The 57671-nt window shown below is 56.2% G+C and carries 57 protein-coding genes and 1 tRNA gene (2 of these 58 cut by a window edge); 29 read left to right on the forward strand and 29 right to left on the reverse strand.

All coding sequences use genetic code 11. The features are described 5' to 3' along the window. Positions 1-975, reverse strand: the 5' portion of a protein-coding gene (locus CSC3H3_RS16320; protein ID WP_101285523.1) for a sodium-dependent transporter. The gene continues 360 nt to the left of window position 1, outside the view; 975 of the gene's 1335 nt are visible here — the first part of the coding sequence; it begins with the start codon at positions 973-975; its stop codon lies off the left edge, out of view. Positions 976-1244: 269 nt separating this feature from the next. Between CSC3H3_RS16320 and CSC3H3_RS16325 the strand changes: the two genes are divergently transcribed. The 10 genes from CSC3H3_RS16325 to CSC3H3_RS16370 all read left to right on the forward strand — a co-directional run bounded on the left by CSC3H3_RS16325 (position 1245) and on the right by CSC3H3_RS16370 (position 9791). After that, the gene (locus tag CSC3H3_RS16325) at positions 1245-2012 is read left to right on the forward strand and encodes a DUF1223 domain-containing protein (RefSeq protein WP_101266351.1); all 768 of its coding nucleotides are present in this window, start codon (positions 1245-1247) and stop codon (positions 2010-2012) included. A 312-nt stretch (positions 2013-2324) separates the two neighbouring features. After that, a complete protein-coding gene (gene ccmA / locus CSC3H3_RS16330) occupies positions 2325-3125 on the forward strand; it encodes a heme ABC exporter ATP-binding protein CcmA (RefSeq protein ID WP_101286276.1) in 801 nt (266 codons plus the stop codon). Further along, on the forward strand, positions 3122-3787 hold the full coding sequence (gene ccmB, locus CSC3H3_RS16335) for a heme exporter protein CcmB (protein WP_101266353.1): 666 nt from the start codon (positions 3122-3124) through the stop codon (positions 3785-3787). The genes ccmA and ccmB overlap by 4 nt, the downstream gene beginning before the upstream one ends. Positions 3788-3901: 114 nt before the next feature. Then, a complete protein-coding gene (locus CSC3H3_RS16340) occupies positions 3902-4678 on the forward strand; it encodes a heme ABC transporter permease (protein ID WP_101285524.1) in 777 nt (258 codons plus the stop codon). Next, complete coding sequence (gene ccmD, locus CSC3H3_RS16345) at positions 4675-4875, forward strand: heme exporter protein CcmD (protein ID WP_101266357.1); 201 nt, start codon at positions 4675-4677, stop codon at positions 4873-4875. The genes CSC3H3_RS16340 and ccmD overlap by 4 nt, the downstream gene beginning before the upstream one ends. Before the next feature lie 15 nt (positions 4876-4890). Continuing rightward, entirely contained in the window at positions 4891-5379 is a 489-nt protein-coding gene (gene ccmE / locus CSC3H3_RS16350) for a cytochrome c maturation protein CcmE (protein ID WP_101285525.1), read from the forward strand. A 148-nt stretch (positions 5380-5527) separates the two neighbouring features. Continuing rightward, entirely contained in the window at positions 5528-7663 is a 2136-nt protein-coding gene (locus CSC3H3_RS16355) for a heme lyase CcmF/NrfE family subunit (protein ID WP_101285526.1), read from the forward strand. Continuing rightward, positions 7660-8199 (forward strand): DsbE family thiol:disulfide interchange protein, encoded by a 540-nt coding sequence (locus CSC3H3_RS16360; protein ID WP_101266363.1) that lies wholly within the window; start codon positions 7660-7662, stop codon positions 8197-8199. Before CSC3H3_RS16355 ends, CSC3H3_RS16360 begins: the two co-directional genes overlap by 4 nt. Then, entirely contained in the window at positions 8196-8699 is a 504-nt protein-coding gene (locus CSC3H3_RS16365) for a cytochrome c-type biogenesis protein (protein ID WP_425444965.1), read from the forward strand. Before CSC3H3_RS16360 ends, CSC3H3_RS16365 begins: the two co-directional genes overlap by 4 nt. 60 nt (positions 8700-8759) lie before the next feature. Next, on the forward strand, positions 8760-9791 hold the full coding sequence (locus tag CSC3H3_RS16370; protein ID WP_101285528.1) for a tetratricopeptide repeat protein: 1032 nt from the start codon (positions 8760-8762) through the stop codon (positions 9789-9791). A gap of 54 nt (positions 9792-9845) precedes the next feature. On the opposite strand, the gene CSC3H3_RS16375 is transcribed toward CSC3H3_RS16370, so the two are convergent. The 3 genes from CSC3H3_RS16375 to CSC3H3_RS16385 form a co-directional block, all read right to left on the reverse strand. Next, the gene (locus CSC3H3_RS16375; protein ID WP_157831933.1) at positions 9846-10310 is read right to left on the reverse strand and encodes a hypothetical protein; all 465 of its coding nucleotides are present in this window, start codon (positions 10308-10310) and stop codon (positions 9846-9848) included. 149 nt (positions 10311-10459) lie between these two features. Continuing rightward, a complete protein-coding gene (locus CSC3H3_RS16380; RefSeq protein ID WP_101286277.1) occupies positions 10460-12307 on the reverse strand; it encodes a lytic transglycosylase domain-containing protein in 1848 nt (615 codons plus the stop codon). Between the two features lie 360 nt (positions 12308-12667). After that, the gene (locus tag CSC3H3_RS16385; protein WP_101285530.1) at positions 12668-13570 is read right to left on the reverse strand and encodes a uracil-DNA glycosylase; all 903 of its coding nucleotides are present in this window, start codon (positions 13568-13570) and stop codon (positions 12668-12670) included. A 236-nt stretch (positions 13571-13806) separates the two neighbouring features. Between CSC3H3_RS16385 and CSC3H3_RS16390 the strand changes: the two genes are divergently transcribed. Further along, positions 13807-15444, forward strand: a complete 1638-nt coding sequence (locus CSC3H3_RS16390; protein ID WP_101285531.1) for an electron transfer flavoprotein-ubiquinone oxidoreductase — start codon at positions 13807-13809, stop codon at positions 15442-15444. A gap of 86 nt (positions 15445-15530) precedes the next feature. Here the strand turns inward: CSC3H3_RS16390 and CSC3H3_RS16395 are convergent, their stop codons facing one another. Further along, positions 15531-17066: an aldehyde dehydrogenase family protein gene (locus CSC3H3_RS16395; RefSeq protein WP_101285532.1), complete on the reverse strand. Its 1536-nt coding sequence runs from the start codon at positions 17064-17066 to the stop codon at positions 15531-15533. Further along, complete coding sequence (locus CSC3H3_RS16400) at positions 17063-17962, reverse strand: NAD(P)-dependent oxidoreductase (protein ID WP_245881150.1); 900 nt, start codon at positions 17960-17962, stop codon at positions 17063-17065. The genes CSC3H3_RS16395 and CSC3H3_RS16400 overlap by 4 nt, the downstream gene beginning before the upstream one ends. 163 nt (positions 17963-18125) lie before the next feature. Here CSC3H3_RS16400 and CSC3H3_RS16405 point away from each other — a divergent pair, with 163 nt between their 5' ends. The 9 genes from CSC3H3_RS16405 (at position 18126) to CSC3H3_RS16440 (ending at position 26047) form a co-directional block, all read left to right on the forward strand. Next, complete coding sequence (locus tag CSC3H3_RS16405; RefSeq protein WP_281262533.1) at positions 18126-18938, forward strand: LysR family transcriptional regulator; 813 nt, start codon at positions 18126-18128, stop codon at positions 18936-18938. 50 nt (positions 18939-18988) lie between these two features. After that, positions 18989-19156 (forward strand): hypothetical protein, encoded by a 168-nt coding sequence (locus CSC3H3_RS25115; protein ID WP_281262534.1) that lies wholly within the window; start codon positions 18989-18991, stop codon positions 19154-19156. A gap of 229 nt (positions 19157-19385) precedes the next feature. Further along, on the forward strand, positions 19386-20216 hold the full coding sequence (locus tag CSC3H3_RS16410; RefSeq protein WP_101285533.1) for a DUF3100 domain-containing protein: 831 nt from the start codon (positions 19386-19388) through the stop codon (positions 20214-20216). A 2-nt stretch (positions 20217-20218) separates the two neighbouring features. Beyond that, entirely contained in the window at positions 20219-20707 is a 489-nt protein-coding gene (locus tag CSC3H3_RS16415; protein ID WP_101266375.1) for a hypothetical protein, read from the forward strand. Positions 20708-20794: 87 nt separating this feature from the next. After that, the gene (locus CSC3H3_RS16420) at positions 20795-21985 is read left to right on the forward strand and encodes a M20 aminoacylase family protein (protein ID WP_425444966.1); all 1191 of its coding nucleotides are present in this window, start codon (positions 20795-20797) and stop codon (positions 21983-21985) included. Positions 21986-22063: 78 nt separating this feature from the next. Continuing rightward, entirely contained in the window at positions 22064-22687 is a 624-nt protein-coding gene (locus CSC3H3_RS16425; RefSeq protein ID WP_101285534.1) for a DJ-1/PfpI family protein, read from the forward strand. 209 nt (positions 22688-22896) lie between these two features. Continuing rightward, positions 22897-24612: a tetratricopeptide repeat protein gene (locus tag CSC3H3_RS16430; RefSeq protein ID WP_101285535.1), complete on the forward strand. Its 1716-nt coding sequence runs from the start codon at positions 22897-22899 to the stop codon at positions 24610-24612. 21 nt (positions 24613-24633) lie between these two features. After that, positions 24634-25524 carry a 4-(cytidine 5'-diphospho)-2-C-methyl-D-erythritol kinase gene (locus CSC3H3_RS16435; RefSeq protein ID WP_101285536.1) on the forward strand — a complete coding sequence of 297 codons (891 nt, stop codon included), beginning with the start codon at positions 24634-24636 and terminating at the stop codon, positions 25522-25524. A 448-nt stretch (positions 25525-25972) separates the two neighbouring features. After that, positions 25973-26047, forward strand: a tRNA-Gln gene (locus CSC3H3_RS16440). Between the two features lie 64 nt (positions 26048-26111). On the opposite strand, the gene CSC3H3_RS16445 is transcribed toward CSC3H3_RS16440, so the two are convergent. The 3 genes from CSC3H3_RS16445 to CSC3H3_RS16455 form a co-directional block, all read right to left on the reverse strand. Continuing rightward, positions 26112-27551: a bifunctional diguanylate cyclase/phosphodiesterase gene (locus CSC3H3_RS16445; RefSeq protein ID WP_101285537.1), complete on the reverse strand. Its 1440-nt coding sequence runs from the start codon at positions 27549-27551 to the stop codon at positions 26112-26114. A 346-nt stretch (positions 27552-27897) separates the two neighbouring features. After that, entirely contained in the window at positions 27898-28599 is a 702-nt protein-coding gene (locus CSC3H3_RS16450) for a copper homeostasis protein CutC (RefSeq protein WP_245881151.1), read from the reverse strand. Between the two features lie 119 nt (positions 28600-28718). After that, complete coding sequence (locus CSC3H3_RS16455; RefSeq protein WP_101286280.1) at positions 28719-29645, reverse strand: ROK family protein; 927 nt, start codon at positions 29643-29645, stop codon at positions 28719-28721. Between CSC3H3_RS16455 and CSC3H3_RS16460 the strand changes: the two genes are divergently transcribed. Further along, on the forward strand, positions 29633-30724 hold the full coding sequence (locus tag CSC3H3_RS16460; protein ID WP_101285539.1) for a LacI family DNA-binding transcriptional regulator: 1092 nt from the start codon (positions 29633-29635) through the stop codon (positions 30722-30724). The two genes, CSC3H3_RS16455 and CSC3H3_RS16460, sit on opposite strands and share 13 nt — an antisense overlap. 64 nt (positions 30725-30788) lie before the next feature. Here the strand turns inward: CSC3H3_RS16460 and CSC3H3_RS16465 are convergent, their stop codons facing one another. From CSC3H3_RS16465 to CSC3H3_RS16485, 5 genes are read right to left on the reverse strand one after another with little or no spacing between them, the layout of a single operon-like run. Beyond that, a complete protein-coding gene (locus CSC3H3_RS16465; protein ID WP_101285540.1) occupies positions 30789-31589 on the reverse strand; it encodes a transporter substrate-binding domain-containing protein in 801 nt (266 codons plus the stop codon). 37 nt (positions 31590-31626) lie between these two features. Continuing rightward, entirely contained in the window at positions 31627-32550 is a 924-nt protein-coding gene (locus tag CSC3H3_RS16470) for a glycosylasparaginase (RefSeq protein ID WP_101285541.1), read from the reverse strand. A gap of 26 nt (positions 32551-32576) precedes the next feature. After that, the gene (locus tag CSC3H3_RS16475) at positions 32577-33311 is read right to left on the reverse strand and encodes an amino acid ABC transporter ATP-binding protein (RefSeq protein ID WP_101285542.1); all 735 of its coding nucleotides are present in this window, start codon (positions 33309-33311) and stop codon (positions 32577-32579) included. A 14-nt stretch (positions 33312-33325) separates the two neighbouring features. Continuing rightward, entirely contained in the window at positions 33326-33997 is a 672-nt protein-coding gene (locus CSC3H3_RS16480; protein WP_101285543.1) for an amino acid ABC transporter permease, read from the reverse strand. Beyond that, entirely contained in the window at positions 33997-34626 is a 630-nt protein-coding gene (locus CSC3H3_RS16485; protein WP_215907517.1) for an amino acid ABC transporter permease, read from the reverse strand. The genes CSC3H3_RS16480 and CSC3H3_RS16485 overlap by 1 nt, the downstream gene beginning before the upstream one ends. Positions 34627-34899: 273 nt before the next feature. Between CSC3H3_RS16485 and CSC3H3_RS16490 the strand changes: the two genes are divergently transcribed. Together CSC3H3_RS16490 and CSC3H3_RS16495 are read left to right on the forward strand one after the other, a co-directional pair. Further along, positions 34900-36525: a P-loop NTPase family protein gene (locus CSC3H3_RS16490; protein ID WP_101285544.1), complete on the forward strand. Its 1626-nt coding sequence runs from the start codon at positions 34900-34902 to the stop codon at positions 36523-36525. Next, entirely contained in the window at positions 36494-37156 is a 663-nt protein-coding gene (locus CSC3H3_RS16495; RefSeq protein ID WP_157831934.1) for a hypothetical protein, read from the forward strand. Before CSC3H3_RS16490 ends, CSC3H3_RS16495 begins: the two co-directional genes overlap by 32 nt. A gap of 101 nt (positions 37157-37257) precedes the next feature. Here CSC3H3_RS16495 and CSC3H3_RS16500 read toward each other — a convergent pair whose 3' ends face one another. The 12 genes from CSC3H3_RS16500 to coxB all read right to left on the reverse strand — a co-directional run bounded on the left by CSC3H3_RS16500 (position 37258) and on the right by coxB (position 48817). Next, a complete protein-coding gene (locus CSC3H3_RS16500; protein WP_101266420.1) occupies positions 37258-38517 on the reverse strand; it encodes a M16 family metallopeptidase in 1260 nt (419 codons plus the stop codon). Positions 38518-38569: 52 nt separating this feature from the next. After that, positions 38570-39967 (reverse strand): threonine synthase, encoded by a 1398-nt coding sequence (gene thrC, locus CSC3H3_RS16505; RefSeq protein ID WP_101285546.1) that lies wholly within the window; start codon positions 39965-39967, stop codon positions 38570-38572. Positions 39968-40273: 306 nt separating this feature from the next. Further along, complete coding sequence (locus CSC3H3_RS16510) at positions 40274-40687, reverse strand: Crp/Fnr family transcriptional regulator (protein WP_101266425.1); 414 nt, start codon at positions 40685-40687, stop codon at positions 40274-40276. Between the two features lie 126 nt (positions 40688-40813). Further along, positions 40814-42301, reverse strand: coding sequence for a carboxypeptidase M32 (locus tag CSC3H3_RS16515; protein WP_101285547.1), 1488 nt, complete (start codon positions 42299-42301; stop codon positions 40814-40816). A gap of 152 nt (positions 42302-42453) precedes the next feature. Beyond that, entirely contained in the window at positions 42454-43167 is a 714-nt protein-coding gene (locus tag CSC3H3_RS16520) for an SURF1 family protein (RefSeq protein WP_101285548.1), read from the reverse strand. A gap of 7 nt (positions 43168-43174) precedes the next feature. Next, positions 43175-43543 (reverse strand): DUF983 domain-containing protein, encoded by a 369-nt coding sequence (locus tag CSC3H3_RS16525; RefSeq protein ID WP_101266431.1) that lies wholly within the window; start codon positions 43541-43543, stop codon positions 43175-43177. Between the two features lie 60 nt (positions 43544-43603). Continuing rightward, a complete protein-coding gene (locus CSC3H3_RS16530) occupies positions 43604-44401 on the reverse strand; it encodes a cytochrome c oxidase subunit 3 (RefSeq protein ID WP_101266433.1) in 798 nt (265 codons plus the stop codon). Between the two features lie 70 nt (positions 44402-44471). Beyond that, positions 44472-45164 carry a cytochrome c oxidase assembly protein gene (locus tag CSC3H3_RS16535; protein WP_245881152.1) on the reverse strand — a complete coding sequence of 231 codons (693 nt, stop codon included), beginning with the start codon at positions 45162-45164 and terminating at the stop codon, positions 44472-44474. A 55-nt stretch (positions 45165-45219) separates the two neighbouring features. Continuing rightward, positions 45220-45363, reverse strand: a complete 144-nt coding sequence (locus CSC3H3_RS24470; RefSeq protein ID WP_157831935.1) for a hypothetical protein — start codon at positions 45361-45363, stop codon at positions 45220-45222. Beyond that, positions 45360-46286: a heme o synthase gene (locus tag CSC3H3_RS16540; RefSeq protein WP_101266435.1), complete on the reverse strand. Its 927-nt coding sequence runs from the start codon at positions 46284-46286 to the stop codon at positions 45360-45362. Before CSC3H3_RS16540 ends, CSC3H3_RS24470 begins: the two co-directional genes overlap by 4 nt. Before the next feature lie 78 nt (positions 46287-46364). Next, positions 46365-47954, reverse strand: coding sequence for a cytochrome c oxidase subunit I (ctaD, locus tag CSC3H3_RS16545; protein ID WP_101266437.1), 1590 nt, complete (start codon positions 47952-47954; stop codon positions 46365-46367). 11 nt (positions 47955-47965) lie between these two features. Further along, positions 47966-48817 (reverse strand): cytochrome c oxidase subunit II, encoded by an 852-nt coding sequence (gene coxB, locus CSC3H3_RS16550; protein WP_101266438.1) that lies wholly within the window; start codon positions 48815-48817, stop codon positions 47966-47968. Positions 48818-49970: 1153 nt separating this feature from the next. Between coxB and CSC3H3_RS16560 the strand changes: the two genes are divergently transcribed. Beyond that, positions 49971-50786: a hypothetical protein gene (locus CSC3H3_RS16560; protein WP_101266441.1), complete on the forward strand. Its 816-nt coding sequence runs from the start codon at positions 49971-49973 to the stop codon at positions 50784-50786. A 360-nt stretch (positions 50787-51146) separates the two neighbouring features. Beyond that, positions 51147-51581, forward strand: a complete 435-nt coding sequence (locus tag CSC3H3_RS16565) for a DUF1801 domain-containing protein (protein ID WP_101285550.1) — start codon at positions 51147-51149, stop codon at positions 51579-51581. A 167-nt stretch (positions 51582-51748) separates the two neighbouring features. On the opposite strand, the gene CSC3H3_RS16570 is transcribed toward CSC3H3_RS16565, so the two are convergent. After that, positions 51749-52378: a TetR/AcrR family transcriptional regulator gene (locus CSC3H3_RS16570; protein WP_101285551.1), complete on the reverse strand. Its 630-nt coding sequence runs from the start codon at positions 52376-52378 to the stop codon at positions 51749-51751. Positions 52379-52742: 364 nt separating this feature from the next. On the opposite strand from CSC3H3_RS16570, the gene CSC3H3_RS16575 reads away from it, so the two are divergent. Both CSC3H3_RS16575 and CSC3H3_RS16580 read left to right on the forward strand, forming a co-directional pair. Continuing rightward, complete coding sequence (locus CSC3H3_RS16575; protein ID WP_101285552.1) at positions 52743-53759, forward strand: NADP-dependent oxidoreductase; 1017 nt, start codon at positions 52743-52745, stop codon at positions 53757-53759. 216 nt (positions 53760-53975) lie between these two features. After that, positions 53976-54284, forward strand: a complete 309-nt coding sequence (locus CSC3H3_RS16580) for a putative quinol monooxygenase (protein WP_157831936.1) — start codon at positions 53976-53978, stop codon at positions 54282-54284. A gap of 100 nt (positions 54285-54384) precedes the next feature. On the opposite strand, the gene CSC3H3_RS16585 is transcribed toward CSC3H3_RS16580, so the two are convergent. Continuing rightward, on the reverse strand, positions 54385-55563 hold the full coding sequence (locus CSC3H3_RS16585) for an MFS transporter (protein ID WP_101285554.1): 1179 nt from the start codon (positions 55561-55563) through the stop codon (positions 54385-54387). 105 nt (positions 55564-55668) lie between these two features. On the opposite strand from CSC3H3_RS16585, the gene CSC3H3_RS16590 reads away from it, so the two are divergent. Continuing rightward, positions 55669-56565, forward strand: a complete 897-nt coding sequence (locus CSC3H3_RS16590; protein ID WP_172963440.1) for a LysR family transcriptional regulator — start codon at positions 55669-55671, stop codon at positions 56563-56565. 48 nt (positions 56566-56613) lie between these two features. Here CSC3H3_RS16590 and CSC3H3_RS16595 read toward each other — a convergent pair whose 3' ends face one another. Next, complete coding sequence (locus tag CSC3H3_RS16595) at positions 56614-57231, reverse strand: TetR/AcrR family transcriptional regulator (RefSeq protein ID WP_101285556.1); 618 nt, start codon at positions 57229-57231, stop codon at positions 56614-56616. Between the two features lie 76 nt (positions 57232-57307). Here CSC3H3_RS16595 and CSC3H3_RS16600 point away from each other — a divergent pair, with 76 nt between their 5' ends. Continuing rightward, on the forward strand, positions 57308-57671 hold the 5' portion of the coding sequence (locus tag CSC3H3_RS16600) for an alpha/beta fold hydrolase (RefSeq protein WP_215907518.1). It continues 611 nt past the right edge of the window; 364 of the gene's 975 nt are visible here — the first part of the coding sequence; the start codon lies at positions 57308-57310; the stop codon falls past the right edge of the window.

Genomic DNA, 57671 nt, shown 5'->3' on the forward strand with positions numbered 1-57671 from the left:
CACAACTTCAAGGATCGACACCGACGAGGTCAGTGCGGCAATCGCCAGCAGCAGGAAGAACAGGAAGGCGAAAAATTCGCCAAACGGCATCTGCGCAAAAACGGCCGGCAGGGTGATAAAGGTGAGGCCAGGGCCAGCTGCCGGGTCAAAACCAAAGGCAAACACAGCAGGCAGAACCAGAAGACCGGCCAGAACCGCAACAGCGGTATCAAGCAGCGTCACCCAGCCAGCAGCACCGGCGATATTTTCTTTTTTCGACAGGTACGAACCATAGGTGATCATGGCCCCCATACCCAGCGAGAGCGAGAAAAACGCCTGCGACAGGGCATCGGAAACCGTGCTCCAGCTTACTTTCGAGAAATCCGGCTGCAGCAGGAAGGCAAGGCCTTCGCCCGCACCCGGCAACGTGACTGCGCGAATGATCAAAATCAGCAGCAGCACAAACAGGGCCGGCATCAGAATTTTCGATGCGCGTTCAATGCCACTGCCAATGCCCGAAAGCACAACAAACACCGTCAGCGCCATGAAAATGGCATGATAAACCAGCGGCGAAACATTGCCCGAAATGAAACCGCCAAATGCGGCACCCAGAACAGCAGGATCGCTGCTGGAAATGTCGCCGGTTACGGCCTTGACCATATAGGCAATGGTCCAGCCAGCAACGACACTGTAAAATGACAGGATCATAAAGGCCGCGGCAACGCCGCACAGGCCCACAAGCGGCCATGCACCGCCCTTAAGTTTTTTGAATGCGCCAATGGCATTTTTTTCGGCCATGCGACCAATAACCATTTCTGCCAGCATCACCGACAGACCAATGGTAAAGACCAGTGCCAGATAAATCAGCAGGAACGCGCCGCCCCCGTTGACCCCTGCCATATAGGGGAATTTCCAGATATTACCCAAACCGACAGCCGACCCCGCAGCCGCCAGAATAAAGCCGAGGCGTGACCCCCAATGCTCACGTTTCATCATTTCCTGCAAACCCTCTTGTCTCGCCGGTCTCTTTTTGTGTGCCATATGCAGGCCGATGGACCGGCTTTCTTTTGCGTTATCATAAAAACAGGGGCACCCGGGCCCCCGCCATTTGCCCCGCGGATAAAGCGGAGTTAATATCACCCTTTCGCAGAAATTTCCTCGGAATATTGCATCCATTTACGCAAGAAATGTGCGTTTTCATGACCTGTGGTTGCTTCAACCGCTTGTGATTGGCAGGTGAAGGGGCAATAGGCAATGATAGGGACATGAAAATAGAAAAATTCAAATCTCTGTGGGGTTCCGCACTGGCAGCATTGCTCGCGCTTGCTGTTCCCGGCCCGGCCCACGCTGCCGCAGGGCAAAATGCCAGCATCACCCCGCAGGCGGTTGTTGAACTGTTCACATCCGAAGGATGCAGTTCCTGCCCGCCCGCCGATGCGGTGCTGCGCGATATTTCCGATGAAACCGACAACCTGCTTTTGCTGTCCTTCCATGTCGATTACTGGAACTATCTGGGCTGGAAAGACCGCTTTTCAGAACCGGCCTATACCGACCGCCAGCGCAAATATGCAACCTTTCAGCATGAAAGCTATGTCTATACCCCGCAGATCATGATCAACGGGGCAGGATCGGTGCGCGCCACCCACAAGGACGCGATACTTGAAGCGGCCCTTAAAAAGCCGTCGCCGCTGGCATCGTGGGTAACAATCAAAACCGACAGCACGGCAGGGCAAAAACCCGGTGGCATCATCAAGCTCGAAGCTGCCAAGGGCGATATCCCGCAAAAGCCGCTTAAAATCTGGCTGGTCGGGTTTGACCGCAAGGCCAGCACCGATGTTGAAGCAGGCGAAAATGCCGGGCGTAACCTCAAGCATGTCAATATCGTGCGCGAGCTGGACGACCTTGGCACCTGGGATGGCAAAGCCCGCGAAATTCCCGTACGCCTGGAATATGAATGCAATGGCGGCATTGCCGTTTTGTTGCAGGAAGAAAATGGCGGACCGATCCGCAGTGCCAGCATGGCACGCTTCTAATACAGCCAGCATGGCCCGGTTGTAACCCAGCCTGCACGCTACCCTGGCCCAACGCCCCATTTTGCCGGGTCCGGTCAAGCCATATTCAGCACATTTCAAACGGGATGCGCGGTAAATCCAACAACCGCGCATCCCGGTTTTGCAAGCACCGCTGCGACACGTTTTTATTAAAATAATGTGCAAAAACGCGCCTGCTTCACCATGAGATTGACCTGAAACAAAGTCACCCGGTCAAATGTCGGATAAAGCATGATTCCAATGACACTTCACGTTATAGAAGTGCATGACATGTGAATGGTTTGTGTGGCCTGGATGATTGTTTTTACCGGTTCTGATCTGACCTGCCGCCGTGGTGAAAGGCTTGTTTTCGCCGATCTGGCGTTCGACGCATCCCGGGGCGATGCCCTGATGCTGCGCGGGCGTAACGGTGCGGGAAAGTCCAGCCTGTTGCGCCTGATGGCCGGGCTGTCCGAACCGCTGGCTGGCACCATTTGCTGGGAAAATGACAATATCCGCCAGGACATGCCCGCCCACCGCGCCCGGATGCAGTATCTGGGCCATCAGGATGCGGTTAAACCTGTTCTCACGGTGCGCGATAATCTCCGTCTATGGGCCAGCCTGCGCGAAGTGGACAATATCGACGCTGTCATTGATCAGGCCCTTGATGCATTGGGAATCCTGCACCTTGCCAATAGCAGCGGCCGGTTTCTTTCAAGCGGGCAAAAACGCCGCACCGCCCTTGCCCGTATCCTGATTGGCGAAAGCGATTTATGGCTGCTTGATGAACCGACCGTCGGGCTGGATCGCGAATCCTGCGCTGATCTTGCCCGTCTGATTGACGATTTCCGCGCGAATGGCGGCATTGTGGTTTATTCCACCCATGTCGATCTTGATATCGCATCGCCGCGCATCCTCAATCTCGATGAATTTGCCATTCCGATGTTTGACTGGCTGGCGAGCGATTCTGATGAAAATGACGAATTTGCCGAAAATGACCCTGACCAGGCGCACGATAACGGTGCAAAGGACGGCACACACGAAAATGTGAAGCCGGGACCAGCACGCAGCGCAAAGGCACACAGCCCCTCCACCGATTTCGAGGGGATCGCATGAAAATACTGCTCGCCATCCTTACGCGTGATCTTCGCCTTGCGCTTCGTCAAGGCGCTGATTCAATCATGGTGGTAGCGTTCTTCATCGTTACGACCACACTGTTTCCCTTTGGTGTCGGGCCGGAAGCCAATATTCTGGCGCGCATCGCATCGGGGGTGATCTGGGTTTCGGCCCTGCTGGCTGCCATGTTGTCGCTGGAACGCGTTTTCCAGACCGATTTTGAAGACGGCACGCTTGAACTGCTGGCCCTGTCGCCCGTTCCGCTGGAACTGGTGGTGCTGGGCAAGGTTCTGGCGCACTGGCTGACAACGGGCCTGCCGTTAATTATTGCCGCCCCCCTGATGGCGGTGATGCTGAATATGAACAGTGCCGGTTTTGGCACATTGATGCTGGCAATGCTGGTGGGCACCCCTGCCCTTAGCCTGATTGGCGCAATTGGCGCGGCCCTTATTCTGGGTGCGCGCCGGGGTGGGGTTCTGGTTTCGCTGCTGGTCTTGCCGCTTTACATTCCGGTTCTTATTTTTGGCGCCGGGGCGGTTGAGGCTGCACTTCTGGGGCTGCCCGCCGGGGAACATTTGCAAATTATGGGGGCCATCCTGCTGCTGACATTGGCACTGGCCCCACTGGCCGCGGCAAAGGCGCTGCGGCTGGCTGTTGAATAAAAAGAATGCCGCCTGCGGGGCTATTGCCCGTGTGGCATAACACAGACCGAGAGAAAGACCGTCAAACCGGCATGAAAACCGTTTTCACGCCGTGATGCGAATGGACAAGGAAAAATGCATCGTTTCGCCAAACCAAGTGTATTCCTGAAACTGGCCAGTGCCATCATGCCCTGGGCCATCGGCATCACGGTGTTGACGCTTGCTGTCGGGCTGTATCTGGCGCTGGTGGTATCCCCGGCTGATTACCAGCAGGGTGATACGGTGCGCATCATGTATATTCATGTGCCATCTGCCTGGATGGGGCTGTTCTGCTATGTCGGCATGGCGGTTTGTGGCGCCATGAGCCTGATCTGGAAACACCCGCTGGCTGATATTGCTGCCCGTGCCACCGCCCCGGTTGGCGCAACCTTTACCGCCCTTTGCCTGATTACCGGCTCGCTTTGGGGCGAACCGATGTGGGGCACATGGTGGGTATGGGATGCCCGCCTGACATCCATGCTGATCCTGCTGTTTCTGTATCTGGGCTATATGGCGCTGGTAAATGCCTTTGATGATCCCGAACGCGGCTCAAAGGCGGGTTCGGCCCTGGCGCTGGTCGGTGTAATCAATGTCCCGATCGTCAAGTTTTCCGTTGATTGGTGGAACACCCTGCACCAGCCGGCATCGGTTGCGCGCATGGGCGGACCCAGCATTGACCCCAGCATGCTCTGGCCGCTGTTTTTGATCGCGGTCGGGTTTACCGGCTATTACGTCGTTGTGCTGATCCTGCGTGTCCGCCTGGAACTGAACGAACGCCGCATTCGCGCGCTGCAGCTTGGCGGTATTGGCAATGAAAGTGCCGATACCCTGCACCCCGCCTATAACGCCGAACAGGTCGGAGCCGGAAAATGAGCAGTTTTTTCGAAATGGGAGGTTATGCCGGTTATGTCTGGTCAAGCTATGGCCTTACCACCATCGCCCTGATTGTTCTTCTGATGGTCAGCATGCGCGGGTTGAAAAAAAGTCGCCGCGACCTTGCCCATCTTGAAGCCCTGTTAAAATCACGCAGACCCCGGCGCAAAAAAGCGCAGCCGGGCGCGAAATCCTGATCGGAGGGTACACGCTTGTCCCTGTCACGTGCAAAATCACGCAAACGCCAGCGCATGTATCTGGCCGGTCTGGCCCTGCTGGCTGCCGCCGGTGCTGCGGCCCTGGGCCTGACGGCCTTTCGTGATTCGGTTGTTTTCTTTTTCAGCCCCACCGAACTGGCCGAACAATCCCCCATGGACCCGGATCGCCGCCTGCGTATTGGTGGCCTGGTCGAGGAAGGATCGCTGCAAAAACTTGAAGACGGCAAAACCGTTACCTTTACCGTCACCGACATGCAGCATGATGTGCAGGTCGCCTATACCGGCATCCTGCCCGACCTGTTTCGCGAAGGCCAGGGTGTCGTCGCCGAAGGCCACATGAACCCGCAAGGCCAGTTTGTTGCCCAGGAAGTTCTCGCCAAGCATGACGAAAATTACATGCCCCGCGAAGTGGCCGATGCCCTGAAAAAAAGTGGCCACTGGGAAGAGATCGAAGAGCAAAATGCCAAAAATATGCGTAATTAAGCCATATTTTTGAACCATCAGAAATATCGGGGATGTTTCTTGTTGGGGCGGTTTCATTTTTGACGCGTTTTCAGATAGCATCACCGACCATCGCCAGATGGCAGGGGGAACCCTGTTTTTCTTATGACAGGATGAAGCAACAGACGGCATGATCGCAGAAACCGGACATTTCGCGCTTATTCTTCTTATGATGCTGGGCTGTTGCCAGGCTATCCTGTTTTCCCCGCTTGGCGTGCTGTTTCGTCGTGGTTCGGTTCAACTTGGCACCACATCTCGCCTTCAAACCGCCGGTGGCCCTGCGCTGGGGCATGGTAATGGCGAAAAACCCGGCTTGTGGCGGGCCTTCACCCAGTCGCTGATCGATCCGGCATCTTTGCGCCTGTCGCGTTCGGCAACGGCAACAGCGAGCTATCCTGCCCTCAATACCGCACCGGTCTGGCCGCTGCCGCTTCTGATCTGCCTTCTCGCAATCGGGGCACAGGGCAGCCTGATTTACAGCTTTATTGTCAGCGATTTCACCCTGCCGCTGGTTGCGCATTACAGCCATTCATCCACACCGGTTCTTTATCGTATTGCCGCTGCCATCAGCCCGGATCGCGGCGCAACCCTGCTTTGGATCACGCTAACATCAATCGCCACCATCCTGTTTCTGGTGCAGAACGCGATTTTCAAAAAGGCCGAAAATCCGCAAACCGTGATTTCGATGATGGGGCTGATCATTGCCCTGCTGGCAGCCAGCGTCCTGATTGATGGCGACCCGTTTGCGCGCATCATTGACCCACCACTGGATGGCCAGGGCTTTGACCCGCAATCCCAGGATATCCTTGATATTTTCTATTCGCCGGTCCTGCATGCCGGGTTGGCGGGGCTGTCGGTTATTTTTGCCGCCACCATCGCCGCCCTGCCGCGTGCGGCCCTGCACCGGTCCTGGGCGGAAATGCTGCGCCCCTGGGCGATCCTGTCCTGGACGCTGCTGGGTGCCGCAATGATGATCAGCGCCTATCGCGCCTATGCCGAACAAAGCTGGGGCAACTGGTGGTACTGGGATGCATCGGAAAATGCCGTGCTGCTGCCCTGGCTTCTGGCAACCGCCTTTTTGCACTGCCTTGCCGTTCTGGAAAAAACCGAAGCCCTGAAACCCTGGACCGCCCTTTTGGCTCTTTCGGCTTTTGGCGCTGGCTGGTTTGGCACCTTCCTTGCCCGGTCCGACCTGTTGGGTCCGCTGCCCGCTGCCCTGCGTGCCAGTGGCGATAATGCGGTTCTTCTAATCGGGTTCTGCGTGCTGTTTGCCGGGGCCTATTACCTGTTTTCGCGGGTTGCGGGGCATTTGCGCGAAAATGCCGATTTCACACTGGTTTCGCGCGAAAGTGCGATGTTCATCAACAGCGTGCTGCTTGCCGTTGCCGCTGCCATTGTTATGGTGGGCACGGTTTACCCGCTGTTTTTGCGCTGGCTGGGCGGCACCATCATCACCGTTGGCCCACCGTTTTTCGTTCAGGCGCTGATGCCTGTTACCCTTGCCATGCTGCTATTGATGGGGCTATCACCCACACTGCGCTGGCGGGTGGATGGCGCGGCATCGGTTGGCCGACGCATGAAACTGGCGCTGATCCTGTCTATCATCGTCACCCTGTTTGTCTGGATGCGCCATATCGATGCACCACCCCTGCCGCTTCTCGGTATCGGGCTGGCCGCCTGGGTGGTGACCGCAGCCCTTGGCGATTTGTGGGAAAAATTGTGGCGCCACCGCGATCACGGCGAAAGCAAATATCGCAATATCCAGTTGCTGGGTCCGCGTTATCTGGGCATGTCGCTGGCCCATATCGGCATGGCATTGCTCATTGCCGGGGGGGCGGCCAGCAGCCTGTGGGAAGAACAATCCGTGCTGTCGGCCCGCACAGGGCAAAGCATCGAAATTGGCCCGTATAATTTGCAATATGAAGGCGTATCCCTGCTGCCGGGCGAAAATTTTGCCACCCGCAAAGCCAAATTCATTGTTTACCGCAATGCGCAGCCGGTGACCGAACTTTATCCTGAAGTCCGCTACTATCCGATCCGCGGCGTTGAAACCAAGGAATCCGCCATCTGGCATGGCCGTGATGGCGACCTGCATGTTTCAATCGGCGACCGTGCGGAAGATAGTGGCCGTATTGTTGATGTCCGTTTTCTGCCCATGATGCCGTGGGTCTGGGCGGGCATGCTGCTTATCCTGCTTGGCGGGGTTATCAATGTGCTGACGCGCATGATCCTGCTTTTCAAGAAGAACGGAGTTTCCGCCCCATGAGGTTCTGGATCGCTGTGATACCGCTGGTGCTGTTTGCTGCACTGGCTGGCATCTTTCTGACCAATATCGGCAAGGACCAGTCCGTCATCCCCTCGGCCCTGATCGGCAAGCCTGCCCCCGAATTTTCGCTGCCGCCCCTTCCCGGACGCGACCGGGGCATTTCGCGCGCCGATCTGACCCAGGGTCATGTTTCTGTCGTTAATGTGTTTGCTTCCTGGTGCGTGCCCTGCCGCGCTGAACATCCGCTGATCAAACGCCTTGCCGCCGAAGCCGGTGTTCCGGTTTATGGCCTGAACTACAAGGAAAAAGACCCGCAGGATGGCGTGAACTGGCTTGATGAACTGGGCGATCCCTATACCGCTGTCGGCATGGATATTTCCGGTCGCACCGCAATTGATTTCGGGGTTTACGGCGTTCCAGAAACCTTCATCATCGATGGCGAAGGCAAAATTGCCTACAAACAGGTCGGCCCCATCGATGCAGAAACACTTGAAAATGTCCTGCTGCCGAAAATCAGGGAGTTGAAAAAAGGATGATGCGCCACCTTCGCATAAACGGGCCACTTCTGCTGGCGATGCTGGTCCTGGTCATGACCCTGTCCTTTTATGCCCGCCCAGCATTTGCCGTGAACCCGGATGAAATGCTGTCTGATCCGGTGCTTGAATCGCGCGCCCGCGTCATCAGCGAGGAATTGCGCTGCCTGGTTTGTCAAAACCAGTCGATTGATGATTCCGATGCCGACCTTGCCCATGATCTGCGCGTTCTGGTGCGTGAACGCCTGCTGGCAGGTGACACCAACGATCAGGTGATTGATTATATTGTCGCGCGCTATGGCGATTATGTTCTGCTGAACCCGCCGTTTAAGCCCGACACCTATATTCTGTGGGCCAGCCCGTTTATCCTGCTTATTCTTGCGACGCTGGCTGTCATCGGGTTTTATCGTCGCAAAAAGCGCGACGGTCGCAATACACCGGCCAACCTGACCGATCAGGAACGCAAACGCCTTGATGAAATTCTAAGTCCTTCGGGGGATTAAGCCACCAATGACCGGCATGAAAGACAGCATCGCTAGCACCCTTTCTTCCACGGGCAGATCATGATCTGGCTGGGAATTGCGGGACTTTCCGTACTGTCATTCGTTACCGTGTTTTTCACGGCCTTTTGGCGTGGCAAAAATGCTGCCGCGCCAAATGCCGCATCCCCGACTGTTTCTGGTACATCCTTGCCAGCAACGGCAGGGGATACGCCTGCCAAACCCAAATATCAGATCGGCGATGTCGTTGATGATGACGATGACGACGATGATGATTTTGACGACGACCTTGATTACATCGCCTACCGTCCGGCACCGCAAACTGCTGGCACCGCTGCCGTCCCGGTTGCAAATCCGTCTGCCAGTCTGACGGTTCCTGCGGAAAACACCGCTGCAGCTGACAACAGCGCAGCCCTGAACGCCAATACAGGCCCTAAGCCCGCCATTTGGGCAGCCCTTCTGGCGATTGTTCCGGTCATTGCCGCCTTTGGCATTTATATGTGGCAGGGCCACCCGGACATGCCCGCCCGCCCCTATGCCGACCGGGCCAGCGAACGCAACATTGCCGCCGCCGCAGCCGCCGCCGTTGATTCCGACGACCCCGATGCCCAAACCGACAAACAGATCCGCCGTTTGCTGGGCCAGATTGTGATTTCGCTGGAATCCAACCCGCGCAACCTGCAGGGCTGGCTGGTACTGGCGCGCGGGTCCTTGCGCCTTGGTGATATTGACCGCGCTGTTGCCGCCTATCGCCGGGCCTATGCCCTTTCGGGGCAAAACCCGCTTCTGGCCATTGAATATGCCGATACCCGCATCACCGCCCAGGGCGGCCAGATTGACGAGGTTTCACGCAACCTGGTCCTGCATGCTTTGGGACAAATGCCCAACCATCGCCTTAGCCGTTATTATTACGGCGTAATGCTGGAACAGCAGGGGCATTTGATGCAATCGCTGCATGTCCTGCGTGATCTGGTGCGCGACCTGCCATCGGACGCCCCGCTGCATGCGTCAACCGCGGCTGAAATCGCATCGCTGGAAGCGCAAATAGAAGCCAGCGAAAACAGCAAAAACAGTACTTCTAACCGCGATAACTAATCGCGCGTAAACCTGATGGCGCTGCCCGGTCGCATTCGCGAGCAGCAAAGGGCTTTAAAGGCCGTTCACCCAGCTTGCGATAAACAGCACCAGCACAATTAGCGCCACCAGCATGCCCAGCGTGCCCCCAATGGCGATGACCCGCATCATCAGGGGCAGTTCCGCCAGGGCCGCCAGATCCGCGCGTGATGCCGCCTCCTGCCCGTGTCGACTATTGTTATGGCTATCGGGCACCGGCTGATCAGCATGAATGTCCGCAGCATGTTCCGCATTGCGGTCACCCTGCCCGTAATCACCCGAAACAGGCCGATCTGCGGCCATATCCTTGCCCGCATGGCCCGCCGCCGTGCTCCTGTGATGATCGCGCAAATGTCCGTCATAACGGCGCAATGCTTCCTCGCCGCTCATGGCAGGCAAGTTGATACGATCCAGAAAAGTCCCCTCGGGCTGGGTGTTTTGGGGGGCTGGTCCCTGCCCGCGCGGTTTTCCCGGCGTGGCTGGCGAATGCGGTTCTTTCACGTTACGGGCTCTGGTTAACGGGGTAATAAAACGGGCCAAAACCCGGGCGGATAAACAAAACCGCCACTGGCAGGTTTATCGCCAATGACGGTTTTTAAAAATAGTTGTTTTGCCGCCCCGCCTGTTACGGCGAAAACCGACAAGCGTGCTTACTGGACAGATGCCAGCCCATCGGCATCCTGGGACTGGTAAACCGGCCATTTACCTGCCGCCAAACGGTCAAGCGACGGGCGGTCCTGCCCAAGGCGGGAACGGTACATCCACAGATTTGCCATCACCCGTTCAATAAACAGGCGGGTTTCACGCGACGGAATACTTTCGATGAAATAAAGCGGGTCTTCGTTATCTTTCAACGCCTTCTGCCAGCGCCCAAGGTTACCGATACCGCCATTATAAGCCGCCATCAATTGCAGGAAGCCGTTATCAACCCCGTCCTGATCCAGAAGATGGCCGACATATTTTTGCCCCAGGCCAATATTGACTTCCGGTTCATAAAGTTCGGCCCGCTTGGCACCGCGATAGCGGGTATTGCCAATATAGCTGGCCGTTGCCGGCATCAACTGCATCAGGCCGCGTGCGCCCACATGGCTGCGTGCCTCGGCGTTAAAGCCCGATTCCTGACGCATCAGCGCATAAATCAGGGCGCGGTCCACGTTATAGCCGCCTTCCGGCACCCATGACGGCACCGGGTACAAGGCATTCACAATCACCTCGCCCGATTTCTGGGCAATGTAATTGCCAAGGCGCATGGTCAGCGCGGCAAAGCTTTCGGTATCGGCCAGCGACAAAATGGCACGGCGCAGACTGGGATCATTGGAAATGGCCGCCTTGCGCATTTCCTGTTCGGCTTCGTGACGGTTGCCAATTTGCAGCAAAGCCAGCGCCCGCCGCCCGATCGGATCAAGGCGCAGCTTGTTGGCGCGATCCTGTGTCAGGCTCAGGCTGTCCCAGTCGAAAACATCATCACGGCCAAGGGCGCGCAATGCCAGCAAACCATAAAACGAACGCGGATATTTCGCCGCACGGTTCAACAGCTTGTCAGCACGGTCAAACTTGCCCTGGGCCAGGTCAATACGTGCCGCCCAGAAGGCACCGGCAGACCGTGTCCAGCTTGATGCATACTGGTTGGTTGAAACATCGTCGAACTGCTGGTGGGCTTCGTCAAACTTGTTCAGTCGCCATGCCGTCAGGCCCGCAACCCACAATGCTTCGGGCAGATATTTGCCCGACCGTTTGGCAGCCTTGGCGGCATGTTTCAGCGCCAGGTCCGGCTTGCCAAAATAATAATAGCCCGATGCAATGGCCGCGCGCGCCTGATCCTGCTCATAGGCATCAAACAGGTGCTGTGCTTCGCCGCTATCAAGCACGTCCAGCGCACCAGAGGGCCAGCCCGAACGGATACGTGAATGAATACGACGCTTTAAAACCGAAACCCGGCTGCGCTGTGCGGAAGACAGGCCCTTGTTCGATTTATGGTAATAGGGACGGATATCTTCGTAATCATATCCCGCCCCTTTAAGGAACGAACCCACCGGGCTTTTCGGCTTTGCCGCCGAACCACGGCGCGTCATCGCCAGTTTGTAAATACGCGGGGCTTCGGGCAGGTCGGCATATTTCGCCAGCCAGTCGCGCAATTCGGCAAAGCGCGAACGATAGGCCGTGGGGTGCAGATAACGCTGTGCCAGAACATGGCCCATCAACACATCATCAGCCAGGCGCGAAATCAGGTTGTCCGCATCTTTCCAACGGCCACTTTCCTGCACCTTGAAAATCTGGCGGTAAAGTTCGGCGTCACGACTGGACAGAACAAACGGGATATTCACCGCATCGCTATCTGTCGATTCGTCAAGGCCGGGGCTGCTCAGCGCGGCCTGTTCCTGTGCAGCATGCACCACTTTGGGACCAGTCACACATAATGTGGCCAGTGCAAAAACGGTAAAGCTACGCTTGATCCGCGTTGAAATACGCGAAGTGAACAATGTGCTTGCTTCGATCAAAACCTGTCTTTCCCCAAACGGACCCCGGTGTAAACGCGGTTTTTCTAACCCGAAGCAGTTTGTCGTCGCAACCTGTGTAAGCGGTTTTTTCCGCTTTTCTGGCCGCATATATACCAGCAATTCCAGCCCGGACGAAGCATTTTTATCCTATAATCAGGAAGTTGCCCGACCCAGGGTTGCGTTTGCATAGCAGCCCTGTTCGCCCTGCGAACATCGCCGTTTCTGGCAATTTTCCAAAAACAGTTATCAAATCATCGCCATGTTAAAGGCCCCGGCAGCTTTTTTACCCGGCGCATTTCGGCCTGAAATAGAAAACGGGGATCACAGGCAGGCATCTTTGCCCGCCTGCCAAGGGCGCATTTAATTTGCCGGGCCGCGCCATTTTTTGACAATGGCGCGCAAATCCTGCCAGGCGACACGTTTTTGTTCGGGCGTTTTTAACAAATAGGCCGGGTGATACATCGCTGTAACATCCACCTGCAGCGAATCGGAAAACGCCAGTTCATGCCAGCTACCACGCAGGCGGGTAATGCCCTTGTTTTCTTCCAGCAGCACCTTGGCCGCATTGCCCCCCATGCACACCACAATGCGCGGTGCAACCAGCGCGATATGCCGGCGCACAAAGGGTTCACACACCATCAGTTCATCGGGGGTGGGCTGGCGGTTTCCCGGCGGGCGCCAGGGTAAAATATTGGTCAGATAAACCGTCTCGCGTGAAAGCCCGATGGATCGCAACATGGCATCAAGCAAATGCCCCGGTGCCCCGGCAAAGGGCATCCCCTGCCGGTCTTCGTCGGCATCGGGCATTTCCCCAACCAGCATGATTTCCGCTGCCGGGTCCCCCGATCCAAACACCGTATTACTGGCCGACTTTTTAAGCGCGCAACCATCAAAGGCATTCACCGCTTCGCGCAATTCATCAATGGTGGTGGCGTCGGATGCAGCCTTTTGCGCCGATTGGCGTGCTTCCTGCGGCGCATCGGATAGAACAAACCCGCCCAGGGCTGCTGGCGGCATCATGGTGCCAGCTCCGGCCCCGGCGGCCCCCGCACGTGCGGCGGCCCCGCCCTTCAGACCAAAGGTGCCCCGTCCGCCCGGTGCCGTAGGCACAGCATTATTCTGGCGCGACAAACTTTCGGACGCGCGAAAGCGGTCCAGCGGCTCATCGGCAATCGCTTCGTCAGCGCCCATTTCATATTGCCAGATCAGGGCTTGCAGCGCGTCCAGGCTATTTACATCAAAATTTGATATTGGTTTGCTCATCTACACAATTAAGGCGTATGTTGCAGTGCGCCTGCAAGAACGGGCGACACATTCTGGCATGACTTTAACGATTTTGAACGCGTTGTGCCATATACAAACAGGCACTTAATCGGTATAGCTTTACCGATTAAGGACGAAGTGCAACACGGGGCCTGGGCGAGACCCCGATCATGACGATACCGCCGCAGCATATAAGGGGCAACAAAGCCACCGCTGCGACAAAGGAGAGAGACGAGATGGAACGGGAATCCATGGAATTTGACGTGGTGGTCGTTGGCGCAGGCGTTTCGGGCCTCGCTGCTGCCATCCGCCTGATGCAACTCGCCCAGGAACAGGAAAAAGAAATCACCGTCTGTGTGGTTGAAAAGGGGTCCGAAGTCGGTGCCCATACCCTGTCTGGCGCGGTTGTCGAACCACGCGCCTTGAACGAACTTTTCCCCGACTGGAAGGAACGCGGCGCACCGCTGAATGTTCCCGCAACCGAAGACCAGTTTATCATGCTCAGCGAAACGGGCGCACGCAAACTGCCAACCCCGCCGCAAATGCACAACCAGGGCAATTACATTGTCAGCCTTGGCAATGTGTGTCGCTGGCTGGGTGAACAGGCCGAGGCGCTCGGGATCGAAGTTTACCCCGGCTTTGCTGCCGCCGAAGTGCTGTTTCACGAAGATGGGGCGGTCAAGGGCATTGCGACGGGCGATATGGGCCTGATGCGCGATGGAACACCCGGCCCCAACCACGAACCGGGCATGGAACTGCATGCCAAATACACCTTCTTTGCCGAAGGGTGCCGTGGTTCGCTGTCCGAACAGCTGATCAAAAAGTTCGATCTGCGCCAAAATTCCGATCCGCAAACCTACGGCATCGGCATCAAGGAATTGTGGGAAGTTGACCCTGCCGTTCATAAGGAAGGCACCATCCAGCATACGGTTGGCTGGCCGCTGGATACCAAAACCTATGGCGGATCGTTCCTCTATCATCTGGATAACAACCAGGTCGCCGTCGGTTTTGTGATTGGTCTGGATTACGAAAACCCGCATCTCAGCCCGTTTGACGAATTCCAGCGTTTCAAAACGCACCCGGCCATCCGCAAGATTTTTGAAAATGGCCGTCGCATTTCCTATGGCGCACGCGCCCTTAACGAAGGCGGTTTTCAGTCCCTGCCCGATCTGGTTTTCCCCGGTGGCTGCATCATCGGCTGTTCGGCCGGCTTTATGAATGTGCCGAAAATCAAGGGTTCGCACACCGCGATGAAAACCGGCATGCTTGCCGCCGAAGCCGCCTTTGAACAATTGACCAGCGAAAACCCGGCACCGGTGCTTGATGCCTATCCCAAGGGTGTTGAAAACAGCTGGATTTATCCGGAACTGCACAAAGTGCGTAATATCCGCCCAAGCTTTGCCAAATGGGGCTTCTGGGGTGGCATGGCCTATAGCGCGATTGACACCTATGTTTTCGGTGGCAAGGCCCCCTGGACCTTTAAAAACCACGCGGACCATTCCTGCCTGAAACCGGCGGCGGATATGCCGAAAATCGACTATCCCAAGCCCGATGGCAAAGTCAGCTTTGACAAGCTGTCGTCCGTCTTTCTATCCAGCACCAATCACCGCGAAGACGAACCGATCCACCTGACATTGAAAGATGCCACGGTGCCGGTCGAAGTGAACCTGGCGAAATATGCCGGGCCGGAAGCCCGCTATTGCCCGGCAGGTGTTTACGAATTTATTGCTGACGAAGAAAAAGGCGGCCAGCGCCTGCAAATCAATGCCCAGAACTGCGTGCATTGCAAAACCTGCGACATCAAGGACCCGACCCAGAATATCGTCTGGGTGGTCCCCGAAGGCGGCGAAGGCCCAAGTTACCCGAATATGTAAGCTGGCTTAAGCATAGAACGACCAAAGGGCCGCATCGCCAGATGCGGCCCTTTGACGTCATGGATAGTGTTAAAGCATTCGCCCGGTTATTCAGGAGCATATCCAAATGCCGCAGGCGGGTTTGCCGCCGTTTCCGTCCAGATACTTTTGGGCTGCATATATTCCATCAAGCCTTCCTTGCCGCTGGACCGGCCATAGCCGCTGGCGCCAAAACCACCAAAAGGCGACATGACATTGATGGTCTTATAGCTGTTGATCCAGAAGGTGCCTGCCCGCACATGCGCTGCCACCCGGTGCGCACGATCAACCGATTGTGTCCACACAGCCCCGGCCAGGCCAAATTTGCTGTCATTGGCAATTTGCACGGCCTCGTCCTCGTCCTCAAACGGGATGACGGATACGACCGGGCCAAAAATTTCCTCGCGCGCGATTGCCATATCATTGCTGACATTGCCCAAAACCGTCGGGCGCAGGAAATACCCATCCTGATAGGCCGCCCCTTCCGGGCGCCCCCCACCAGCCAGCAGGCTTGCCCCGTCATCCTGCCCGCGTGCGACCAGGCCACATACGGTCTGATATTGGGCGTTATTGTTGATCGGGCCAATCTGGGTGGCGCAATCCATCGGGTCACCAACCGGAATACGGTTTGCCCCATCCACCAGCATATCGAGGAACCGGTCCATCACATTTCGCTGCACCAACAGGCGCGATCCCGCAACGCAGCTTTGCCCCGCCCCGCTAAAAATGGCGGCCTGCGCCCCCAAAACCGCACGTTTGATATCGGCATCGCCAAACACGATATTGGCCGACTTCCCGCCCAGCTCCAGCACGCAGGGCACAATGTTTTGTGCCGCCTGTCCGGCAATAATCGCCCCGGTACGCGGGGAACCAACAAACACCACCTTGCGGGTTGCCTCATGCGTGGTGGCGGCAACACCCGTTGTGGTGCCAAGACCTGCCAAAACCGTAATCACCCCATCGGGCAGCCCGGCCTTTTTCGATAATACCCCCAGGGCCAGTGACGATAGTGGCGTCATTTCCGATGGTTTCAACACGGCCGCATTCCCCGTGCACAGGGCCGGGGCCAATTGCCAGCCTGCGGTAAAAATCGGCGCGTTCCACGGGGTAATCTGTGTCACCACGCCATAGGGTTCATGGCGGGTATAATTCAAATGGCTGGTGGGAACCGGAATCACATCACCATGCAGCTTGTCCGTCCAGCCCGCGTAATATTCAAACATCTCGGCAACTTTAAGCACCTCGACCTTTGTATCGCGGATCGGCTTGCCCGCCGTCATGGTTTCCAGCAATGCCAGATCATCCAAATGGTCACGCACCTGCTGGCCAATCCGCCACAGGATGCGCCCGCGTTCAGCAGCACTTAGCGCCCACCAGGTTTTCTGCCCGGCAATCGCGGCCTTCATTGCCATGTCCACCACCTCGGCCCCAGCATCCCGGATGTCCAAAAACGCCTTGCCAGTGGCAGGGTCAATCAGTGCAAACGCATCGCCATGTCCGGGCATCATCGCGCCGTTTACCCAGCTTCCAATTTCATCTGCGCCAAAAAACGGGGCCATTGCCTTGCGATAATCACGGGCCATCAGGCTGGTTTTGCTGCTCATGCTTTTTCTCCTGCCCGGTCTGGGGCGCATTCGGTTATCCGGTTAAAATCGGCGTCATCGCCCAGAACTTCGTCGCTGGCCGCCCATATGTGCCCGGCCAATGCGCAAACCGGCAGGGAAACATCCTTTTCCCGGGCCAGGCTCATGGCCAGGCGCACATCCTTGCGCATCAGGCCCATGGTAAAGCCGCTGTCAAACGCGCCATTCATCACCCATTTCGGGTAATTCACCTCGCTGATCGCGCTGCGCCCGGACCCGGCATTTAAGGCCGCAATCAGGTTATCGGTTGTGACACCGGCGGCATTACCCAGGCGGATGGCCTCGCTCATGGTCAGAAGGTGGCTTGCCACCAGCATGTTATTCACAATTTTCACCGCATGGCCCGCACCCACCGGCCCGACATGGGTAATTTTACCCCCCAGCGATGCCAAAATGGGCTTCGCACGGGCGACATCGGCCTCGGCCCCGCCGACCATCATGGTCAGATTACCGCTATTGGCCCCTGCCGGGCCACCACTGACCGGCGCATCGATCAGGATATGTCCCTGCAATCGCAGGGTGGCATCAATTTCGCGGGTGACATCGGGTTCGGATGTGGTGGTATCAATCACCAGTCGCGGGTCGATATCGCGCGTGGCCAGCCCGCCTTCACCGATCAATACGCCGCGCACATGTTTTGCCGTGGGCAGCGACAGGATAATCGTCTGGCAGGCTTCAAACAGTTCGGCCTGGCTTGCAACAATGGTGACGCCCGATGCCGCCGCGCGGGCCTGGCTTTCCGCCGTTACATCAAACCCGATCACGGAAAATCCATCACGCAGCAGGGTGCGCGCCATGCCCAGCCCCATATTGCCAAGCCCGACAACGCCAATGGCGCCTGTAACAGGATTGCTCACAATTATTGCCTCCTTGATATCAGACAGCAGGGCTCAGGCGGTAAAGGCACCTGCCTTCCCGTTCTGGTTTCGGCCCTGTCCGGTCCGATGTGGTTTTTGATTTTGCCTGCAAACTTTCCGGTGGATGGCAAACGAACTCAAGATCAATTGCCGGAACATGTTGTTGCCGAAACAGCAACAGATATGGTCTGATTACGTGATCAGCCTCACACCCGATCCCCGATCAGGGCATGTCACCCTTTCCAGTCAGGCCACCGCCATGAAGATCGACGATAAACCGCTACGCTATTTTCTGGCCGTGTTCGAGGCCGGGTCCATCCGCACGGCTGCCGAAAACCTGCGCATTGCGCCATCCGCCATCAGCCGCCAGATCGCGGCCCTTGAAGACCGCCTTGAAACCCTTTTGATGGAACGCACCAAACGCGGCATCATTTTTACGGAATCGGGCCATATGGTTGCCGCCCACGCCCGCCGCCGTTTTGAAATGGACGAAGCCTTTGCCGTTGACCTGGCCGCTGCCCGCGGGGCCATTGCCGGGACGGTGCGCATTGCCAGCGGCGAAGGATTTGTTGTTGATCTGGTCAACCATGTTGTGCGCCCGTTGCGCGATGAATTCCCCGATATCCGCCTTGAAATCGACGTGGCAGGCACCGAAAAAATGACCCACGGCATCCTGCGCGATGATTATGATATGGGGCTTGTGTTCAACCCGCCGCGCAACCCGGATCTGGAACTTCTGGCCGAGGACCACGCCCCCCTTTGCGCCCTTGTCCCGCCGGATTTTGACCTGGCAAAAAAACAAAGCTGCGTGCTGGCCGATACTGTGAATTATCCGCTTGCCCTGTTAAACCCGCATTTCGGCGTTGCCAAACTTCTTGCCAATGTCGACCAGGGCAACCGGCTGACGCGCGATGCCTTTCTGACAGCCGATTCGATCAATGTCGCCATTCATTTTGTCCTGTCCGGGGGGGCATAACCTTTTTGCCGGCCTTTGCCGTATCGCGACAATTACGCAGGGGCGAGGTCGTGGCCGTGCCCCTGACCAATCCCTATCTGGCGCGTGTGCCATCACACCTTCTGGTACGCAAAGGCAGGCCCAAAACCGCAGCGGTCCGCGCAGTTGCCAATATGATCTGCCAGCGGATGGAGGCATTCGGCGCGGCAAGCTACCCGAACGAACATTCCCGAACCTGACAGGCTGTTGCCGTTTTGGCAACAAAGCCATCCCAAAATGGCACTTGCTCCACCCCGGTCGAGTTTTCATTCTCGGTCAAAATCTCCGGTGCGAAAAATGGCAAAAATGTGAAATCTGCCAATGCCGGGGATATTGGGATCAGGGCCCTTCACAGGGATGATGCAAAAGATCCGGCCCGTTGAACGCCGTTTGTTTGCATCGCACCGACCACGTCAAGGAGACTGGGAAATGAACGCGTTTCGGGGACAGTTGGAGCTTTGGCGGCTTCATCTTGCCGTCATCGTTATCGGCGCCATCGCCGAATTGATCGGCATTCAGAAAATTCCGTTGGGGGCCGGGGCTATTTTGCTTCTGCCGCTGCTTTATGCCTTCATCATGGCTGCCGTGATGAACCCCAACCTTGTGCCGAAATTCGGCAAAATCATCCGTCAAAAAGAAGTCCAGGCGGCATCACCGTTAATCGTGATTGCGATCATGCCGTTTATTGCCAAATTCGGCACCACCATCGGCCCGGCAATCAACACGATTATCGAGGCAGGCCCCGCCCTTCTGCTTCAGGAACTGGGCAATCTGGGCACCATCGTTCTGGCGTTTCCGCTTGCTGTCTGGGGCCTTAAAATGGGCCGCGAGGCGATTGGCGCAACCTTTTCCATTGCGCGCGAACCCAACCTTGCCATCATCGCCGACCGCTACACCCTTAAAAGTGCCGAGGGCACCGGGGTCATGGGCGTTTACGTGATCGGCACCCTGTTCGGCACCTTTATTTTCGCCATCCTTGCCTCGCTGTTTGCCAGTGCCAACCTGTTTGATCCCCGCGCCCTTGCCATGGCATGCGGCATTGGCAGTGGCTCGATGATGGCGGCCTGCACCGGTGCCCTGACCGAGGTTATCCCCTCGATGAAGGAAGAAATCCTCGCACTTGCCGGGGCCAGCAACCTTCTGACCTATGCGACCGGGCTTTATGCCGGGCTGTTCCTGGCCCTGCCGATTGTGGAAAAACTTTATAACGCGACTGCGGGCAAAAAAGACCTCGCCACCGCACAGAAGAAGGAGGCCTGATCATGTCTGAAAGTGCAGTAGCAACACAATCAAGCCGCCCGAAAATCGATCTGGTCGATCATGCGCTAACCCTGATCATTGTCTGCCTTGTCGGGCTGGTGATGAATACGGTGGGTCCGAAAATTCCGCTCGCCGATGGTTTCATGGGCATGGTGGTGATTTATTTCATCACGCTGGTTGGCCTCGCGCTCACACGGTTTGCGCCTTTCTATCTGCCCAGCGTCGCCTGGATTTCACTTGTCGGCATTGTTGCGACCCTGCCCTGGACCCCGGGTTCGGAATGGATCGTCGCACAGGCAAAATCGGTCAACTTCCTGGCGCTTGCCACCCCGGCCCTGGCCTATGCGGGCTTTGCGATTGCCAAAAAGGAAATCGAAGTCGCCAAACATTCGGGCTGGAAACTGGCTCTGGTTGCCTGCTTTGTTTTTCTCGGCACCTATGCCGGTTCGGTTCTGGTGGCTGAACTGATCCTGCGCCTGCAGGGCGTCTGATCGGCACCAGCATTGTAAAATCTTGCAGGGCGGGGGCATCATGTTCCCCGTTTTGCCCCCATTCGCCCCTTCTACCGCGCAAAGAGTATGCAGATGACAGCCTCCTCCCCCGCCCTTCATCCTCGTGCCACCGAACTCGTTGATGAATTTACTGCCTGGCGACATCATCTGCATGCTCACCCCGAAACCGCCTTTGAAGAAAAGCTGACCAGCGCCTTTGTCGCGGAAAAGCTGCAATCTTTCGGACTGGAAGTTAAAACCGGCATCGCCAAAACCGGCATTGTCGCCACCCTTCACGGTAAGGGCGGGGCAGGCAAACGCATTGGTCTTCGCGCCGATATGGATGCGCTGGACATCCATGAAACCACCAATTTGCCCTATGCCTCCAAACATCCGGGTAAAATGCATGCCTGTGGCCATGACGGGCATATGACGATGCTGCTGGGTGCGGCCAAAATCCTGGCTGAAAACCCCGATTTCACCGGCACGGTCGATTTCATTTTTCAGCCCGCCGAAGAAAACGAAGGTGGCGGCCGTGAAATGGTCGAAGAAGGCCTGTTTGACAGCCACCCTGTTGATGCGGTTTACGGCATGCATAACTGGCCGGGCCGCGATGTCGGCACCATGGCCATGCAGGCCGGGCCAATGATGGCCAGCTATGATGTTTTTGAAATCAATATTGATGGCCGTGGCTGCCATGCCGCCATGCCGCATCTGGGCCGCGACCCGATAACGGCAGCAGGCCAGGTTTTACTGGCATTGCAAACCATTACCGCGCGCAATGTTAACCCGCTGCAAAGTGCGGTTATTTCCCCGACCCAGATGTTTGCCGGCGACACCTGGAATGTCATTCCCGATACCGCCACCCTGCGCGGCACGGTGCGCACCTTTGCCCCTGCGGTTCAGGACCTGGTTGAAGAACGGCTTAAAACCGTGGCCGATGCCACCGCGCGCGCCTTTGATTGCACCGCGCGCGTGATGTATCAGCGCCGCTATCCCGCCACCATCAATAGCGAGGCCGAAACCGCCATCGCCTTTGATGCCGCATCGCGTGTGGTGGGCGCCAATCAGATCGACACCAGCCCCGAACCCTCGATGGCAAGCGAGGATTTCGCTTTCATGCTTAATGCCAAGCCCGGCAGTTATGTCTGGCTCGGCAACGGGCCGACCGATGGCAACTGCCTGCTGCATAATGCGGCCTATGATTTCAACGATGCCGCCATCCCCTATGGCGTCAGTTACTGGATATCGCTGGTCAAACAGTCGCTTGCGGGCTGATTTTGCGTATTTTCCTTGTCTCGGTCGCAAACTGCGCGTTCAATAGCTGCCCTTTTTAATTGCCGGGCGGACTATCTGATGAAAATTGCGATCGTGACACTGGATGGCTTTAACGAAATCGACAGCTTTGTCGCCCTGTCCATATTGGGGCGGGTCAAGGCCGATGGCTGGTCCGTGCAGCTCGCATCGCCGCAAAAAACTGTTACCTCGATGAACGGGGTGGAAGTTACCGCCCAGCAACCGCTTTCCTATGCCAATGATGCCGATGTGGTTTTGTTTGGCAGCGGCACCCGCACCCGCGAGCATATTGATAACCCCGCCCTGATCGATGAATTATCGCTCGACCCTGCCCGCCAGTTGATCGGCGCGCAATGTTCGGGCGTGCTATTTTTGCACCGTTTGGGCATTTTGCCCGCCACTGCCACAACCGATGCCAAAACCCGCCCGCTTCTGGCCGCCACCGGTTGCCTGGTCGAGGATAAACCCCTTGTCGCCCAGGGCAATATCATCACCAGTGGCGGTTGCCTGTCCTCGCAATATCTGGCGGGCTGGGTGATTGCGCGCGCGCTTGGGCTGGATCATGCCCTTGGCATTCTTGAATATGTTGCACCCAGCGGGCAGAAGTCATCCTTTGCCAAAACCGCGGCTGAAATTATCCGCCCGCAATTGAATGTTCCCGCCCAGCCCGCCCTTTATTGCTGATATCCCGCACCCTGCCTTGCGCCAGCGTACGTTTCCCCCACATCATGATCGCGGTGATGTGATGAAATGGCACCGTTCAACCGGGCAAATGCTTTGCCTTATATTGGCCGAATAGGTAGGGTATCGAAACAGCATCAGGCGGATGACACATGCCGGTTGATCACCATGGTTTCAAACCGTGACCAAAAAACGAAACGCAGGAAAAATTCTTGAAGCGCAATCTGTTACATCTTCTGGTCCCGGTAACTGCCCTTGCCCTTTCTGCCTGTGGCACACTCGGTCAGAATGCCCAGAACCAGCCCTTTGACTATCCGCAAAGCGACGGTTTCGCGGGTAACTTCCTGGCTGGCAAGGTTGCGCAAAGCAACAATGCCAGTGCCGAAGCCGCACAATACCTGCTGCGCGCCCAGGAACTGGAACCCCAAAACGATGATTTGCGCCGCCGCGCCTTTCTGGCGCTGATTTCCGATGGCCGCATTTCCGATACCGAAACCATCGCCAGCCAGCTGATCAAGGAACAGCCACAGGACCTTTTTGCCGTGCTGGCCGTGGCCGATGCCGATATTCGCCATGAAAAATACCAGGCTGCCCTTGATACCATCAATACCCTGCCCGACCGTGGCCTGAATTCCATTATCCGCCCCATCGCGCAGGCCTGGCTTTATACCGCCATGGACCGCCGCAGCGATGCGCTGGCCGCCCTTGATAAATTGCAGGCCAACAGCAGCCTTGCCCCGCTGTCGGAATATCATCGCGGGCTGATCCTGGATTATTTCGGTGATCTCAACGGGGCCGAACGCGCCCTTGCCAGCGCCTATGGCGACCCGGCCGATGCGCCCCTGCGCGCCGCCGAGGCCCTGGGTGCCATTTACGAACGCAAAGGCCAGATCCAGAAAGCCGAACTGCTCTATCAAAGCTACATGGACCGTCACCCGCAATCGCTGGCGATGCCCTATCATCTTGAACGTCTGAAAAAGGGTGAACCGCCGATCAGCACGGCGCTGACCCCGGCCTCCGGTCTGGCCGAAGGCTACCTTGATATTGCAACCCTGCTCAGCCAGGAAAACGCGGTAGACCCGGCATTGCTGATGGCGCGCTTCTCGCTTTCGCTGCGCCCCGGCGATGCGGTGACCAAACTTCTGGTCGGCGAGGTTATGGAAATCCAGAAACGCTGGCCCGAAGCAATCGCGATTTACAAATCCATCCCCAAGGATTCCCCGCATAGCTGGAACGCCCGCCTGCGCGAAGCCTCCAGCCTGACGGAAATTGACAAAAACCAGGAAGCCATTGCCATCCTGCGCAAAATGGTCAGCGAACGCCGCGAACGTGCCGACGCCCTGATCCAGCTTGGCGATGTTCTGCGTGCCACCAAACAGTTTAGCAGCTCTGCCGATGCCTATAGCGAAGCAATTGATCGCCTCGGCGGTGCGGAAACGGTTGGCTGGCGTTTGCTCTATCGTCGTGGCATTGCCTATGAACAGGCCGGTCAGTGGCCCAAGGCCGAACAGGACTTCCTGCTTGCGCTGGAAATGGAGCCCGATCAGCCCTATGTCCTCAATTATCTCGGCTATAGCTGGGTTGATATGGGCATGAATTTCGACAAGGCGCAGGAAATGCTGCAACGCGCGGTCGAACTGAAACCCGATGATGGCTTCATCGTCGACAGTCTGGGCTGGGTCTATTACAAACTTGGCCATTACGAACAGGCGGTCGAGGAACTGGAACATGCGGTATCGCTGATTCCCGATGACCCCACGGTCAATGACCATCTTGGCGATGCCTATTATCAGGTGGGTCGCCACCACGAAGCCGAATTTCAATGGCGCCGGTCGCTGTCATTTGATCCATCTCCAGAACTTCGCAAAGATGTTCTGGCAAAACTGAATGGCAAAAAACCCGCAACCGGTATGGCTGCGACCAATTAACCCGGAAAAATGGGCAGGGCCATGGAAACCCAGTTGATCGAACCGGCACAGGCCAAGATTAACCTTTTCCTGCATGTCACTGGCAAACGCGATGACGGCTATCATACCCTTGATAGCCTCGTCTGCTTTGCCACTTGCGGCGATGTCATTCGTGCCCGTCCGGCCGATGATGGCACGCTGACCCTTGCCGTTACCGGCCCGATGGCCGCCCACCTGGAAGATGCCAGCGCCAAGGATAACCTTGTGATGCGCGCCGCCACCCTTCTGCGTGAACGCTTTGGCATTGCCCAGGGTGCCGAACTTATTTTGGAAAAAAACCTGCCCGTGGCATCCGGCATCGGTGGTGGCTCGGCCGATGCGGCGGCAACGCTGCGTGTTTTATGCAAATTATGGGGTATCAAAGCCCGCCCGGCGGACCTCGCACCGCTTGCCCTGGATCTGGGCGCGGATGTGCCCGTCTGCCTTGATGGCGGCACGGTTCTGATGCAGGGCATCGGCGAAAAACTGACCCCGCTGGCACCGCTGCCCGGTTTTTCAATGGTGCTGGTCAATCCCGGCAAGGCGGTTTCCACCCCGGCTATTTTCGCCGCCCGCGATGGCGATTTCACCGATGCCAATCTGTGGCCGACCGATCAGGGCTTTGCCGATATCACCACGCTTGCCGATGCACTGCGCGATTGCCGCAATGACCTGACCCTTCCGGCCGTCACCCTGCTGCCCGAAATTTGCGATGTGCTTGATGCCCTGGCACGGGCCGATGGCTGCCTGCTTGCGCGCATGTCCGGCAGCGGTGCAACCTGCTTTGGCCTGTATCCCGATGCACAAATGGCCGCCAACGCCGCCACTGCAATTGCCACCACCAATCCCGACTGGTGGGTAAAGGATTGCAAAATCGCATCCCCTGCAGCCTGACGCAAAACCGGCCCGATCCCCAATCACCCGCTATCCCTCCCGGCTCCACAGCCCGGTCACGGCCCGGTCACAACCCATTCGCGCCCGGTTATCACACCCTGACCACATACTGACCGTACCCTGACCGTACCCCGGGGCCACGACCTGATCACTGCCAGATCAGCTCCTGATCACACACAAACGGCCACCTGCCCGCAATTTGCTGCGACCGGATACAAAAAACCGCCCCTATCCAGCCCCCTCACCAGCAGCACAATCATCGCCGTATCATCGCCGCATCGTCACCTTTTCACCACCACCTCATCGCGGCCCCATCGCAGTGCACCAACACCACAATCACGCCCCAAATTCGCGCCAGACGAAAAAATCCGGCGCGGATCAAAAAGGATCAAAATAGAGGGTTGCACTTGGCGGAATAGGACGCTATTTTCCGCGCCACACACGCTGATGGGGCGTGGCCAAGTGGTAAGGCATCGGTTTTTGGTATCGTGTACCGTAGGTTCGAATCCTACCGCCCCAGCCAAGACAAACCCCTTTGAGGTTTTCCTCAAAGGGGTTTTCTTTTGCCTGAAATTCCGAAGGTATCGTTACACCATCTCTGGCGTCATTTCCGCAACGCGGATGCAGTCGCGGCCGGCTTTTTTGGCCTGGTACATGGCGCTATCGGCCCGGCTGGTGATGGTGTCTGGCGTGTCGTCGGGCTGTGCCATGGTCACACCCACGCTGATCGTTAAATCGATATCAACACCGTCATGAGCAAAACCGGCATTGCGGATGCCGTCTGTCAGGCGGGTTAAAAATTGCTGCGCGCCTTCAAGGTCGGTATCGGGCAGGACGGCCAAAAATTCCTCGCCGCCCCAGCGGGCGAAAACATCCATTTTGCGGGCGATGCGTTCAACCTCGGTGGCAAACAGTTTCAGGGCATTGTCCCCGGCCTGGTGGCCGTGAGTATCGTTTAACTGTTTGAAACGGTCAAAATCCATCAGGGCCACGGCCATCGGGCGACGGTGGCGATTGGCGCGTTCCAGTTCCTGGGACAGGCGCTGTTCCATATGACGACGGTTGAAAAGGCCGGTCAGGCTGTCGGTTGTGGCCTGATATTCCAGTTCCTGATGGGCAAGGCGCAATTCTTCAAGGTCGGTGCGGCGGGCAATTTCATGGCCCATCCAGCCTGCAAACAGGCGGATCAGTTCAATATCCTGGCCGGTAAAGGGCCGGGTCGGCGACGGGCTTGAAAAATTAAGCGTCCCATAGGGTTCGCCATCAACCAGAACCGGCGCACCCAGATAGGCTTCCATACCGAAGTTTTTATAACAGGGATGGGTTTTAAGTTCGCTATTGGCAACATGGTGAAAACCAACGGCATCGCCCTTCTTCACAACCTGGCTGCAATAGGTGGTGCCCAGTTCAAAGGTCGTTCCAACTGCCAATGCATCCTCGGGATGCACCACATGGCGAACTTCATATTCGTTATCGACAATACGGCTGAAAATACCAATTGGCAGGCCGAAATGCATAGTGCCCAGATACAGCACCGACTGAATACGCTGCGAAAAATCAAGCTGCCGGGACGAGGTAATTTCGTGCAAACGGTTCAGCGCGCGTTCGGCCTCCATCCGCACGGTTACGTCCGTGATCAGGGCCAGAAAAACCAGTTCCGATGAATCCTGGTTGCGAATGGGGCCGCCCGATGTTTCGCCTTCAAACACGGTGCCATCCTTGCGGATATAGCGCACAATCACCCGTTCAGACGTTTCAGATGCCGCCTCGTTATAGCGTTTGCGGCCCAGATCGCGGAAATCCTCGGTATCGGCATAAAACATGCTGGTCTGGCGGCCAACAACCTCGGACGATTTATAACCAAACAGCTTTTCGGCCGAGGGATTAAGCATGATCACATTGCGGTTATGATCGGCAATAACCGCTGCTGTTTCAATATGTTCAAACACATAAGGCAGCACGGGCGCCACCAAAGGGGCCGTTACAAAACTGCTCAGGTCTGGACCTGTCGCGCCCGTGAAACTCATTACGAAACCATCCGTTTGTATAGTTTAATTTTTCAAAACATAATACCTAGGATTAGAACATACAACCTCGTCTTTGGTCAAAGGCGGCATTTTACACAAAAAGGCAACAATATTACCCTGTCCATCAACAGGGCCAAACCCGCCCCTGTGGCGGGCCACATTAAGCCCGGCGCGCACATCCCGGCAGGGGCATGTTGCCCTGCCCACCGGGGCAAGGGCGCAGATGCAGGGCCAACGGAGGGACAGAAGCACAAGAGCCGAGGCATGAAAGCGCAGATGCGCAAGCCTGCTGCTGCGGCTGTTGCTGCGCCTGTTGGGCCACCATCGGGGCCAGCTGGTGGTAAAGCTAGTGATCCATCGCCCGGCGCAAATCGCGTACCGCCCGGCCATCGGTGGCAACGCGGCCTTCTTCGCCCGTTGCAGCCGCCTGCTTGCAGGATGCATGCAATTGCGAGGTGCCGGTTTTGGCCCGCAGGGTGCTGGCATTGGCCGCCGTCACGCCGCTTCCGGGTAAAATGATGATACGCCCCTGTGCCCGGGCGATCAGGTCGGCAATCATGTTACAGCCTTCTTCGGCGGTTGTTTTTTGCCCCGACGTCAGGATGCGGTCAAAACCAAGCGAAACCGCCGTTTCCAGTGCGCCAAAGGCATCGGGCGTTACATCAAATGCGCGATGCAGGGTTTTAGCCAAGCCCCCTGCCGCGTCACACAGCAGTTTCAGCGCTTCGGTATCAAGGCTGCCATCGGCTTTGCAGGCGCCAAAAACCACGCCCTGCGCCCCGGCCTGGCGGGCCATGGCGATTTCGCGGGTCATGGTTTCAATTTCCGTTGCGCTATAAACAAAATTGCCCGGTCGCGGGCGGATCATGGCGAAACACGGCACCGGTATTTCCGGCATCCGTGTCAAGGCGCCCGGTGTCGGCGTTAAGCCACCCACGGCAAGGGCTGAACAATATTCAATCCGGTCGGCACCATTTTGCGCCGCAATCAACGCGTCTTCAAAACTTTCGACACAGACTTCCAGGGTCATATGACTGATACGGGTCACGGGGAGGCTCCAATTCAAACTTCATAGACAATGCCGCGCACAACATGCGGCAAAAGGCAAAATGACGTCACGGCAAGGCAAGGCACGAAACAAGGCGACAACCATCAGCCAGCCGGGCTTCAGATGGCTGCATCATGCAGCAGGGCAGCACCCCGTAATCCGCCATCGGCAAAGAAATGGCCCGGCACCACAAGGGCCTGGTCATACCGGCCCAGCACATTGGTCCGCACAACGGCATCAATCCGCGCAATCAGGCCCGGTTCGGCGGCAAGGCCGCCACCAACCGGGATGATATCGGGGTCCAGCACATTAACCATCAGCCGCAATTGCCCCGCCACCAGATCGACAAACACATCAATGGTTTTAAGGGCATTGCCATTACCCGCCCGCCAGGCCGTGGTAATTTCCTGGCTGGAAAGGTCTTTGCCATGCAGGGCGGCATGAATGCGTTCCATGCCACGCGCCGCCCCCCACGGGTCCAGGCAGGCCGCCCCGCCACAGCCGCACTGGCGCGCCTTGATACCGTGGCGCATCAGGGGGCCGGAAATGTCGTTACCATGCCCCCATTCGCCGCGAATACCGCTGCGCCCGCCAATAAAATGGCCATCCACCACAATACCACCGCCAACACCGGTGCCAAGGATGATGGCAAAGACCGTCCGGTGGCCCTGCCCTGCCCCCAGGCAGGCCTCGGCCAGGGCGAAACAGTCGGCATCATTTTCAACACGGACCGGGCGTTGCAAAACCGCGCTTAAGCCCGCGCCAATCGGCCAGCCCTTGATCGGCGGCACATTGGCCGAAATCACCGCGCCGCTTTCGGGGTCAAGGCCACCGGCAAAGCTGATGCCGACAGGCGGCCGGGCCTTTCCGGCGGATGCATTGCCAAACTGCGCATCGGCCGCAAGAACAAGATCCGCAATTGCGCCGGTAAAGCTGTCGCGATCCTCAAGCGGGGTTGCCACCTTTTGCCGGTGCAGGATTTCGCCCTGATCGGAAAAAACGCCGAATTCTATTTTTGTGCCGCCAATATCGAATGCGTATTTCATTGAACCTTGCCTTGCGATCCCATAATTTCGCCCTTCATACACTGCCTTACCCGGGGGAACTGACCCTGTCTGACCAATACACTGCCCGCCACCGCAAAACGAACCTGCCCACCCTGCAGGATGTTGCCAACCGTGCCGGCGTGTCGCTTTCCGCGGCATCGCGTGCCCTGTCGCGCGACCAGAAACCGGTTGCCGCCGAAAAGCGCGAACGCGTGCTTGCTGCTGCCCGTGAACTTGGCTACAGCGCCAATCCACTGGCACAGGGCCTGTCCACCCGCCAGACGGGGCTGGTCAGTATCATTGTCAATCATATCGGCGATCTTAGTGACCTGGATCTGTTTGATATCCTGATTGGCCGATTGCAGGATGTCGGCAAGCAGGCATCAATTGTGCGGTTGGGATCGGTAAGCAGTGCGAGGGACTTTTTGCGGGGCAGCATCAATTATCATGTCGATGCCGCGCTTATCTTTTCCGATTTTATTGGTCCAAGGCAAGCCCGCGATTTTTTTCGTACCAATCATGTCATCATGTTAAATGGCCGCCAGGACAGCCAGAGCCTTTCGGTTCAGCCCGATGATGCACCCGGAATTGAACAGGCGGTTGAAAATGCCGCCCGCGCGCGGGTTGAAACCGCAACGCTGATTACCGGGCGCGAAAGTTCGGAACTGGAACAGCAACGCATCGCCCTTTACCGCACTGCACTGGCCAAACACGGCATTCTTGTCCATGAACAGATGCAGGGTGATTATTCCTATGCGGCCGGTGTGGCCGCCGCGCAAAAAATTGACCCGCGCCACTATCCCGATACCATTTTCTGCACATCGGACGCCATGGCGATGGGGGTGCTTGATGTGCTGCGTGACCGCGAAGCAGGCATCATCCCCGATCGTATCCGACTTTACGGGTTTGACAATCTGTCGCTGACCGAACTGCACAGCTATCCCATTTCATCCATCGGCTTTGACAAGGGCGATTACGTCGAACAGGTGGTATCGCTGCTGGTGGACCATGGCCGGGCACGCAAGGGCGAACGCCACCTTGGCGTACCAACCCGTTTTTTTGCCCGCCATACCGGCTAGCGCATATCGCGTTCAATCAGGCCGGATATGACAAAACGCCGCCCCGAAGGGCGGCGCAGAAACATTACCAAAGCGGGTTAAGCTGCGGCGGGTTGGCGTCTTCGCCCCACCATTTTTTGTAGCTGGTTTCGTAGTCACCCGACGAAATATATTCCGAGACAAACATATCCATCCAGCGCAGGAATTCATCATCGCCCTTGCGCACGCCAATGCCGATCGGGTCATTGGAAAACAGGCCCTTCATGGTGACAAGGTTGTCTTCCTGCGCGGCCAGGTAATCCACCAGCGAGCTGTCTTCGATGCCGGCATCAACGCGGCGCTGTTTTAACAGAAGCACGCCATCGGGCGCGAAATTGTCGGTATAGACCATTTCGGCACCGGGAACGCGGCGCTTGATAAAGGCTTCGCCGGTTGATCCGCGACCAACCACAATTTTATGCCCGGCAAGATCATCCAGGCTTTTGATGCCGGAATCCTTTTGCACCACCACACGCAGGCCCGCACGGTTATAGGGGATGGTGAAATTGATTGATTTTGCCCGTTCCAGCGTCGCCGAAAGGTTGCCAATCACCACATCAAGCTGGTCCGACAGCAGCATCGAAACACGGGCATCCCCGCTGACATCGGTATATTCAACCTTCACACCCAGCTTGTCGGCCAGGCGTTTTGCCAGATCAACATCATAGCCCGCCGGGTTGTTTTCGGCGTCGCGAAAGCCAATCGGCTCGCCACCCAGCGAAACACCAATGCGGATCACACCGCGATCCTTGATATCTTCCAGCTTGCCCGCAAAGGCATGGGACGCGGTCCCGCCAATCGCACCCAGGGCCAAAAGCCCGGCCAGCATTAATCCTTTTAACCGCATTTTGAAGCCTCCTGTTTGATCCGTTTGTTGTGGTCTATCAGTCCGCGAGCGTTTCCGCTTCTCGTTGTTCGGGGCTGGCAAGGGTGTCATCCCAATACCAGTAGCGTATGGTTTCCCGGTTGCGGAAATTGACAACCCTGTGGTTACCGCTGGCATCCAGCGCATGAATAACCACCCCGTCGAGATAGCCGGTTTCAAGGTCGCGCAGTTCATCAACCGCAATTTTGACAGCATCCTCCAGGGAATAACCCAGCTTCATCGCCAGAACGATCGTGCGCGATGTACCTGCGCGCATGGTCATTTCCCCGGTATGGGTGCAGGCCGCCGCGCCATAGCGGCTATCGGCATAAAACCCTGCCCCGACAATCGGGCTATCGCCCAATCGGCCGGGATATTTCCATGCCCAGCCCGATGTGCTGGTGGCGGCATGAATGCCCTTGTGGCTGTCAATCGTCAGGAAAACACTGGTATCACGTACTTTTTCCGGGTCGGTGATGGCACTGTTAAGCGGGGCCAGCGGCAGGTCGGGGAATTTGGCCTGCTCATCGGCGCTTAACATCCCTTCCAGTTTTTCCCACCATACCTTTTTGGAATCGGGGAATAGCGTGGGTTGCGCGGTGAAACCGCTTTCACTTGCGAACCTGCAAGCGCCCTCGCCGACCAGCATTTCATGGTTCAGGTCGGTCATCACCCGGCGCGCAACCGATACGGCATGCACAACCCCGCGCAACGCCCCGACCGATCCGGTCCGGCGTGTTGTGCCATCCATGACACCGGCATCAAATTCCATTTCGCCAATCAGGTTGGGCCAGCCACCATAACCGACACTGCGTACTTTCGGGTCTTCTTCCACCCGGTTTAACGCGGTTTCAAGGGCATCCAGCCCATGGCGCCCGGCTTGTAAAATTTCAACAGCTTCGTGAATGCCGGAACCGGCCTCGGAATTGGCAACGATGATCATGGGGGCGTGTCCTTCCATTCTTTTTGTTATTTGTTACGCATCTTGGCAAGGAAGCGGGCAATGCGGTCATCGCGATAACCGCCATCTTCGGCAAAGAAGCGGTCGGTCGGCATATCTGCGCGCACGACACCTTCATCAAGGAAAACGATGCGGGTTGAAATTTCGCGGGCAAAGGCAATTTCGTGGGTGACGAAAATCATGGTCGTGCCCGAACGTGCAAGTGCGGCCAGCACGTCAAGCACCTCGGCGGTCATTTCCGGGTCCAGTGCTGATGTAACTTCATCCAGCAGCAGGTAACGCGGTTTCATCGCCAGTGCCCGGCAAATGCCAACGCGCTGTTTCTGCCCGCCCGATAACTGCCCGGGATAGGCATCCGCCCGGTCAGCAAGACCAACCTGCTCCAGAAGGGCGCGGGCCTCGGCCTCGACATCGGCCTTTTTACGGCCCAGCACATCCATCGGGGCCAGGGTGATATTGTCGATCACGGATAAATGCGGATACAGGTTGAAATGCTGAAAAACGGTGGCGCACCGCTTGCGAATTTCCCGCAATTCGCGGGGTTTGGCAACATCAAGCCCATCAATCAGCAGCGACCCGCCATTCAGCCCGGCCAGCCCGTTCATGCAGCGCATCAGCGTGCTTTTGCCCGACCCGCTAGCCCCCAGGATCGACACCACCTCGCCAGGTTCGATGCTCAGGCACACGCCTTTCAGGACTTCGGTATCGCCGAATTTTTTGTGCAGATTGTCTATTTCAATCACGATAAACGCATTCCTTATAATCCGGCCCAGTCCATGTGGCGGCGCAAACGGGTTTCAAGGCGGCCACCGGCAGCAGCCAGCAGGCGCGACAGGATGAAATAGGTCACGCCAATCACGGTCCAGACGATAAAGGGCTGCCAGGTGCGCTGGTTCAAAATCTGGCCAACCTTGGTCAAATCGATCACGCCAATGGCGGAAATAAGCGATGTGACCTGCAACTGGTTCACCGCCAGCCCGATCAGGGCGGGCATCGCCACCACCAATGCCTGCGGGGCGATGATTTTACGCAAAATGCTGCGTTCGGAATGGCCAAAGCTGCGCGCGGCATCAAGCTGCCCGCGATCAATGGCATCCATGGCAGAAATGGCGATAACGGCGATAAAGGCCGCCGTATTGCCCGTCAGGGTAAAAATGGCGGCTTCGGCCGGGGTGATATTGACCTGCAATAAAACCGGCACACCAAAAAACACCAAAAACAGTTGCACCAGCACCGGCGAGTTTTTCAAAAATTCGCTAATGGTCAGCAACAGAGGGGCGGCCACCGGCACCCGGTAAACCCGCACCAGCGCAATGGCGATGCCAATGACGGTGCCCAAAATCATCGAGGCGGCAAATACACCCAGCGAAACGCCCAGTCCCTGCGCCCACAATATCGGATCATGCCAGTTAAAGCCCTGATTGCGCATTATTCAGCCCCCCGCATGAAACGGTTTAAATGCCGGTGCCACAGATTGATCAGCAGCGACAGCAGATAGGTCAGCGCGCAATAAAACAGCAGCAGGAAGAAATAGACCTCAAACGGGCGAAAGGTATCGGATGCCACGATCTTGGCGTTGCCGGTCAGCTCGTTAAGCGTGATGGTCGACAGGATCGATGTGGTCAGCACCAGATTGATAAACACCGATCCCAGCGGACGCAACGACACCCGCAGCGCAATCGGCAAAATGATGCGGCGATAGATTTTAAATCGCGACAGGCCGGAAACCTCGGCCGCCTCGATCACGCCGGTATCGACATTTTCAATACCCGAGCGCAACACATCGGCGGCATAGGCCCCCACCGCAATCGACAGCGCCATGGTGCCGGTGGTGAAGGCATCGATATAAACGCCAATTTCGGGCAGGCCGAAATAAAAGAAAAACACCTGCACGATGAACGGAATATTGCGAAACAGCCCGATATAGCCCCGTGCCGCCTTGCGCAAAAATGGCCGGCGCGACACCGCCCCAAAGGCCACAATCACCCCGATCAAAAAACTGCCGGCAATGGACAGGGCACTGACCGACGCGGTCACCAAAAACCCGTCCCAAAACATGCCAAGATACCCTGATATCGCCGAAAGGTTCATATTACGTTTTTTAACCTGATGATTTTATTAGTTTTTATATTGAAAGCGCTTTCACTTTAGCACATTCAAAACCGCGAGCAAACAAAAAGCCGAGCCTCCATTGCTCTACCGATATGACCAAACACATCGCTCAAGCCAAAAATTTAAAAATCGAAATATCAATAGGCATCCTGCAACCCAGCCTTGTACAATCACGCGAAACACCATCCGATCAAAGATAAAGGCAAAAAGGGAAGATTGGTGACGCCCGGTGATGTGCACACTTTAAAAGACGAACTTGCCAAAGCCCGGTTACTTTCCGAGCTGTTTGCAGATGCAGAAATCAAGGCCATTCTGCTCGCACAGCTAAAGGAACTTGGCCTGCGCCCGCCACTACACTATCTCGCCCTTCGCCTGATCACAGCGCTCGTCTCAAGGTCGGAATCCTTTATTGGAAAAGCCATTACCTTACGCCTGCAGGCCTTTATCGACCGCACGCCGAAACTTGCGGACCTGTTGCAAAAATTAATCAACTTGCAACATGGCGAAAAAACCAAGGCAAACCTGAAAAACAAGCTGCTCAGCGCCCTTCAAACTGGCGAAACTATAGATCTCGACATTATCGCTTTCGATGAAGCAACCGCACTAGAGCCTTTACTGGCGATCCATAATATTCAGGGTTTTCAAAACATCCTGACGGCGCAGGAAAACCTGAAGGATGAATTACTTGCGGACTTCCGAAAGGACCTCGACAACCTGTTCCAGGATATGGTGTCTCCCGCCCTTGGTTGGCCCGAAGAATCCACGACGCCAGAAAAACTCGGCGCATTTGACCGTGTTAAATATACATCCGGCCTGGACGAGCTTTATGGGCGCGGAGCGGAAATAACGCTTTTGCATCAGTTTGCGGGTGACCTGTCTCTGTGCGGAAGACTGTTTAATTTCCGCTGGATGCTGCTGACCGGTGACGGTGGCACGGGTAAAACGCGACTGGCCTATGACTTCACCCGCAAACACTTAAAACAACACATCTGGGATGCCGGTCGCCTGTCTATCGACGATTTGCCAAATTTTAATGATCTTGAAAAATGGCGCCCCCGCCAACCCACCTTTATCGTCATTGATTATGTCAGCGGCCACCCGGAAAAAACTGGCAAATTGTTGCGTATTCTTGCTCGCAAAGCCGCACAGTATGATTTTCCAGTTCGGGTTTTATTGCTTGAACGTAAGGCCGATGAAAACTGGCTCGCAAAAATGCTGCCCGAAAACGGCGATAAGCCGATGGTGATGGATCATGTCTTCGGGCATGAGGATGAAAACGGACGCACCATCCCACCCGTAGACGAAACAGCCATTACCGACATGATGCGGGAACGCTTTGCCAAAGCCGGGCAAACACCCCCAGAACCCGCCCTTCTTCTGGCAGCTGCGCAAAGGGTGGATAGCAGACCAAACGACGCCAACCTGCCCCGCCCGCTTTTTGCCATTGCCACGGCAGAGGCAATGATCGCCGAAGCTGAAAAAGCACCAGAAGCACAACCCGATTTTGTAAAAATCGCCGCCCTGCTTAATCAGGAAGACGTCCTTGCCGGAATGCTGCGGCGCGAAGAACACACCCGCTGGCAACACGCCGCACCAGATGATGGCGGCGGCACCCTAACCCGCTATAAACTCGCCTTGGCACTGGCAACACTAACACAAGGGCTAGACCTTAATGACCTCGACACAAAACAAGAGGATTACGGCCCCCTTGCCCGCCATCTGCCCGATCCGCCCCCCGATCACCATCAAGGGCTGATCAGCGCCTTGGGCGGCCACGGAACATTCCTGCCACCCCTTGAACCCGACATCATGGGTGAGTTTTTTTTTGGCGCAAATATTAGTTGAGCAACCAATCAATGATCGCGCACACTTTCTCAATGCCGCTTTAACCACTGAAGAACTGGCACCGCTAATTGCTTTACTCCGCCTTTTGCAAGATTTTCCCCAAAAGATAGCCGAAATTAATATCATTTCAATTATAAGAGCCTGTACAAATGAAATGGCCGCGGTTTCCTTTGCGAAAATGGCACCGGCATGGGTCAGCTACTACTATCAAGATACCAATCTACGCGCAGCTGCCAGCTTCATAGATTCTATAAGCACACTTGCTATCCAATTTCCGGAGAACAAGAAAATTGCCCTCGGGCAAGCAAAAATTTCTTACAATATCATTACCTTAGCCGCACAATCCGCAGACTGGCAACTGGTCGACATAATATTCCAAGAACTAAATAATTTACGTAGTCAATTCATAGACTGCCCAGAAATAGCGCGAGAGGAAGCACAAGCGGCTATCAATGTTAGTTATGTTGCATATAAAAACGAAGAATGGGCAAGAGTCGAGGCGATGTTTCAGCGACTACTTTCTATTATCGTGGATTTTGGAGAAAGTTTCGTTATTGGCGAGATAAATGGAGATCCCTTCACAGTGAAACAAGCTATTAATAATATAGCTTCGCTGTGCAAAGAAATCTAACAACGCAACACAATCGTAATTAACGCGTAATAAAAAAACGACGTCCACCTCAAGACAGACGCCGTTTAAAAATATGATATCAGCCTACCAACACAGCCAGATCACGCGCGCAGCCGATCCACCAGCGTATCGTATTCCGGCATCTTGGCGACGGGGCCAAGGGCGGTGACGGTGGGTTTGCCGGAAATCAGGGCTTCGCCTGCGGCAATGACGCGTTTGAGGTCGACCGCTTCGATCTTTTCCATGATTTCAGGAATGGTCTGCGGGCCACCATGAACCTGGATCTGCCGGGCCAGCGTTTCGCAGCGGGCCGAATTGCTTTCCATGCCCATCACGACCATCGCCTTAAGCTGGGCGCGGGCACGGTTGACTTCTTCTTCGCTCAGATCAACGGTGGCGCGTTTCAGCTCGTCACACATGACGGGCATCAGCTCGCCAAGGTCATCGGGCCCGGTGCCGGCATAGATCGAAAACAGGCCGCCATCGACATAATGCGACGAGAAGCTGTAAACCGAATAGACCAGCCCGCGTTTTTCGCGGATTTCCTGGAACAGGCGCGAAGACATGCCCCCACCCAGCAACATGCTGAAAACCTGCACGTCATAGAAGGCATCATCGGCATAGGCCACCGTGGGCAGGCCAAAAATGACATGGGCCTGTTCAAGGTCCCGGTTTTCGATGCGCTGGCCACCTTCATAGCGCAGCTTTTCCATGTCGTGGTCTTCATGGACGGGCAGATTGGTGAATTTGGAAGCGACCATATCGACCACTTCGTTATGGTTCACATTGCCCGATGCCGAAAACACCATGCGTTTGGCGCTGTAGCGGCGTGACATGAAATCAAACAGGTCATCGCGCGACAGGCTGGAAACATTTTCCGGGCTGCCAAGAATGGAGCGGCCCAGCGCCTGGTTTGGCAGCGCTGTTTCCTGAAAATAATCAAACACGATATCGTCGGGCGTGTCATTCGCCTGGCCGATTTCCTGCAAAATCACCTGGCGTTCGCGTTCAAGTTCTTTTTCATCCAGCGTCGAATTTTGCAGGATGTCGGCGATCACATCGATTGCCAGCGCCTGGTCTTCGTGCAGGACCTTGCAGTAATAGGCGGTATTTTCACGCGAGGTATAGGCATTCATCTGCCCGCCGACGGCTTCGATTTCCTCCGAAATCTGAAGGGCGGTACGCTTGCGTGTTCCCTTGAATGCCATGTGTTCGAGCATGTGGGAAATGCCATTGATTTCGGGCGTTTCATTCCGCGCCCCGACATCCACCCACGCACCCAGGGCCACCGACTGCACATGTTCCAGGCGGTCAGTGGCGACAATCATGCCATTGTCAAGCTCGGTCAGCTCGACTGTCATTCAGATATTCTCCTGTTCAAACAATGCGACCTTTTCTGCCATCTGCCTGTTATCAGGCCGCACGCCGGTTCTTGCGGACATGCGCCATCAGGGCATCGGCATCGTTGGTAATGGGTTCAACCTTTTCTGGTCGCTCATATAGGTCGGACAAGCGTTCGGGCAAGTCCGGGTAAACGCCACTGGCCTGTTTGACCGCATCGGGGAACTTTGCCGGATGCGCCGTTGCCAGGGCAATCATGGGAACCGAACGGTCCCGGTTGCACGCCCGCCCGGCTGCAATGCCAATAACGGAATGCGGGTCAACCAGTTCGCCGGTTTTCTGGTACACATCAAGGATGGCCGCACGGGTCTGGTCATCATCAAGGCGGTAGCCGTCAAAATATTCGCGCGCCCTGGCAAAACGGCCCTGCGACATTTCCATCACGCCGGTTTTGCGAAATTCGGTCATCAGATCGACAATGGCGGCACCGTCACGATCATAAAGATCAAATAACAGACGTTCAAAATTGCTGCTAACCTGAATATCCATCGACGGGCTGATGGTGGGGTGGACCCCATCCATTTTCATCACACCCTTGTCAAAGAAGCGCGCCAGAATGTCGTTGGAATTGGACCCGACGACAAACTGTTTGATCGGCAGGCCCATTTGCAGGGCAGCGTAGCCGGCATAGACATTGCCGAAATTACCCGACGGGACCGAGAAGGAAACCTCACGATCCGGCGCGCCAAGCTGCACCCCGGCCCAGAAATAATAGGCGATCTGGCACATGATGCGCGCCCAGTTAATGGAATTGACCGCCGAAAGGCCAATTTCATCGCGGAAGGCGTGATCATTAAACAGCGCCTTGACCAGATCCTGGCAATCATCAAACGAGCCATCGACCGCAAGGTTATGGACGTTATCGGCAATCACCGTGGTCATCTGGCGGCGCTGGACTTCGGACACACGACCGGCCGGATGCAGGATGAAAATATCGACATTTTCACGATCCCGGCAGGCTTCAATCGCGGCAGAGCCGGTATCGCCCGATGTTGCGCCAACAATGGTAATACGTTCGCCGCGCTTGGCCAGCACATGGTCAAACAGGCGGCCTACCACCTGCAGGGCGTAATCCTTGAATGCCAAAGTCGGGCCATGGAACAGTTCCATCACCCAGTCATTGGTATCAAGCTGCTTGAGCGGGGCAACCGCTGTGTGATTGAAACCGGTATAGGTTTCATCAAGGATCGATTTCAGCGCATCATCATCGATGGTGCCAGCCACGAACGGTTTGATCACGGCAAAGGCGACTTCGGCATAAGTCATCGAGCGGAACGATTTGATGTCGTCAGCCGAGAATTGCGGCCAGGTTTCGGGCACATAAAGCCCGCCATCACGGGCCAGACCCGCCAGAAGAACATCATCGAATTGCAAGACGGGGGCACTACCCCGCGTGCTGATATAACGCACTTGAATGCTCCTGATACAAACATACGGTCATCAGGCAACGGGACGCGCCACTTCGCACCAGGTTGGCGGCTGCATCACCATTTCCACAGAATATCGAGTTAGTGCGGGCTTACCCCGCCATAGTCAAGGATGAATAGCAGGCAGGCGCCCTGCGCGGGCAAAAACCCGTAGGGTTGCGCCTGCCCCCGACCCGATACAGCCCGATCCGGCCCGGTAAATCCCAATTCGGGGCGTTTGAGGCAATGCAGGGCACATGCGACAGGGCATTTGCCAAAATGGCGGTTCAATTCGCGCGGGTTGCGGCGCTCATTCCTCGAACGGAATACCGTGTTTGCGCAGCAATGCTTCCATCTTGACCGAACGGCGCGTGATCTGGCGATAGTTCGACAGCAGAATACGCAAAATGGCGCGAATGAACCGGTCCGAGTCGTTAAGTTTATATTCAAACTGGCGCCGGGAAATGGCGATGACCACGGTACGGTCCCGCGCGCGGGCCGAAGCCATGCGCGGGGCATCGTCGATCAGGGATAATTCACCAAACAGGCCGCCCGGTTCGATAATGCCAAGCACGACGTCTTCGCCATTTTCGCCACCGCCAGCGGTTTTATAAATCTCAACAGAACCTTCCTGCACCACATAGGCGGCACCACCGGGCTTGCCCTCGCGGAAAATGATCTGTCCCGCTGCAAAGACCTGCCGGTCCATTACCTTTGATGCCATGTGCCTGTCTGGTCCTGTTCGATATATCGTTGGTGCCTGATGGTTGATTTATTCCGGCAAACTGCCGGGGCTTTGTCAACCATCCGATCACGGCCAAAGCCGCGTTTACAATAGTTTAACCGCCGTTTAACTGCCGTAGCGCGTTTGCAGATGCGTAATGAACGCTTTTGTCTGCAGCGGTGCGCCAGTGGCGGCCTGCAAAATTTCATCCGTGGTCGCACTGGACCCTTTGCCATGCACATTGGCGCGAAGCCAGATCATCAGCGGGGCGAAATCACCCTGTGCCAGATTATCCATCAGACCCGGCACCGCATTGCGCGCAGCGGCAAACAGTTGTGCTGCCGCCATCGCCCCCATGGTGTAGGTCGGGAAATAGCCCCACGCCCCGGATGGCCAGTGAATATCCTGCAGGCAGCCATCGGCATCGTTGGGCGGGGTAATCCCCAGCAGCGATTGCATCATGTCGTTCCAGGCGGCGGGCAGATCAGCCAGTTTCATATCGCCTTCGATCAGCGCGCGTTCAAGGCGGTAACGCAAAATCACATGGGACGGATAGGTGACTTCATCGGCATCCACACGGATCAGGCCCGGTTCGACACGGGTATAAAGGCGATAAAGGTTTTCCGCCTCCCACGCCGCACCCTCGCCGTTAAACGCCTTTTTAAACAGCGGTGCCGCATAGGTCAGAAATTCCTGCGAGCGGCTGGCCTGCATTTCAACCAGCAGCGACTGGCTTTCATGCATGCTCATGCCGCGTGCCTTGCCAACAGGCTGCAAACGCCAATCGGCAGGCAGGCCCAGTTCATACATGGCATGCCCGGTTTCATGCAGAACACCCATGATGGCACTGGTAAAATCGGCCTCGTTATAACGGGTGGTCAGGCGTACATCGTCTGCGGTGCCGCCACAAAACGGGTGATGCGAAATATCAAGACGGCCATGGTCAAAATCAAAGCCCACCGCCTTCATCAGCTCAAGCCCGATAGCCTTTTGCGTTTCAATCGGGAACGGGCCTTTGGGCGAATGGGCCGGGGCTTCGGTTTTCTGACGGTCAATGACGCTGGCGGTAAAGTCCGGCAGGAAGGCCTCAAGATCGGCAAACAGAGTGTCGATCTTCGCACAGCTCATGGAAGGATCATATTGGTCCAGCAGTGCATCATAAACCGAACAGCCCAGGGCCTCGGCCTTGGCGGTGCCAGCCTCAATCGACAGGTCCAGTACGGTTTGCAGTTTGGGCAAAAGCCCCGCGAAATCATTTTCGGCCCGTGCGGTGCGCCATGCAACCTCGCACGCGGTTGAGGCCCGCGAAATCGCCTCGACCAGATCGCCAGGCACGGCATTGCCATGCACCCATTCGCGTTTCATCTCGTTCAGGTTGGCGCGCTGCCAGTCGCTCAGGTTTTCACCTTCGGCTTCGGCCAGAAGGTCCTTTAAGGCGGCATCCTTGATCAGTTCGTTGGACATGACATCAAGGGTGGCAAGCTGCTCAGAGCGCGATTCTGCCGCGCCATCGGGCATCATGGTCGCCATATCCCAATGCAGCATACCGCCGATATCCGCCAGAATGTTCATACGACGAAAACGGCTTTCAAGCGCGAGATAGGCTTTGGTCATGGTGGCTCCGATCCGAAAGCGGGAAACAGGGCCGGGCAAGGCCCGACCTGACAAAGGCCATTTCCGCAGCATATCTGCGCAAATGGCCGTTGCGATTCACAATCAGATTGAAAAATAGTCTGCCAGCAGGGGGGGCCGCAAGTTCAAACCGCTCAGGATGCGGGCGGACGGCGATGATAAACGATGAAAATAACCACCAGCGCAACCGCAAGGCAAAACCAGGTAATGGCATATTGCAAATGGTTGTTGGGCAGTACTACACGCGCCTGGCCGCCTTTGGGCAGGCCGCCGGGATTGGGTGTATCATCGGCTTCAAGATAATAGGGCGATGCCAGTTCCCCCCCGGCTTCTTCGGCCATGCGGGGCGGATCAACGTAAAACCACTGGTTTTTCAGCGGGTCGTTTTCGGGCTGTGCCCAATGGCGGGGGCGTGCGATCTGGATAACGCCGGTGACGTCCACCTGGCCGGCAACTTCGCCTTCGGCACGGGTGGCGGGGTCGCGTTTGTCATCGGGCACCCAGCCACGATTAACCAGGATGATGCGGCCATCGGCCTGTTCAAGCGGCGTGATCACCTGATAGCCAACACTGCCCTGCATGGTCCGCGCCATCAGATACATTTCCTGATCATGCAGGAAACGGCCATGCGCGGTTGCCGCCCGAAAGGCAAGGTCGGGGTCGGTTTTGGTCACATCGACGGGGAATTCAACCGGGGCGAGGCTGGCGCGGGCTTCGCGTTCGGCGATCAGGTTTTCTTTCCAGAACAGGCGTTCAACCTGCCAGACGCACAAAGCCAGCAAGACAAGCAAGGCCAGACCGGCCGTAACCGAGATGGCGACCGTGGGCCGCGTTTTTAAAATCGCCATAAAGGGCCTAGTCCTGTTCCGTGGTCGACCGGTGACGGTATTGCAGGGCAACCATCACCCCCTTCAAGGGCCGCAGCAGCAGAAGGGTGATGCCGATGACGGTCGGAAACCACAAAACCACATGCAGCCACAAGGGCGGTTGGTACGTCAATTCCACCCATAAGGCAAGGGGGACCACCAGAAAGCCCAGAATGAAAATGATAAAAACGGCTGGTCCATCCCCCGCATCATGGCCACGCATATCAAGGCCACAAACATCGCAGGTTTCGCGCACCGTTAAAAACCCTGAAAAAAGCTTTCCCCCACCGCAGCGCGGGCACTTGCAGGCAAGGCCGGTGCGAATGGGGGAAAGGGGTGGATAATAATCCAGATTCATGGGGTGCTTTTACCTGTCAGGCCAGCAAACCGTTTGGGGCTTCAAACTGTGGCGGTTTTATCAACCGCCCCAGATGTAAACCGAGAAAAACAGGAACAGCCAGACCACGTCAACAAAGTGCCAGTACCAGGCGGCAGCTTCGAGGCCGAAATGATGGTCCGGTTTGAAATCACCGCGATTGGCGCGATACAGGCAAACCGCCAGAAACACCGTACCGACAAAAACGTGGAAGCCGTGGAAACCGGTCGCCATGTAGAAGGTGGACGGATAGATGCCATCATCAAAGGCAAAGGCCGCATGGTGATATTCGTAAGCCTGGCAGGCGAGGAACGAAATACCGAGCAGAACCGTAATCGCCAGGCCCTGCACCATATGCTTTTTGTTGCCTTCGAGGCAGGCATGGTGCGCCCAGGTCAGGGTGCAGCCCGACAGCAGCAAAATCAGCGTATTGATGAAAGGCAGGTCCCACGGATCAAGAACTTCGATGCCTGCGGGCGGCCATTCGGTGATCGCGGGGTTGAAATCCAGAAGCGCGCTTTGGAAAAAGGCCCAGAAAAACGCGACAAAGAACATGACCTCGGATGCGATGAACAGCGACATGCCGTAACGCAGGCCGATCTGGACGACCGAGTTGTGGTAAATGCGGGATTCACGCACCACATCGCCCCACCAGCGGAACATCACAAACAGGATACCGGCAATGCCGATTGCGGCCAGCCAGAAGTCGGTCAGCATGCGGTCAGAATGCATGAAATAGACCATGCCACCGGTAAACAGGCCCGCCGAAAGCGATGCGACCATCGGCCACGGGCTTGGGTCTACCAGATGGAACGGATGTTTCTGAGCGTGATCACTCATTGCTCGCCCCCCTCAGTCCTTAAATAAATTACTTGTCAAACCACTCAATCCCGAATGCTGGCCCATAAGATCAGCCTCCGCTTTCACTGGACCTGACTTCCACCTGGGCGGCCGTTTTCACGGCGTAAAAGGCAAAAGACAGCTTTATTTCCGTCAATCCACGTAATGCCGGATCTTCGGCAATGGCCGGATCAACAAAAAAGCTGATCGGCATATCCACATTCTGTCCCGGTTCCAGGCGCTGGGCATCGAAACAGAAACACGCCAGCTTGCTGACATATTGCCCTGCTTCGAGCGGGGTGACGCTATAGGCGGCTTCGCCGGTCACAACCCTGTCCGACCTGTTCCGGGCGGCATAAAATGCCAACCTGTTTTCCCCCAGCGGCACGATCATCGAGGCCTGCTCCGGGGCGAAATCCCAATCCATTGACGGGTCTGACGTGCCGCCAAAGGATATCTTGATCTTCCCTGTGCCAACGGCTGCATCGGGCGCCGTGGCTTTTTCATTCGTTTTAACGCTGGCCGGCATCACCCGGCCCGATGGCGCCTCACCCAGTGGTGTTGCGCCCTTTGGGGCATTGGCCCCTGTTATTTTTCCGTCCGCCCCGGCGACATCTGCCTGCGCTGCCTTCGCAGGCAATGCATCTTGCGCAGTGCCAGCCACCGGGCTGATGCCGGGGCCATCATCAAACAGCCCCGGAACCAGTGCAAATTTGTATCCGGCAAATCCGCCCGCCACGATCGCCGCAAACCAAAAGATCAATCCCCCGATCTTTCTGCGGTTTTCCTGGTTTTTGCGTTTTCGCCGCGTCATGTTTTCAGCCACTCATCTTCAGGATGGTGATCACGAAAAACAGAACGGCAAGTCCCGTCAGGATCGCCAGAAGAACCCAGTTTTTGCGCTTGCGGCTGGCATAAAACGCGGCGAGTTCTTCTTCGGTCATTTTTGGTTGTTCGGTCATGCGATGAAACCCTCAAGCCAGATATCGGCCACCATCGCGCCAAACAGCACAAACAGATACAGGATCGAATAGCCAAACATCTTTTGCGGTGCCTTTTCCTCGGCATTGCGCAAAACACGGATCGCATGGCGCAGGAACCAAAGCCCGGTCATGGCCGCGGTCGCGGCATAAAACACGCCCAGAAGCCCGGTAAAATACGGCACCAGCGTTACAGGCAGCAGCAGGATGGTGTAAAACAGCATCTGCTTTTTCGTTGCCATATCACCAGCCACCACCGGCATCATCGGCACGCCAACCTTGGCGTAATCCCCACAGCGAAACAGGGCAAGCGCCCAGAAATGCGGCGGCGTCCACATGAAGATGATCATGAACAGCGCAATCGAATTAAGGTCGATGCCGCCCGTAACCGCCGCCCAGCCAATCATGGGAGGAAACGCACCAGCCGCCCCACCAATAACGATGTTTTGCGGCGTGCGGCGTTTCAGCCACATGGTGTAAACAAAAACATAAAACCCGATCGATACGGCCAGCAGGGCCGCCGCAACCAGATTGATGGCAACCGCCATGACGGTTACCGACACAATCGACAGAAGAATCCCCAGCGACAGGGCTTCATCGGCCGGCACCCTACCTGCCGGGATCGGCCGGTTCATGGTGCGTTTCATGTGGATGTCGATATCGCGATCATACCACATGTTGATCGATGCCGCCGCACCACTGGCAACGGCAATACAGGCAATGGCAACCAGGGCCAGAAACGGGTGAATATGGCCAGGCGCGATCAGCAGGCCAACGGCACCGGTAAATACGACAAGCGTCATCACGCCGGGTTTTAACAGCGTGAAATAGTCACGCACGGTCGAAACCGGCATGGCAGGGACGGTGTCCAGGGTCAGTGTCTGATCAAGTGCGGTCTTGCTCATGACAGGCGCGGTCTTCTTTCTGGCTTTGGTGGTTGTCTTTCGCCGGATCACCCCGGCGAAAGACAAAAGATCGCATGGTTACTTGATGCGCGGCAGTTCATCAAAAGTATGGAACGGCGGCGGCGAGCTGACAGTCCATTCAAGGGTGTCGGCATATTCGCCATACGGGTTTGCGGCCGCTTTCTTACCACGAATAAAGGCGTGTGCCACCACACCAAGGAAGAAAATCGTCGCAGCAAACGAGATATACGCACCATAGGATGAAACAAGGTTCCAGCCCGCAAACGCATCAGGATAGTCGGCATAACGACGCGGCATGCCAGCCAGCCCGAGGAAGTGCTGCGGGAAGAAGGTCATGTTCACGCCGATAAAGAAGAACCAGAAGTGAATCTTCGCACCGAGGTCCGAAATTTCGTAACCGGTCATTTTGCCGAACCAGTAATAGAAACCGGCAAAGATCGAGAAAACAGCGCCCAGCGACAGCACATAGTGGAAGTGCGCAACCACGAAATAGGTATCGTGCAGCGGCAGATCCATGCCCGAGTTCGCCAGGATAACCCCGGTCACACCACCAACGGTGAACAGGAAGATAAAGCCGATCGCCCAGAGCATCGGTGCGCGCAGGCTGATCGAACCGCCCCACATCGTTGCAATCCAGGAGAAAATCTTGACCCCGGTCGGCACCGCAATAACCATGGTCGCAGCGGTAAAGTAGGCACGGGTATCAACATCCAGGCCGACGGTATACATGTGGTGCGCCCACACGATAAAGCCGACAACACCAATCGCCACCATGGCATAAGCCATGCCGAGATAACCGAAAATCGGCTTGCGCGAGAAAGTGGAAATGATGTGGCTGATGATGCCGAAGCCCGGCAGGATCATGATGTAAACTTCGGGATGGCCAAAGAACCAGAACAGGTGCTGATAAAGGATCGGGTCCCCGCCACCGGCCGGATCAAAGAAGGACGTCCCAAAGTTACGGTCGGTCAGCAGCATGGTGATCGCACCACCCAGAACCGGAACCGCCAGCAAAAGCAGGAATGCCGTCACCAGCATCGACCAGGCAAAAAGCGGCATTTTATGCAGGGTCATGCCCGGTGCGCGCATATTGCAAATGGTGGTGATGAAGTTGACAGCGCCCAGGATCGAGCTGGCACCCGCAAGGTGAAGGGCGAAAATAGCCATATCGACCGATGCGCCCGGATGGCCCAGCACGCTTGAAAGCGGCGGATAGACCGTCCAGCCGGTACCGGCCCCTGCCCCGACGGTTGCCGAAAGAACCAGCAGCAGAAATGCCGGAACCAGCAGCCAGAAGGAAATGTTGTTAAGACGCGGGAACGCCATGTCCGGTGCGCCAATCATGATCGGCACGAACCAGTTGCCAAAACCACCGATCATGGCGGGCATGACAACGAAGAACACCATGATCATGCCGTGTGCGGTCACAAGTACGTTGAAAAACTGGTGATCTTCGATGATCTGGGTTCCGGGATGCGCGAGTTCCATGCGGAACCAAACCGAAAACGCCCCGCCAATCAGACCTGCCACCAGCGAGAAAATCAGATACAGCGATCCGATATCCTTATGGTTGGTCGACAGGAACCAGCGGCTGAAAAAACCCGGCGTATGATCGTGATCATGCGCATGTGTATCAGCATGAGCCATTGAACTCTCCCTCACTCGGCCGAGGCAACGGAAACAGCGTTCGGCAGGGTTGCCGATGCAAACTGTTCCTGAGCCTGCTTGACCCAATCTGCATATTCTTCCTTGGTCACGGCCTTTACCGCAATCGGCATATAGGCGTGATTGACACCGCACAGCTCAGAACACTGACCATAGAACGTGGTCCCGGCATATTCGGCCGGAATGCGGGTCCAGGTTTCGTTGGTACGACCCGGGACGGCATCAAGTTTAATGAACAGCGACGGCATCGCCCAGCTATGAATCACGTCTTCGGACGTCATCAGCAGGCGAATGTCGGTGTCGACCGGCAGAACAACGGGATTATCCACATCGAGAAGGCGTTTTTTGCCTTCGGAAACGGCTGCATCCTCATCGAGCATGAGCGAGTCAAAGGTGAAATCGCCATTATCGGGATATTCGTAGGTCCAGTACCACTGCTTGCCGATGATTTTCAGCGTCATGTCGGCTTCTTCGACATGGTCTGCGTAATACAGCAGGCGGAAGGACGGAATGGCGATCACAAGAAGGATCAGGACCGGAACCACCGTCCACGCCACTTCAAGCAGGGTGTGGTGTGTGGTTTTGGACGGCTTCGGATTGCGCTTGTTGCTGAAACGGAACAGCACATAAAGCAGCAGCGCCAGAACGACAATGACGACAGCCGTCATCAGCCAGACCAGCAAGGTGAAAAACTTATGGCCCTCAACCGCCACTGGCGAAACTGCGTCCTGAAGACCCAGCTGCCAGGGCTCGGGCTGGCCCACTGCGGCAACCGCAGATGAATCCAGTCCCGTCAGAACTGCCAATCCCAGCAACAAAATGGGAAACAGCATCTTGATCGACATGCGAATCTGCCCCCTCGCATTACAACTCAAGGCATTAGTGCCATTTTCGGCAACGCCGAACAGCGTGACATATTTCCGATCGGGAAGGCCCGATCGCTCCCCGAAAATGACCCGCCATGACATTGGACCGCGGATCGGTCCGGACATCAAAACTATAAACTAATTAGCTAAGACTAATTCTATTATCCTGATATGCCAAGCATATCGGCATGCGTGGCAAATAGCTTATCTTTTCAACCTGTTCCACAAAAAACCTTGCTGCGTTGCACAAATAAATTTTGTGTTTCCTCATAGGGTTTTAGCTGATTTCAGGATTTTTCCAAACTTAAACCTATGGATCAAAAGGAATATTCCCCCCAAAGCAACCCAACCACAGCGACCGCACCGCGATATCGCCCTGCGGTAGCCAAAGCTTACAAAGCAATGTGCGCGGGGCGCGTATCGCAATGCAACTACAAAATTTTTCTGAATTTATTTAATTCACCCCAGAGGCGTTGCGCCGCGTCGCAACCTGCAATCAACATAATTTGGTATGGTTTTGCCGGAATACGCGTAAAACTTTCGCGAATCGTCCGGTGATTTTATCATCGCGTCGTTAATTCGGCGCCGGGGATGGAAAAAGGCCCGACAATATCGGTAATTTCCCCTGCATATTTTTCGCATTGCAAATCAGCCCGGCCCGGCGCAGCCGTTCGTGCTGCTGATTGATCCGTTTCCCATCGCAAACAGCATGCCCACCCGGCCAAAGCACCGGATTTGATGACATTTGGATGTATTTGCAGGCAAAAGCCGCAGAAACACGGGGCAAATACCGATTTTTATGGTAAAAAGGCCGTTCGGGCCCGAATTTTGACAATCGCAACCAGCACGATAAATCCGCCCCTATCGGTAGGGTTAGGGCCGGTATAAGGTCGTATGGTGCTTTTCAAGGCCGGGATGTCGGTATTTTTTGCAAAATTTACCGGCAGTGATCTCTTTACTTGTCGCCAGCTTTCCCCATTATCAAAGCATGACAGGCGACCAACCCTGGCTTGTGCATCCCCTGATACGACGGAAAGATGCACCTGCAATGACCGGTCCAAAGATGTTCGGAACCCGCGCTTAGGTATAGTAAAGTATAGTTAAGACAGATTTTCGCTATTGAGGTTTGCCTATGGCTCGTCAAAATCAAAAGAAGCTGTTCACCGCCGAAATGCGGCTGTTAAACAAGCTGGAACATATGAGCGATATCGTGTCGCTGCCCGAACCCGCCAATTATGGTGCCGGTCAGGCGCAGGGTACGGGGCCGGACCTGTCAACCCTGCATAACGCGATTGAAGACCTGAAGCTGGAATTGCTCTCTGACATCCGGATCATGATTGACGAGCAGAAGAAGCTTGTCCGTGAACCCGAAGAGCAGGACGATGCCCGTAACGAATTGCGGATGCTGAAAACCGAAATTCGCGCACTTGCCAATTCGATCCAGGAAACGAAAAAGGAAATCGCCGCCCTTTATACCGCGCCCGATGATAACAGCGGGACGCGCCTTAACATCGTTAAGGGCGAGCTTGATTCCATCGTTGAGGCCACCGAAGAAGCCACGGCCAACATTCTGGAAAATGTCGAAAATATCGATTCGGTTGCCCATAATATCCGCTCCAGCGCCACCGACGATTATGTTCAGGGCCTGGCAGACGATATCGTGGAACTGGTGGTCAAGGTGTTTGAATCCTGTAACTTCCAGGACCTGACCGGCCAGCGTATTACCAAAGTCGTCAATACGATGAAATATATCGAGGAACGCGTTAATCGCGTGATCGAGATTTGGGGCGAGGAAGATTTCGACGAATTCGATCTGCCGCCAGATCCCAAAGGTCTCGACAATCTCGACAAGACGGTTACCCGTGCACCGGCGAACCAGGAAAAGAACAACCAGTCGGAAATCGACCAGATTTTCTCGCAGGACGAAATCGACGCCCTGTTCGACTAAACGACAATCCACCCCATCAAGGCAGCGTTCCCCTAACCGGGCGCTGCCTTTTTTGTTGCCCATAAACTGCCTGATCCACTTCCCGGCATCAACCGTAATTGCCGCAGCGGTATTGGCCGGCATGCAGGATGCGATAAGGCGATGTGTGGGTGCCGGTGCGGCTGTTCATGACAGTACGAGTGCCAGTATGCTGCCCGCCCTCTCCTGTCTGTCCACCTCCGCCCTATTTAACATCCAGGGTCGCCCAGGTTTCGCCCTCCTGCCACCCATGGCAGGAGATGCAGGGGCAGGACGGCCACGAGGCTTAACAGCCCATGCCAGATGGCTTAGGCTTGTGACAAACTGCCAAGGAGGCCGTAAATGTCGATCCCTGCCCTGCCTGCCGCATTAAGCGGGACATTTGCGCGCTACCCGGCAGATGTGGGCGCACGGCTGCTGCAAATACGCGCCCTTATTTTCACAACGGCAGCAGATATACCGGGCGTAGGCCCGCTGACAGAAACACTGAAATGGGGTGAAGCAGCCTACCTGACCGAGGCCACCGGCAGTGGCACCACCATCCGTCTGGGCACCACCAAATCCGCCCCTGACCGCTGTGCAGTATTTGTAAACTGCCAAACCACCCTGATCAGCGATTTCAGAAGCCATTTTGCCGATGATTTTATCTTTGAAGGTAATCGCGCGCTGGTTATTCCGGCCAAAGCACCCCTGCCCGAAGGGCCGCTGGTTTTGTGCCTGCGTGCTGCCCTGACCTATCACCAGCGCAAGAAACAAAAGATCAAAACGGCTGTTTAAGGACTGGCCGGGGCAGATTGATAAAGGCCCGAATGGACGGGAATAGCCGCAGAAAACAGCGCCTGACACAATTGCGTTGGGGCTGTTGCGTCCGAAATGGGTAATACCGTGTTACCGCCCCGCGCACCTATGCCTGCTGTGGCAAGCAACACAAGCAATTGGCCCAATCAGGTTTCCGGGGTCGCCTCATTACGGTCCTGCGGCGTTATCGATGAGGGCGGCAGGGTTTTGACGAGCGCATCAATTGATGCCGGGTTGGTCAGGATGGCACCGGCAATCACACCAAAAAGATGTTCCGCCCGTGGGGCCAGTGCTGGTTGGTCGCCCAGCCAGCCCAGCGCGCTGATCAGGGCAAACAGATCGGTGCCATCAATATCTTTGCGCGCCAGCCCGACCTGCTGGGCATTGGTCAGAAGCTGCGTGCCAGCAGCGCGCATCGCCACACAGGATGCATGCAGGGCGGAATCAGGTGCTGCAATGGCTGCGACCATCACAGCGATAACGCCGCTATAATTTTGTGTAACCGCGACAATGTCGTGCAGCCAGGCGATCAGCATCGCATCGGGTTTATCATTATTGGCATAGCCGCGTGCCAGTTCGGTCAATTCATCAAACCGGGTGCGCAACAGGGCTTCCAGCAGGTCTTCGCGGGTCGGGAAATGACGGTAAAGCGTTCCCATGCCAACCCCGGCCTTCCGCGCGATATCGCGCAGTGACGCATCGACACCCTGTTTGGTAATCACGTCACGCGCAATCACCAGCAGGTGGTCATAGTTCTTTTTGGCATCGGCACGCATGAAGCATGTTTCCTTTGTCGATTTCCGGTTGGTTCGCCCCTGGCAAGCAGCGAAACGGTGACGGCAAATCCCTAATGCGAAACAGGGCCACACTCAAGAAATTCGCGGCCTATCCCAGGCAAACCCCACCGCCAGATCAAATTTATCCTGGTAGTTTCCCGGAACGCGCACCAACGGCCCCCTTCCAGAATAAGCGGGTTTTACAGGGACTTCCCACGAATTTCAGCATCAGTCAGCACGGCCAGTTCCACCGCGTGAAGCACGAATAGACATTGCCGCCCTTGACAAACGGAACAGTGATCCGTTTATGTGGATCAGCGCTCCGATTAGGAGTATCATATTTTCAGGACAAGGAAAAGGAACCATGAGCAGCACAATGAAAGCAGTGCGCCAGCATGGCTTTGGCGGGCCGGAAATGCTGGTTTACGAAGATGCCCCAATGCCGAAAATTGGCGCGGGGGAGGTTTTGGTCAAAACCCGTGCCGTCGGCCTTAACCCGCCAGACTGGTATTTGCGCGAAGGCTATAAAATGCTGCCGCCGGAATGGCAGCCCGAGGTCAGCTTTCCGGTTATTTTGGGTACCGATATTTCGGGTGAAGTCGCCGCAATTGGCGAGGACGTCAGTGAATTTGCCGTTGGTGACGACGTTTATGCGATGGTGCGTTTCCCCGACGGACTGGCAGGCAACAGCCGTGCCTATGCCCAATATGTAAGTGTGCCAGCCCGCGAACTGGCCCCCAAACCCGCCGCTATCAGCCACCAGCAGGCTGCAGCCGCACCGATGTCGGTTTTAACCGCGTGGCAGTTTTTGATCGATCTGGGCCACGATGCCCCCAACCCGTTACAGGAATTTGCCCATAAACCGGTGCCGCTGGCGGGCAAAAAGGTGCTGGTAAACGGGGCGGCTGGCGGGGTTGGACATTTTGCCCTGCAAATTGCCAAGCGCGAAGGTGCCCATGTGATTGCCGTGGCATCGGGCCGCCATGAAGCCCTGCTGCGCGACCTGGGGACGGATGAATTTATCGATTACACCAAAACCACCCCGGAAGACGTCGCCCATGATCTTGATCTGGTCATTGATGCGCTGGGCGGGCCAACAACGGGCCGTTTTTTGCGCAGCCTGAAACGGGGTGGTGCGCTGTTTCCGATTTATCCGCTGGGCTTTGCCGATGGGGCCGAGGCAGAAAAACGCGGCATCAGCGTTTCCGCAACGCAGGTCCGATCCAGCGGGGCGCAACTGGCCGAAATTGGCAATTTGCTGAATGACGGCAGCATCCGGGTTGTGATTGACAGCAGCTTTGCCCTTGAAGATGCAGCCAAAGCCCACGAACGCGCGGCCAAAGGCCACATCCAGGGCAAAATCGTTCTGGACGTTAAATAACGCCAGATAACGCCCAAGTCCGGCAGGCGGGTACCTTGCGTGCGGGTTAAACCCGGCCCAAAGCGCGGGAAAAAGTAGGCCCGGAACAGGAAAACCCCAACAAGCAAACACATACCAAGCGACACAGAACCTGTGCCGTTAACGGATGATGTTTGCCTGATTTCAGGTTTTGCCCTGCGACCAAACCAGCCGCCCCATATCAACAAGGATAAAACCATGATCATTATTTTGGGACATATCCATATCCCGCCTGCAGATGTTGGGAATTTTATGGATGATATTCAGGCCATAACACCCGTAATCGGTGATGAAAGCGGGTGCTATCATTATGCCGTTGCCCTCAAGGACGCAGAACAGGGCCAGGTTGTGGTTGCCGAACGCTGGCGTGACCAGCCCGCCCTTGGCGCGCATCTGGCAAAACCTGAAACCGTCGCCCTGATGGCGAAATGGGACGGTAAATTACAGGCCGATATCCACAAATTTGATGCCAGCAATATGCGCGGATTGTTCGATCAGGCTTTGTAACCCGCGTAATTTAAGCATCCATAACACGGAAAAAGGGGCGACTGGGTTATCGGCCGCCCCTTTTTGATTATTTGTCTCGTCCTGAAAAATCAGGCCACCATCAGGATGAAGACGTTACCGGGTTCATCGCCTGACGGGGGGATTTATCAAGCCACCAGCTGATACCCGCCAGAACAAGCCCGCCAACCGTAATGGCCGCCGCCACCAGCGGCACACCAGGCAAGCCCGGCCCGTGATCGATGGCAACACCACCCAGCCACGCCCCACCGGCATTCCCCAGGTTAAAGGCCGCGATATTGATGGATGATGCCAGGCTTGGCGCCCCCTCGGCCTTGGCCAGCACGCGCATTTGCAAAGGCGGCACGGTGGAAAAGGCCGCCGCGCCCAAAATCCCCACCGTAATCACGGCGAATATCTGGTTATCAAGCGCATAGGTCAGCACCACCAGAACGACGGTTAAAAACACCAGTGATGCCACCAGCGTTGCCATCAAATGGCGGTCAGCAAAGCGGCCCCCATACAGATTGCCAAAAAACAGGCCCACACCAAACAGCAGCAGAATGGGCGATACCGCCGCATCGGAAAAACCGGCGATCTGGGTTAGAAGCGGGGCAATAAAGGTAAAGGCGGTAAAGACCCCACCAAAACCCAGCACCGTAATGGCCAACCCCAGCAATACCTGCGGGCGTAACAAGGCGCGGGTTTCGGCGGCAACATCGATGGTGGTGTGTTTTTCATCGCGCGGCACCAGAAAGGCGGTTGCCAGAAGGGCAATAATGCCAATGACCGTGACGGCATCAAAGGTCGCCCGCCAGCCAAACATCTGGCCCAGCCAGGTGCCAAAGGGCACGCCCAGCACATTGGCAACGGTCAACCCGGTAAACATGATGGCAATGGCCGATGCCTTTTTTTCCTTTGCCACGAGATCGGTGGCAACCACTGCCCCAATGCCGAAAAAGGCACCATGGGCAAAGGCCGCAACAATGCGGGCCAGCATCAGGGTGGTGTAATCTGGTGCAATAGCACACAGGAAATTACCGGCAATAAACACCGCCATCAAAAACAGCAGCACGTTTTTACGCCGCCATTTTCCGGTGAACACGGTTAAAACAGGCGCACCGACCACAACGCCAAGGGCATAGCCGGTAACAAGAAGCCCGCTGCTTGACAGCGACACATCAAGGTCGCGCGCAACATCAAGCAGCAAGCCCATAATGACGAATTCCGTCATGCCGATGCCAAAGGCACCGACGGCAAGCGCATAGATAGCTAGGGGCATATTCAAGCCTTTTGAGTGATACTTTACATGGCTTGCACTATGGCCTTTTTCGCCGGGTGTGACTATAATTCGCGAATTACAATAAGTTTGGAAATTAATTCGCAAATGTTACCCAACCGTTCGGGCGAGATGGAAGTTTTCCTGCATGTTGCCGATGCGGGCAGTTTTTCGGCCGCAGCACGCAAACTGCAATTAACGCCATCAGCCGTGGCAAAGCTGATTGCCCGGTTAGAAGAACGGCTGGGAGCGCAGTTATTTGTCCGTTCAACCCGCAATCTGAAGCTGACGCGTGAAGGCAGCGCCTATTACCACGATGCCAGCCGCATTCTTGAAGATATTGGCGAGCTTGAGGCCCGCCTGGCCCATGACAGCGCCACACCGCGTGGCACCATTCGGGTCAATGCGACCATTCCCTTTGGCAATCATGTGCTGGTGCCAGTATTGGCCGGTTTTCTGGAAAGCTACCCCGAAGTCACCATCGATCTTAGCCTGACCGACAATGTCATCGATATTCTTGATGAACGGGCCGACATTGCCATTCGCAGCGGCGCCCTTCGCGATTCCCGCCTGCTGGCGCGCAAACTTGGCATCAGCCGCCGGGTGATTATCGCATCGCGCGATTATATCGCGCGCAAAGGCCTGCCCGAAAACCCCGATGACCTGCACGGCCATAACTGCCTGAATTTCAGTTTCCGCCGCCCGCAGGAACAATGGATGGTCGGGACCAAGGGCGATGAAGATGCCAGCAGCCGAATTGGCAATATCCAGGTCAATAATGGGGAAACCATGCGCCAGCTTGCCCTTGCCGGGGTGGGCATTGGCCGGTTAGCACTTTTCCATGTCGGGCAGGATATTGCCGATGGGCGACTGGTCGAATTGCTGGGTGACGCTGCCGAACCGGAATTTGAGCAAATCCACGCCGTTTTTGTCGGCCAGCGGCAAATGCCGCTGCGCATGCGTGTCTTACTGGATTACCTAGCAAAGCATATCAGCATCCGCTAGCGCGCATGCACCGAAATGGCCCCGATGACTGGCGGGCGGGCATTTTGCCTAATGCCGGGCGGCATCCAGATGACGGGCATCAAGACCCAGGACAACATCATCGACAATTGCCAGCAATTCATCGCGCGCGATACCATCGCGCGCCTGGATGGATATGCCCTGCATAATCGCACTCAGATAACGGGCAAGACGATGGGCGGCAGGGGCATCGGGCAGCAGGGGTGCAAAGGCAGCGGCAATGGCATCAAGCATCACATCGCGGCGATGGGCGGCATCCTGTGCGAGATCCTGCAGGCCCGGGTGACAGGCAACCATACCGCTTGAGATCATGCAGCCTGCTTCACGGGCCGGGTCGGTAACGGCGGCAACCGCGTTTTCAAGCATACCACGGACGGCATCGGCAACAGAGGCCGCCTTTTTCACGCTGGCAAGATCAAGCGAGCTATAATGTTCCTCGTATCGGCGAAGGGCCTCGCCATACAGGCCTGCCTTGTTGCCAAAGGCGGCATAAAGGCTGGGCGGGGCAACGCCGATGGCCTTGGTCAAATCGCCAACAGACACGCCTTCATAGCCATAACGCCAAAACAGGCGCATGGCCGTTTCCACGGCCTGTTCGCGATCAAAGCTCCAGGGGCGGCCCCCTTGTGATTTTTCAGCAGGTTTCATAGCGATCAATAAACAATACTTGACGGAAAAAGTCAACCATGTTGATTAGTGATCATTAAACAATATGGAGATACCAATGCTTACCCTGTCAAAACCGCCAAAATCCGCCAAATTCGGATTGTTTGCCATCGCACTTGGCCTGCTTGCCCTGCCCGCCATGCCCGCGCCGACATTCGCCCAAACACAGGCATCACCTGCGCTTTCCACCAGTCAGACAACAGTAAACCGGGAGTCGTTTCGTGTGACATCGTCAGATGGCACCAGCCTGGCCGTAACAGCACAGGGTGCGCCCGGCGCACCGGAAATTTTGCTGATCCACGGTTTGCGCCAAAGCCATCTAAGCTGGGAAAAACAGCTTAATGACCCGTCATTGTCGGGTTTTCGCATTGTGACGTTTGATTTGCGCGGACATGGCAATTCCGACAAGCCGGTAACACTTG

The sequence above is a fragment of the Thalassospira marina genome, assembly GCF_002844375.1.
GTDB lineage: Bacteria > Pseudomonadota > Alphaproteobacteria > Rhodospirillales > Thalassospiraceae > Thalassospira > Thalassospira marina.

Excerpts from the sequence above, each read along its gene's own strand:
- CSC3H3_RS16415 (WP_101266375.1), top strand. The coding sequence starts at position 20,219 with ATGTCTGAAAGTGCAGTAGCAACACAATCAAGCCGCCCGAAAATCGAT.
- CSC3H3_RS16465 (WP_101285540.1), bottom strand. The coding sequence starts at position 31,589 with ATGCGGTTAAAAGGATTAATGCTGGCCGGGCTTTTGGCCCTGGGTGCG.
- CSC3H3_RS16435 (WP_101285536.1), top strand. The coding sequence starts at position 24,634 with ATGGAAACCCAGTTGATCGAACCGGCACAGGCCAAGATTAACCTTTTC.
- CSC3H3_RS16520 (WP_101285548.1), bottom strand. The coding sequence starts at position 43,167 with ATGGCGATTTTAAAAACGCGGCCCACGGTCGCCATCTCGGTTACGGCC.
- CSC3H3_RS16445 (WP_101285537.1), bottom strand. The coding sequence starts at position 27,551 with ATGAGTTTCACGGGCGCGACAGGTCCAGACCTGAGCAGTTTTGTAACG.
- CSC3H3_RS16395 (WP_101285532.1), bottom strand. The coding sequence starts at position 17,066 with ATGAGCAGCAAAACCAGCCTGATGGCCCGTGATTATCGCAAGGCAATG.
- CSC3H3_RS24470 (WP_157831935.1), bottom strand. The coding sequence starts at position 45,363 with ATGACCGAACAACCAAAAATGACCGAAGAAGAACTCGCCGCGTTTTAT.
- ccmA (WP_101286276.1), top strand. The coding sequence starts at position 2,325 with ATGATTGTTTTTACCGGTTCTGATCTGACCTGCCGCCGTGGTGAAAGG.
- CSC3H3_RS16510 (WP_101266425.1), bottom strand. The coding sequence starts at position 40,687 with ATGGCATCAAAGGTAATGGACCGGCAGGTCTTTGCAGCGGGACAGATC.
- ccmB (WP_101266353.1), top strand. The coding sequence starts at position 3,122 with ATGAAAATACTGCTCGCCATCCTTACGCGTGATCTTCGCCTTGCGCTT.
- CSC3H3_RS16385 (WP_101285530.1), bottom strand. The coding sequence starts at position 13,570 with ATGAGCAAACCAATATCAAATTTTGATGTAAATAGCCTGGACGCGCTG.
- CSC3H3_RS16360 (WP_101266363.1), top strand. The coding sequence starts at position 7,660 with ATGAGGTTCTGGATCGCTGTGATACCGCTGGTGCTGTTTGCTGCACTG.
- CSC3H3_RS16500 (WP_101266420.1), bottom strand. The coding sequence starts at position 38,517 with ATGACAGTCGAGCTGACCGAGCTTGACAATGGCATGATTGTCGCCACT.
- CSC3H3_RS16565 (WP_101285550.1), top strand. The coding sequence starts at position 51,147 with ATGTCGATCCCTGCCCTGCCTGCCGCATTAAGCGGGACATTTGCGCGC.
- CSC3H3_RS16325 (WP_101266351.1), top strand. The coding sequence starts at position 1,245 with ATGAAAATAGAAAAATTCAAATCTCTGTGGGGTTCCGCACTGGCAGCA.
- CSC3H3_RS16340 (WP_101285524.1), top strand. The coding sequence starts at position 3,902 with ATGCATCGTTTCGCCAAACCAAGTGTATTCCTGAAACTGGCCAGTGCC.
- CSC3H3_RS16460 (WP_101285539.1), top strand. The coding sequence starts at position 29,633 with ATGCGTATTTCATTGAACCTTGCCTTGCGATCCCATAATTTCGCCCTT.
- CSC3H3_RS16480 (WP_101285543.1), bottom strand. The coding sequence starts at position 33,997 with ATGCGCAATCAGGGCTTTAACTGGCATGATCCGATATTGTGGGCGCAG.
- CSC3H3_RS16410 (WP_101285533.1), top strand. The coding sequence starts at position 19,386 with ATGAACGCGTTTCGGGGACAGTTGGAGCTTTGGCGGCTTCATCTTGCC.
- ccmD (WP_101266357.1), top strand. The coding sequence starts at position 4,675 with ATGAGCAGTTTTTTCGAAATGGGAGGTTATGCCGGTTATGTCTGGTCA.
- CSC3H3_RS16560 (WP_101266441.1), top strand. The coding sequence starts at position 49,971 with ATGGCTCGTCAAAATCAAAAGAAGCTGTTCACCGCCGAAATGCGGCTG.
- CSC3H3_RS16485 (WP_215907517.1), bottom strand. The coding sequence starts at position 34,626 with ATGTTTTGGGACGGGTTTTTGGTGACCGCGTCGGTCAGTGCCCTGTCC.
- CSC3H3_RS16530 (WP_101266433.1), bottom strand. The coding sequence starts at position 44,401 with ATGAGTGATCACGCTCAGAAACATCCGTTCCATCTGGTAGACCCAAGC.
- ctaD (WP_101266437.1), bottom strand. The coding sequence starts at position 47,954 with ATGGCTCATGCTGATACACATGCGCATGATCACGATCATACGCCGGGT.
- coxB (WP_101266438.1), bottom strand. The coding sequence starts at position 48,817 with ATGTCGATCAAGATGCTGTTTCCCATTTTGTTGCTGGGATTGGCAGTT.
- CSC3H3_RS16390 (WP_101285531.1), top strand. The coding sequence starts at position 13,807 with ATGGAACGGGAATCCATGGAATTTGACGTGGTGGTCGTTGGCGCAGGC.
- CSC3H3_RS16470 (WP_101285541.1), bottom strand. The coding sequence starts at position 32,550 with ATGATCATCGTTGCCAATTCCGAGGCCGGTTCCGGCATTCACGAAGCT.
- CSC3H3_RS16370 (WP_101285528.1), top strand. The coding sequence starts at position 8,760 with ATGATCTGGCTGGGAATTGCGGGACTTTCCGTACTGTCATTCGTTACC.
- CSC3H3_RS16425 (WP_101285534.1), top strand. The coding sequence starts at position 22,064 with ATGAAAATTGCGATCGTGACACTGGATGGCTTTAACGAAATCGACAGC.
- CSC3H3_RS16515 (WP_101285547.1), bottom strand. The coding sequence starts at position 42,301 with ATGACCAAAGCCTATCTCGCGCTTGAAAGCCGTTTTCGTCGTATGAAC.
- CSC3H3_RS16595 (WP_101285556.1), bottom strand. The coding sequence starts at position 57,231 with ATGAAACCTGCTGAAAAATCACAAGGGGGCCGCCCCTGGAGCTTTGAT.
- CSC3H3_RS16365 (WP_425444965.1), top strand. The coding sequence starts at position 8,196 with ATGATGCGCCACCTTCGCATAAACGGGCCACTTCTGCTGGCGATGCTG.
- CSC3H3_RS16580 (WP_157831936.1), top strand. The coding sequence starts at position 53,976 with ATGATCATTATTTTGGGACATATCCATATCCCGCCTGCAGATGTTGGG.
- CSC3H3_RS16585 (WP_101285554.1), bottom strand. The coding sequence starts at position 55,563 with ATGCCCCTAGCTATCTATGCGCTTGCCGTCGGTGCCTTTGGCATCGGC.
- CSC3H3_RS16590 (WP_172963440.1), top strand. The coding sequence starts at position 55,669 with ATGTTACCCAACCGTTCGGGCGAGATGGAAGTTTTCCTGCATGTTGCC.
- CSC3H3_RS16420 (WP_425444966.1), top strand. The coding sequence starts at position 20,795 with ATGCAGATGACAGCCTCCTCCCCCGCCCTTCATCCTCGTGCCACCGAA.
- CSC3H3_RS16570 (WP_101285551.1), bottom strand. The coding sequence starts at position 52,378 with ATGCGTGCCGATGCCAAAAAGAACTATGACCACCTGCTGGTGATTGCG.
- CSC3H3_RS16575 (WP_101285552.1), top strand. The coding sequence starts at position 52,743 with ATGAGCAGCACAATGAAAGCAGTGCGCCAGCATGGCTTTGGCGGGCCG.
- CSC3H3_RS16355 (WP_101285526.1), top strand. The coding sequence starts at position 5,528 with ATGATCGCAGAAACCGGACATTTCGCGCTTATTCTTCTTATGATGCTG.
- CSC3H3_RS16525 (WP_101266431.1), bottom strand. The coding sequence starts at position 43,543 with ATGAATCTGGATTATTATCCACCCCTTTCCCCCATTCGCACCGGCCTT.
- CSC3H3_RS16540 (WP_101266435.1), bottom strand. The coding sequence starts at position 46,286 with ATGAGCAAGACCGCACTTGATCAGACACTGACCCTGGACACCGTCCCT.
- CSC3H3_RS16455 (WP_101286280.1), bottom strand. The coding sequence starts at position 29,645 with ATGAAATACGCATTCGATATTGGCGGCACAAAAATAGAATTCGGCGTT.